Raw genomic sequence first — 56855 nt, 5'->3', positions numbered from 1 at the left:
ATCCTGTTCGTCCCGCTTGCGGTGCTGTTCTTCTTCTTTCTGACGACGCCTTACGCCGCCTACTTCCGCGAAATATCGGCCGGAATCGGGCGCCTCGCTTCCGGCGATTTCAGCGGACGCGTCGACATCGCTTCGCGAGACGAGTTCGAGAGCATCGCCCGCGATATCAATGCGGCCAGCGCCAACCTGCAGCGCGCCGTCGAGCGGGGCGACTTCGCGGAGAACAGCAAGGACCAGCTCGTGCTGAATCTGGCCCATGATTTGCGCACCCCGCTCACTTCCGTGCTCGGCTACCTGGACTTGATCCTACGCGACGGGGGCCTGTCCCCGGAGCAGAAAAGCCATTACACGTCCATTGCCTTCAACAAATCCAAGCGTCTCGAGAAGCTCATCGACGGCCTGTTCGAGGTCACCCGGATGAACTACAGCACGCTTCCGCTCGAGACCGCGCCTCTGGATCTGAGCGAGCTGCTCGCCCAATTGAACGAGGAGCTCTATCCCGTGTTCCAGAAAAGCCGGCTGAGCATCCGGCCGGACATCGCTCCTGGTCTCATCGTGAACGGCGACGGCGAGCTGCTCGCGCGGGTGTTCGAGAATCTGCTGGCCAACGCGGCCCGGTACGGCAGGGACGGAGAGTTCGTGGATGTCCAGTGCAGCCTGGAGGGCGGAGAGGCCGTTGTCCGCATCGCCAATTACGGCGATATGATTCCGGAGGACGAGCTGCCCCGCCTGTTCGAAATGTTCTACACCGGCGATCGGGCCCGGACCCACCAGGAAGGAAGCACGGGACTCGGCCTGTTCATCGCCAAAAACATCATCGACCGGCACAAGGGGAAGATTGCGGCCGAGAGCAGCGCTATCCGGACCGTATTTGAGGTCCGCCTGCCGTTGCAAGGGCAAGCTGGATGAGGGCGGCGGCTGCAAGCGGGATATTTCTGTAAGCCTTCCCATGAAGCGGGAATGATTTTGCCATGCCTTCACGGCCGCCGGCCGGAGAAGGCTGTTTGTCTTTTCCGATTCCGGTTTGATTCGCCGATTGCCCTGTCCGACTGCCCCTGCCCGATCGCTGACGAATGCAAAGCCGATTTAAGGAAAAATTTATCAGGTCTCAAATCCTTTTTAACTAGTTGCCCTTATGCTGGAGCAAGAACAGAGCGAAAGGAAAAGCGACTCATGAAGAGATGGATTTCAATGCTGCTGCTCCTCGCGGCAGCCGGCTGCGCATCGGCGCATCCCGAGCCTTCGTTCACTGCGGCGCCAAAGCCTTCGCAGCCGGCTGAATCGGCTGCCCCGGACAGCAGCGCAGAGAAGGAGCAGTCGATATTGCTCGGCAAATCCCGGATTCATCAGGGGAATCTGGTGCTCGTCAACAAGGAGCATGCCGTTCCTTCCAAGGACGGCAAGTCCGATGTGGTCAATCTGTACGAGCACAAGGAGCTGTTGGAGGGCTACGGGCTTCTCGACAACAAGATCCGGCTCTCCGAGAGCGTGGCGAAGCGGTTCATTGCGATGGTGAAGGACGCGGATAAGGATGGAGTCGATCATTTCCTGATCAGCAGCGGCTATCGGAGCAACGAGGAGCAGGCCAAGCTCTATCGCGAGCTTGGCGGCAATTCGGCGCTTCCGCCAGGACATAGCGAGCATAATCTGGGCCTGTCCCTGGATATCGGCTCCAGCCGCGCCGAGATGAGCAAAGCTCCGGAAGGCAAGTGGCTGAAAAAGAACGCATGGAAGTACGGATTCATCCTGAGGTATCCGGAGGACAAGACGGATGTGACCGGCATCCGCTACGAGCCCTGGCATTTCCGCTACGTAGGCTTGCCGCACAGCGCGGTCATTCAGCGGGAAGGACTTGTGCTGGAGGAATATCTCGACCTGCTGAAGGATCAGGGGACGATCGAAACGGAAGTCGAAGGGGCGGAATACCGGATTTCCTACCATCCCGTCCGGGGAAAGACGACAGTGAAGATTCCGGCGGGAAAATCGTACGAGCTGTCCGGCAACAATTCGGACGGGGTCATTGTAACGGTCCGGATGGACTGAGCGGGCAACTACGCATAGGGGACCAGCGCGAACGACAGCCGATGACAGAAGCATTCCAAGAGCATCGGAATAATCATGGAGTCAGATCCATGAATATGCGATGGGAGCAACATGCTATACCAGCCGCATGGAAGCGGAGCCTACCGGACAGGAGGCTCCGTTTTTTCTATGCCCAAGGGTTGCCGCCTGATTCAGATGCTTAAGCACGGATGAGGGGAAGTTAACGTTGACGTTAAGGTTACGAAGTGATATCTTTGAGGTAATTGTTTTAGTAATGAATAATATAGATAGAAGGGATAACGATCTACAAAATCGAAGATGTCGCCAACCTGTGCGGCCTGACGAAGCGCACGGTGCGCTATTACGAAGAGATCGGGCTTCTGGCTCCGGAACGGAGCGAGGGAGGCTTCCGCCTCTACACCGAATCCGATGTGGAGAAGCTGAAGAAGATCATCAATGCCCGCGATGCGCTCGGCTTCTCGCTGCAGGAGCTTCAGGAGTACGTGTCGATCGGCGAAGATCTGAGCGTGCTGCGGGACGGCATCCGCATCGTGGAGGATATCGAACGCAAGCGCTCCATGATCGGCGATATGGAGAAGACGGTGGAGAAGCAGCTGGAGATGATGGATCAGAAGATCGCCAAGATCGTGAAGATCCGATCGGAATTCATCGAGCTGAAGGACAAGATCCAGGAAGCGAAAATCAGATACGAAATCGAATAGGAGTGAGCCTTCGTGGCCAATACAACCCAACCTGCAGCAAAGCATGAATTGCCCGCCGCGCGCAGCGGCATTCTCAATCAGCCGCGCGCCGTATGGGCCGTTTTTTTTGCCGGCATTATCGCCTTCATGGGAATCGGGCTGGTCGATCCCATCCTGCCTGCCATATCCGAAAAGCTGAACGCGACGCCGAGCCAGGTCAGCCTGCTGTTCACCAGCTATAACGCCGTCATGGCTGTCGCCATGCTGATCACCGGCACGATCACCTCCCGGCTCGGCATGAAGCGGACGCTGCTGCTCGGCGTCGTCATCATCGCCATCTTCTCCGCCCTCGGCGGCTTCTCGAACGGGATATGGGAGCTGGTCGGCTACCGCGGCGGCTGGGGCCTCGGCAATGCGCTGTTCGTAGCCACCGCGCTGACGGCGATCGTGTCGCTCTCCCGCAGCGGCGTCGCCAAAGCGATCATCCTCTATGAAGCGGCCATCGGCCTCGGCATCTCGGTCGGCCCGCTCCTCGGCGGCGAGCTCGGCTCGATTTCCTGGAGAGGACCGTTCCTCGGCGTCGCAGCCTTGATGGTGCTCGCCTTCATCGCGCTGACGTTCATGATGCCGAAGTCGGCCGCGCCGAAGACGCCGGCTTATGCCCAGAAGAAGCTGTCGGCTTCCCTTCTGGATCCGTTCAAGGCGATGAAGCATCGGTCGCTTGTCGTTTTCGGGCTCACGGCGTGCTTGTACAACTTCGGCTTCTTCACCCTGATGGCTTACGCTCCCTTCGTCATGGGACTGGACATCCACGGCATCGGCTACGTCTTCCTCGGTTGGGGGATTCTGCTCGCTTCCACCTCCGTATTCATGGCTCCCAAGCTCCAGCGGGCGTTCGGCACCGTCAAATCGATGGCGGTCATGCTGGCGCTGTTCGGCCTCACGCTTCTGGCGATGGGCACCTGGACCGACATCCATTGGGTTGTCATCGCCTGTGTCATCTTTGCAGGGGCTCTGCTCGGCAACAACAACACGCTGATCACAACAGGCGTCATGAACGCGGCTCCCGTCGAGCGTTCGACCGCTTCCGCCGCCTACAGCTTCCTGCGGTTTCTCGGCGGCGCGATCGCGCCTTATTTTGCCGGCAAGCTGGCCGAGTGGTTCAATCCCCATGTGCCGTTCATCGTAGGAGCCGCCTTCGTGCTCGTCTCGGTGGCCTACATTCTCGCCAATCGCAAGCATGTGAAGCATGTCGATGAGGTCGAGGCTGCCCATTGATGAATGTCCCGATCATGCCCAAAAGCATGCAGGCTGCGGCTGGCGGCCTGCTTTTTTGGACGGTGCCGGAGCCTGAATGGAAGCGGCTTCTGCCAATGATCCTGTATTCCGGCTCTCCGATGGGTTATGATGGAGGGGAACGGTTCGTGAGCACACGCGAAAATAGACGTTTAACATAGGAGACCATATGAAATTCGAAGAACTGAACATCGCGCCGGCCATTCTCAAGGCGCTGAGCAAAGAAAACTACACGCAGCCTACGCCGATCCAGGAGAAGGCGATTCCGGCTGCGCTTGAAGGACGGGACGTGCTTGGCTGCGCCCAGACCGGCACAGGCAAGACGGCCGCGTTCTCCATCCCGATCATCCAGAAGCTGAGCGCTGGACGTCCGGGCGGCGGCAAGCCTTCAGGCAAGCGGGTCATCCGCTCGCTCATCCTGACGCCGACGCGTGAGCTTGCCATCCAGATCGAAGAAAACATCAAAGCCTACAGCCGGTTCACCGAGCTGCGCAGCGTCGTCATCGTCGGCGGCGTCTCCCAGCACGGCCAGGAGCTGCAGCTGCAGCGCGGCACGGATATCCTGATCGCGACGCCGGGCCGGCTGATCGACCTCATCAACCAGAAGCATGCCGATCTGCAGCATGTCGAAGTGCTCGTGCTGGACGAAGCCGACCGCATGCTCGACATGGGCTTCATCAACGACGTGAAGAAGATCATGACCAGGCTGCCCGCCAAGCGGCAGACGCTGTTCTTCTCCGCTACGATGCCTCCGGAGATCGCCCGTCTCGTGGAGTCGCTGCTCGTGAATCCGGTCAAGATCGAAATCACCCCGGTGTCCTCGACGGTCGATCGGATCGAGCAGTCGGTGTACCTCGTCGACAAGGAAAACAAGCTGTCCCTGCTTACCCATCTGCTGCAGGACGAGACGATCTCCTCGGTGCTTGTATTCACCCGCACGAAGCATGGAGCGGACCGCGTCGCGAAGGGCCTGGCGAAGAAAAGCATATCCGCCCAGGCGATTCACGGCGACAAGTCCCAGAACGCGCGCCAGGCTGCTCTGAGCAACTTCAAGAAGGGCGCAACGCGGGTGCTCGTAGCGACCGATATCGCCGCCCGCGGCATCGATATCGACGAGCTGTCCCATGTCATCCAGTTCAATCTGCCCAACATGCCGGAGACGTACGTGCACCGGATCGGCCGTACCGGCCGGGCCGGACATAGCGGAATCGCCGTTTCGTTCTGCGAGGTGGAGGAGCTCCCTTACCTCAAGGATATCGAGAAGGTGACGAAGAAGAAAATTCCGGTTGTATCCGACCATCCGTACCCGATGCTGGGGGCTCCGGCGCCATCGGAGAAGCCGGCCGTGCAGGCGAAGCAAGGCTCCTCCAAGGGCGGAGGCGGCCAAGCGAGGCAGGGCGGCCGCGGCGGGAGCCAAGGTTCCCAAGCGAAGCAAGCCTCCCCGGGCAGCGGCGGCGGTCAAGCCAAGCAGGGAGCCGGCCAAGGCGGCCAGTCGGGGCAAGGAGCCAAGCAGAGCTGGCAGCGCCGAGGCGGACAGCGTCCGGCAGGAGAGCGCACGGCAGCTCCGGCGAACAAGGGCCGCTAAGCAGCGGGCAGGTACTGCATCAGCAAGCTAGAGCGGCGTCAGCCGCCCGGCCAGAGGGCCGGGCGGTTTTTTTGCGTATAAGAATCTAGGTGGGATCCAAGCAAGATGGTGCCTCGGAGCGGGAGGCGTGCGGAGATGCGGCAGATGGGAATGGAGGCTGTCGAGAAGCTTGTTCAAGCCTGCAAGGGTGCGGGTTGAAAAATTTTCCCAAACAGTGATAATCATTATCACTGTTGGTTATGCTAAAGGGGAGCCGGAAATGAAAACGGACAGCCGGCGGTCGGCTGTCCGAGTCGAATCAGATTTTCGGTTCGAACGTTCGGCAGTCCGTTTCTTCGGAATTGCTGGCTTTTTTGCTGTGGCTGACGACATAAATGGATGCAGCCGCGCATTTATTGCCGGCAGCCCAGTACCGGCAGGAGTTCACTTCGCAAAGAACATCTTTGGCCATTGCATTCACCTCCCTGCTTATTAGCATGGCCGAACGGCAGGGGGGCTTATACCTTGGCTGCTTCCACGCCCGATTCCTCGAGTATCTCGATTCCAACAAACTGAAAGCCTGCCAATCACTTTTTGCCATTCCTCAATTTTTTTCTCCACTCCGTCGATAACATACGTATCTTTTGATACGGAGGGATCCAGAGACCCCATGAAAATTAATTTCAACATTAGAATGAAGCTGATCGGCAGCTTTGTTTTGGTTTCCTTGCTGTTTGGACTGTCATCCGTCTTTACGATCCGCACCGTGGATGATACGAAGAAATCCTATGACTACATCGTCAATACGGCAGGTGAATTGAGGTCTCTCGCCCAATCCATCCAGACCGATTCCGCGGTGCAGATCAGCGCATTCCGCGCTTATATGCTGTATGGAGATGCCAAGTACAAAACCCAGATCTATGACGCCAACAACCGGATCGACGCCGCAGTCAAAAAAGGGCTTGAGCTTGCAACTCTGGAGGAAACCGAAAAACGGCTGCAAGCTATCGACGATGCCAATCAGCAATTCAAGCAAGTAACCGTGAAGGTGATGAACAGTTATTTGAGCAACAAGAAAAAGGCGGCGGAAGAAGGCGTCACGATCATTCTTCCCGTCAGCGAATCCATTACGAGCCAGGCTGATTCCATGACGGAGTGGATAGGCGACACCGTTATCCGCAACAATGTCAGGAAGGCGGGAGACCAGGCTAATGCAGGCTTGATCGCCGTCATCGTCATCAGCACGGCGGCCGCTCTGGTCGCGCTGGCGCTGGGCATCCTCGTGTCGTGGTTCCTTACCCGTCCGCTCATCCGGCTGTCTGCATCGGTGAAGCAGGTAGCGGAAGGGAATCTGACGGGGGACAAGCTCGTTATCCGCGGCCGGGACGAAATATACCAGCTGAACGAAGCCTTCCATGAGATGACGGTCGGACTGAAAGAAATGATCGGGGGCATTGCCGGAAGCGCTGGACAGCTGGCCGCATCCGCCGAGCAGCTCAAGGTAGGGGCGCAGCAGTCGGGCAAGGCTGCCGAGACGGTCGCCTCCGCCATCCAGGAAATCGCGGGCGGCGCCGAGATCACGACGATGCGGCTGGATCAGAACCAGAATGCCCTCCAGGAAGTGCTGGGTGGCGCAAGGCTCATCTCGGCGAGCTCCGAGAGCGTGCTGCAGTTCTCCCGCCAGACGTTCGACGAGGCGGAGGATGGAAGCCGGTATGTGGAGGACAACCTGAACCAGATGAGATTCATTCATGAATCGGTCCAAAGATCCAATGAGGTGATCGCCTCGCTGTCCGGACGCTCCCGCGAAATCGGCGGCATCCTGAAAGTCATCGCGGATCTGGCCCGTCAGACCAACCTGCTCGCCCTGAACGCCGCGATCGAAGCCGCCCGCGCCGGCGAGCACGGCAGAGGCTTCGGAGTCGTGGCCGGCGAAGTAAGGGCGCTTGCGGAGCAATCGCAGCAGTCGGCCAAAAACATCGGCGCCTTGATCGCCGGCATCCAGCAGGACACGGAAGCATCCGTCGCCATCATGAGCGAGGTCGTGGCTGGTGCGCAGCAGGGACTGAGCATATCGGAGCTCACCTCGGAGAAGTTCTCCCGAATTCTGTCCGGCACAGAACATATGATTCCGCATATCGAGGAAATGGCGGCCGTCGTGAAGCAGATTACGGGCAGCATTCAGGAGGTCACCGACGCGGCCTCGCAGATCGCCGGCATCGCCCAGTCCCATGCGGCCGGCTCGGAGGAAGCCGCGGCCTCGACCGAGGAGCAGCTCGCGTCGATGGAAGAGATCCATGCTTCGGCCAGCAGCCTCTCCGCTATGGCGGAAGAGATGAAGCAGCTGGTCGACCGGTTCAAGATCGAATAGCTTGCTGAAGCGCGGGCCTGTGCCCGTGCTTTTTTGTCTTTTTTTTTGAATGCAGGCAATGGGCTTGCTGGCAGTGAGGAGCAGATCGGCCGTTCTGGGCATACAGTGAACTAGACTGCAACCCAGAGTGGAGGAATAAGAACGTGACCGATTCTGTCCTGCAATCCCCTAGTCTGACCTTATGCGCAGACTCCAATGAGGTGCTGAATTTCAAGCGAGATCCGCATAACTACATTACGCAGCTGTTCGGCGAGCAGCTCCCAGCCATCCGAACGGGTCTTTTCAACGTACACTTGACTAAAGGCATCATCATTCAACCCCATTGGCATACCAATGCGACGGAGCTGGTCTTCGTCATCAGCGGCGAAGTCATGACTTCCGTATTCGACCCGTTCACTCAGAAGCTGATGAGCTGCAAGCTGAAGCCGGGTCAGGTCGCCGTCTTGCCCAAGGGCTGGTTCCACTGGATCTTGACGCTGTCCGAGAAGGCGCATATCCTGACTATATTCGATCAGCCGACTCCGGATATCGTCTATGGCTCGGACTTCCTCCGTTTTACGCCCAAGGAAATCATGAATCTCGCGTACTGCGTCGATGAAGAAGAATATGCCAAGGCGGTGGCGCCGATCCAGCAGTCCCTCATTCTTGGGCCGCCTCCGGGCTGCGGCAAGGTACAGGCGCTGCAGGAGGCTTCCGGCGGTTACGGCTACGGCGCAGGCCACGCTCAGCCGCTCATGCAGGGAATGCCCGGCATGTACGGCCATGGATATGGCGGCGGGCAGATGATGCCGGAAATGCAGGGAATGCCCGGCATGTACGGCCATGGATATGGCGGCGGACAGATGATGCCGGAAATGCAGGGAATGCCCGGCATGTACGGCCATGGATATGGCGGCGGGCAGATGATGCCGGAAATGCAGGGAATGGTCGGCATGTACGGCCATGGATATGGCGGCGGACAGATGATGCCGGAAATGCAGGGAATGCCCGGCATGTACGGCCATGGGCATGGCGGCGGGCAGATGATGCCGGAAATGCAGGGAATGGCCGGCATGTACGGCCATGGATATGGCGGAGGGCAGATGATGCCGGAAATGCAGGGAATGCCGGGCCCGTACGGCCATGCCTATTCGTACAAATCCCCGGCTGCTCAGCATGAGGGGCGTGAGGGCCGCATGGGCGCTGACCAGCCGGAGGAAGCTGGAATGTACGTGTATGGCGGGAGCGGGCGTTTCGCTCCGGCAGCCGGCCGGACGAACGGATAAGTCGTCTGCAGAGGGGCGATGCCCTCAGTCATCCAATGGACTGAGGGACCGCTTCTTTTTGCGTTCTCCCGAAATAATGGAATGATCAGGCAGCCGAATGCGAATGCTAGGGCATGACAGGCAGGCGCCGCACCCGTTATTTCATCTTGATAAAGGAGTCTTACCCGATCATGAACAAAAGCATAGCCGCAGCGGCGCTTCTGGCGCTGACGCTGGCTTGGCCGGGCACTTCCGCCGGCGCGCAGGGAACAGCCGCATGGGCCGCATCTAAAGGCGGGGCCAATCCGGTCCAGAAGCCGGCTCCCGGCAAGAAGGGAAGCGGGGCGGATGTGTACAACGCCTTGCAGCAAGGCGTCGCCCGCGAGGCGACGGCTACTTGCTCCCGATTGCCCCATGACAGCCGAGTTGCTTGTCTTGCCCGCGCGCTCGAGGATACCCTCGCACCGCAGCAGCGCAAAGCGATCCGGTATCCGTTTACAGCGAAGCATGCGGTGGATTGGAGCTATTTCCCGCTCGAGGAGGCGCCCCGGAACGGCATTTCTCTGGGCTCGATGAGTCCCGCCAGCCTGGAAGCCTTCAAAGCGCTCGCTGCGGAAGCCCTTGGACCGCATGGCTACCATACGATGAAGGCGATCCTATTGGCCGATCAGGCGGAGCAGGAGGCTTCCGGCAATCCAAAATGGGATTCCCGCTTTTATCAGGTGGCGTTTCTGGGCGATCCGAGCGAATCGAGCCCATGGATGCTGCAGATCAGCGGCCACCATCTGGCTATCAACCGAACGTATCATACGCGCGAGCAAGGCTTGACCCCCATGTTCGTCGGCATCGAGCCGAGAATCTCTGCGGCGGGCGGCCGAACCTATGGGCCGATGGAAGGCCGGCTCAAAGCCTCCTACGAGCTGTTCCGCTCTCTGCAGCCAGATCAGCTGGCAGCGGCTCAGCTCGAGGAGAAGTTCGAGGATGTGCTTCTCGGACCGGGCAGGGATGCGAGGTTCCCCGAGCACGAGGGCCTTCCGTACGCCCATCTGGACGACAAGCAGAAGCGCAAGGTGAGAGAGGCTGTCACCGGCTGGGCGATCGATGCCCATCCTTCCGACATGCCGCAGCTGCTGGCGGACTACTTCACGGAGGAAGCTCTGGATAGGACCTACATCGGCTGGTCGGGCTCGTTGGACGACACGGGGCCGGGCTCCTACCTTCGGATCGAGGGCCCTCGCTTATGGATCGAATCCGTCGTGAAGAGGGAAGCTGCGATGCCCGGAGGCGGCCATGTCCATTCCGTCTGGCGCGACCGCAAAGCCGATTACGGCGGATGCTTTTTCTGACAGCCGGCACCGGGCTGGCCTCAAGAAAGCTCTTCCAGCGTCAAACCGCCTCCCGCGGGTATATCAAAGGTAAACCTTTCAACGGGAATACGACCTTTGGAGACAGACGAGGAGGAGTCGCCATGCGATGGCAAGGCAGACAAGGAAGCGGCAATGTGGAGGACCGCAGGGGAATGGGCGGCGGAGGCAAGCTGGTCGGCGGCGGAATCGGCGGGATCATCCTGATACTGATCGTCACGCTTCTCGGCGGAAACCCCGGCGACCTGCTCGGAGGCATGACCGGCGGGCAGAGCTCCTCGGAGCCCTATGAGCAGACGCAGCAGGAGCAGGAGCTGTCCCAGTTCGTGTCGGTCGTGCTGGCGGACACCGAGACGGTATGGAGCGACGTGTTCCAGAAGCAGGGAATGACCTACGAGAAGCCGACGCTCGTCCTTTACAACGATTCGGTCCAATCCGCCTGCGGCAGCGCGACCTCGGCGGTGGGACCGTTCTATTGTCCGGGCGACCGCAAGCTGTACATCGACCTCAGCTTCTATGACGAGCTGAAGCAGAGGTTCAAGGCGCCGGGCGACTTCGCGATGGCTTACGTCATTGCCCACGAGGTCGGCCATCACGTGCAGACGCTGCTCGGCACGATGGACAAGATCGCTCCGCTGCGCGATAAGCTCAGCGAGACGGAGTACAACAAGTACCAGGTCCGGCTGGAGCTGCAAGCGGACTATTATGCCGGCGTCTGGGCCCACTACGAGCAAGGAAACAATCTGCTCGAGGAAGGCGACGTCGACGAGGCTATGACGGCGGCCAGCGCGGTCGGCGACGACAGCATCCAGCAGCAGTCGCAAGGTTATGTCGTGCCGGAGAGCTTCACGCACGGCACGTCGGAGCAGCGCAAGCGCTGGTTCTACAAGGGCTTCGAATCGGGGACGATCAAGGGCGGAGACACGTTCAGCGTCCAGAATCCTTGATCTCATCCATCCAGGCAGGCGGGCTCTTCCGGGAGTCCGCTTGTCTGTTTTTTCCAGAACCCATTTGCTAGAATAGAATCGTAGAGGCATGCGGCCTGCTGAAGGCCCTCCTCAAGCGACGATATCGAGAGGAAGTGGGAAGGTGCATCAAGTGCAGCAGCTGGCCGCCAGAGTGAAGGAGAACATCAACCGGGTAATGGTAGGGAAGGATCGAGAGATCGACCTGCTGCTGACAGCTCTGCTGGCATCGGGGCATGTCCTGCTCGAGGATGTGCCGGGAACGGGCAAGACGATGCTGGCCAAGAGCCTGGCCGCATCGCTCAGCCTCGACTTCCAGCGGATCCAGTTCACCCCGGACCTGCTCCCCTCCGACTTGACGGGGATCCACTACTACCATCAGAAGGACGGCGAATTCTATTTCCGCAAAGGTCCTTTGTTCACGCAGATCGTGCTCGCCGACGAGATCAACCGCGCCACGCCCCGCACGCAGTCGAGCCTTCTGGAATGCATGGAAGAGCGGCAGATCAGCATCGAAGGCAAGACGATGGAGCTGCAGAAGCCGTTCATGGTGGTGGCGACCCAGAATCCCGTCGACAACCAAGGCACGTTCCCGCTGCCGGAAGCGCAGATGGACCGATTCATGATCCGGATGAATCTGGGGTATCCTTCCCGTGAGGAAGGCAGGGAAATCCTGCTGCGCACCGTAGGCGCCGTCTCCCCTTGGACAGAAGCGCTGCGGCCGGCCGCCTCGGCGGCGGAGGTGCTGGAGGCGCAGCGGCTGTGCGCCGGCGTATCGGTGCATGCCGACTTGCTCGATTACATGGTCGCCCTTGCGGAGGCGAGCCGCTCCAATCCGGGAGTCGCGCTCGGCATCAGCCCTCGCGGCACCCAGGCATGGATGCGGGCTTCCCAAGCCTATGCGGCCATGCACGGCCGCAGCTATGTGCTGCCGGATGACATCAAGCGGCTGGCTGTGCCGGCATGCGCCCATCGAATCGTGCTGAAGAGGCGTCATTCGACGGAGGTCCGGCCGACGGAAGCGCTCGTTCAGGAGCTGCTTGACGCGATGCCCGTGCCGAGCGAAGAAGGCCTTGGGGCCGAGGCCCGCTGATGGAGCTGCTGCTCCTGCTTGCCGTCTGCGGAGCTCTCGTTTACGCTCAGGGACTGGTGCTCGGCAAAGGATCGCTGCGCGGGGTGAAGGTGTCCCGCCGCTTCAGCGAGGAAGCCTGCTACGCAGGCGAACGGCTGGAAATTGTCGAGACGATCGAGAATGCCAAGGGGCTTCCCGTACCGTGGCTGCGCCTGGAGACGATGCTTCCAGCCTCTATCGTCTTCCGCGGCCGCGGAGATACGTCCGTCAGCCGGGGCCGAATCTATCAGAACCATACGAGCCTGTTCACGCTGCAGCCACGTGTCAAGATCGTCCGCACCCATCAGACGACCTGCGTCAGCAGAGGCGTATTCGTCATGGAGACGGCGTCGCTGACAGGCGGCGACCTGTTCTCCATCCACACGCCGTCGATCACCTTGTCGCTTCCGCATACGCTCACTGTATACCCGGCTCCGATGGAAGAGAGCGCCATGCCCGACTCCTGGCGAAGCTGGCAGGGAGAGCTCGAGGTGAGGCGCTGGATCGTCGAGGACCCGTTCGTCGCCAGCGGCACGCGGGCGTACTTGCCCGGAGACGCGTTCAACCGCATCGATTGGAAGGCATCGGCCCGCTCGCTGGAGCTGCAGGTGCGCCGGCATGGGCATACGGCCGATCCCCGCGCCATGATCCTGCTGAACATCGAAGAATCCGAAATGATGTGGGACCGGGTGACGAGGCCGGACGACATGGAGGCAACGATCAGCTGCGCGGCTGCTCTGGCTGCAGGAATGCTGGGCCGAGGCCTGGCGGCCGGATTCGCCCATAATGGAACGGTCAGCCGGCACTCGGACGATACCGGGAGAGTGGAGTTCGGCAGCGGCAGCGGGAAGCTCGAGGAGACGCTCGCTTCCATGGCTGCGGTAGAGCCGAGGATTCGGATGCCGTTTCATGAGCTGCTTCGGCGAGAAGCCGAGCTGGAGCTGTCCGCCGGGATGGATTATCTGCTCGTGACGGCGTTCCGGTCGGACCGGATTATGGAGGCTGCAGCCCTGCTGGAGCAGTCCGGCCACCGCGTTGCTTTTGTGGAACCGCCTCTCCGTACGAACGGAGGGAGACGGCCATGAGAAGAGATCGTTCCGCCGCCGGTCCCGAAACCCGTTCCGTGCCGGACGCAGCTTCTTCCCCGAAGGGAGATGCCGAACGCCCCGATCATGCGGCTGGAAGCGGAAGGGAGCACGCAGCCATGCAAGCTCCGCATTCCGGCTTGGAGCCGCAGTCTGGCCAAACGGCAAGGCTGGTCGTCCGTCAGCCTCAAGCGGCTCCGTTCATGCTGGTCTTTTCGCTCCTTGAATGTCTTGCGCTGTATCCGGTCCTGCTGCTCGGAGCTGTCTTCCCCATGTTCCGAGCTGCGGAGCTGCCGCTATTCCTGCCGCCGCTGCTGCTCGGCCTCATCGTGCTGGCGCTCCATGCGGCGGCTGCGATTGCCGGGAGCCGCGTATCCCATGGGCCTGCCGGGCGGCTGGCCAAGGCATTCCTCGCTCTGGCTGGCGCCGGCGCGGGAGCCTGGATCGGCCTGCGGCTGTTCCCCGGCGCATCCGAGACCGGAGCCGCCATCCGCGCTTGCGTATGGGGATTTGCCGCCGGAGCCGCAGCTGTCAGAGGGCTTATCGCAGGGCGGCGATCGCTGTGGAACCAGGCTGCGCCGATGCTCGTCCAATTGGGGATGCTGGCCTCGTTCGTCATCTATATCGTCGTCCTGACGAATGCCTACTTGAAGCCGTACGCCTTCTCCGTCCAGGCCTCCTTCACGCTTGCCCTGTGCCTGTATCTGCTTCGCCTGAACCGCCTTCAGGTCCAGCATGCCGCCGGCAAGGACGGGTTCGGCTGGCGGGGAACTCCCGCGATGCGGTATTGGAACCGGCTGCTGACGGGGTCCCTCGTCGCGCTCATGCTTGTGATCGGCGCCTGGCAAGGGCTTGCCGATTCCTTGCGCCATCTCCGCGACGCGCTGCTGGCGGCGCTGAGGCGTCCCCCCGCAGAGCAGGGGCTGCCCCCGCTCGAGCCGCAACAACCGCCTGCAGGCCAAGCGGGGCCCATGCAGCTGCCGGAGGCCAAGGAGCCGAACGAATGGATCGTGCTGATCGGCAATATCCTGATCGTCATCGTTCTTTTGATCGCCGCCGTCCTGCTGGCTTACTTCCTGTACCTCCTCCTGCGGCGCTTCCTTCCGGAGCGGATCCGCCAGCTGGCGGAAGCGCTGTTCCGCAGGCTCAAGCTGCTGAGGTCGCTCAAGGAGCCGGCCGGCGCGGGCTACTCGGACGAGGTCATCAAGCTGGAGCGGGTGCCCCGCAAGCGCAAGAAACGCTCCGCTGGCCGCAAGGCGCAGGAGGAGCCGAAGGGCGACGGCCGCGATCCGCGGATGCGGTATCGCTCCTTCATCCGCAGCGCGATAGCCGAAGGCTACGAATACAGGCCCAGCCTGACTCCCGAAGAGCATGCCGCCAATCTGTCCGCGGCGGAAGAGGCCTTCACCTCCCTGACGCCGGAGGAGGCTGGCAAGCTCGCGCAGACATACGGAGAAGCCAGGTACGGGAAGGCGGAGGACCGGACTCGAGGCCGCGGCGGCTCTTAGCGCTGCAGGCGAGCCTGTTTCAAATAGCAGCCAAGGGCGGTACACAAGGAAGAGAACCCTGTTAGGAGAGAACCCATCCATGAAACGACGAGCTTCGATCCCATCGCATCCTGTCTCTCCAAGCCGGGTCCAAGGCCGGTCCGGCCGGCATTCGAGGCCTTTTTACCGCAAGCCCTGGCTGCTTGCCGTCCTTGCCTTGCTGATCCTGTATGCTGGCGTCGTCGTTTATCAGACCCATAAGCCGCTTCCTCCCGGAGTATCCTTCGAGGGAACCGTCCATAACGTTCCGGACGGCAGCCTGGAGCTGCTTAACGATCTCACGCATCGGGACGCCAGCGGCGGGCAGCAGGTGGAGCAGCAGATTTTCGAGCGCATGTTCCAGGCGATCGGCAACGCGAGGCAGTTCATCGTTCTCGATATGTTCCTGTATAACGGCTATGCCAACAAGGGACAGTCCTACCCGCCGCTCAGCCGCAAGATGACGGATAAGCTGATCGAGCAGAAGAAGCGGTACCCCGAGCTTGCGGCAATCGTCATTACCGACGATGTCAACACCTCCTACGGCTCCCATGACGATCCGGAGCTGGAGCTTCTGAAGCGTGCGGGCATCCAGGTGTCGATTACGAACGTCAACCCGCTGCGGGACTCCAATCCGCTCTACACCGCCGCCTGGAGGATGACGGCCGGCTGGTTCGGGCAGCACGGCAAGGGCTGGCTTCCGAACAAGATGGCGAGCGAGGCGCCGGACATGACGCTGCGCGCTTACTTGAAGCTCGTCAACGCCAAGGCCAACCACCGCAAGGTGCTCATTACGGAGAAGGAGCTCGTCCTTGCAAGCGCCAATGCCCATGATTCCAGCTTCTATAATTCCAACAGCGGTTATGCCGTAAGCGGAAGCAGCGGGCTGATCGGAGAAGCGCTGCGGACCGAGCAGGCGGCTCTCGATCTGTCCAAGGCAGGCATCAGGCTGCCTGATGCTCCTCCGCCTGCGGCAGCCGAATCGGCCGGGCAAGGAACGATCGGCGTCCAGCTGCTGACCGAGGGCAAGATCCGCAAGCATGTGCTTGCCGATCTGAAGGCTGCCGGCGCCGGCGACACCGTGTGGATGGGCATGTTCTATCTGGCCGACCGCAGCGTCGTGCGGGCGCTGCTGGATGCATCCGGGCGGGGCGCCGCAATCCGGCTTATCCTGGACCCGAACGAAGTCGCCTTCGGCAACGGCAAGATCGGCATCCCGAACCGTCCCGTGGCGCAGGAGCTTGCGGACAAGTCGGACGGGAACATCCAGATCCGCTGGTACAACACGGACAAGGAGCAGTATCATGTCAAGGCGATGCTCATCGCAGGTCCGGAAGGCGCGGTCATCCATAACGGCTCCGCCAACTTCACGGCCCGCAATCTCGACGATCTGAACCTGGAGTCGAATCTGAGAATAACGGCCCCTTCCGGGAGCCGTGCGGCGATGGAGGCGGAAGCTTATTTCCAGCGGCTCTGGTCCAATGAGGATGCGCCGTATACAGTCGAATACGGCCAGTACGAGAATGACACGGTCTGGATCAAGCGTGTGCTTTACCGAGTCCAGGATCTGCTTGGCTTTACGACCTTTTGACGGATCAAACCGCACACGGCCCTATGGGGCCGGGGCGGTTTTTTTGCCGCTTGCGGGGCAGGACCGGAAGCAATCGACGGAATTCATCCTGAATAATCCCGGCATTGCTGCCTAATAGCCAGAGACAAGCGCGGAAAGCGGCCTTGCCGGCATTCCGCATGTCTATGCAAGAGCTACGCCCATCCTTTATATTGGGAAAAAGAGCGCTCCGCAAACGGATGGAAAGCGCGACAAGGGAGAGGACAAGCCATATGCCGCAGATCGTCGCAGCAGGCCGCATATTCGAAGCGGAAGCCATTTTGTTCGACAAGGATGGAACGCTCCTGGATTTCGTTCATACCTGGGGGGCATGGACGCGCCATATGAGGCAGCATTTCAGCGCCCGGCTGGAGGAACGGGGTCTTGAGCCGCTGTCTCTGGAAGAGCTGGGCAACGAGTGGGGAATCTCGTTCGCGCCGGAGGGCAATGCCGAGAGCTATGACCGCAGCGGCCCTCTGTCGATGGGTACGCTGCATGAGCTGCTGGCGCTGCTGAGCGCATGCGGCTACCGGCGCGGCCTGTCCTGGGCGGATGCCCGGGTGGCGGCCCATGAGAGCTGGCAGCATGCCGACCGTGAGCTCGACCGGGAGCGGGCCGCTCTCGCCCTGCCCGGCGTGACGGAGCTGCTGGCAGCCTGCCGCGCGGCCGGCATCCCGATGGCCGTCGTGACGGCCGACGAAACGAACGCGGCGGTCAAGCATCTTTCCTGGCTCGGCCTCGAAGGCCACTTCGGCGAAATCATCGGCACCGACCTTGTCGAACGAGGCAAGCCCTATCCCGATCTGGCGGAGCTCGCCTGCCGCCGGATGGGGCTGGACATATCCAAGGTCGTCATCATCGGCGACTCCAACGGGGATATGCTCATGGCCAAGGCGGCCGGAGCGGCGGCTGCGATCGGACTGGCTGCGGGCGATGCGGCGCTTCAGCTGCCGGATGCCGACGTCGTCGCGGCTTCCTGCGCAGATATACGGCTGCTGCCATAGTGCCGAAGCTGTCACATTTTCCTTATTGTGGAACATTGAATCCGTGATAGATTGAAGAAAACGGTTTCTTGGCCGTAAGGAGGATGGACATCCTTGAAGTCCTGGAAGCATGCAGCCCTTCTCGTCGGCGGATTGGGGTTTTCTCATCTCGGCAACTGGATCTATTTCGTCGCCATCAACATCGCCCTGCTGGAGCTGACGGACGGCTCCGCTGCCGCTATGGCAGGACTGTTCGTCATCCGGCCGATCGCGCTCCTGCTGACGAACTTCTGGTCAGGCAGCATCGTCGACCGCACCGATGTGCGCAAGCTCATGATGCTGACCGACGTCGTGCGCGGCACGCTCATGCTTTTTATTCCTTTCGCCTCCTCTGTATGGGTCATCTTCGGACTCATTTTCCTCATCAGCCTGGCCGGATCGTTCTTCGGTCCGAGCCAGTCGGTCTACATTACGAAGCTCATCCCGGCGGAAGACCGCCAGCGGTTCAACTCCATTCTCGGCATGAGCAGCTCGGGCGCCTTCCTGCTCGGGCCGGCCATATCCGGGCTGCTCATCTATCGTTTCGGCACGGACTTCAGCATCTATTTCAACGCCGTCACCTTCTTCGTCTGCGCCTTGATGATCTCGCTGCTGCCGGCGGTTCCTCGGCTCGAGGGGCCGGCCCGGGAACCCGTCACGCTGCGCATGCTTCGGAGCGATTGGGGCGTCGTGCGGAGCTTCGTCCTGACCGCGCCGTCCTTCCTGGCCATCTATCTGCTGTTCCAAAGCTCCGTCATCATCGGCTACTCGATCGACTCTCAAGAACTGACGTATATCAAGCAGCATCTCAAGCTGTCCACGGAGCAATACGGGTTCATCGTCAGCGTGACAGGGATCGGAGCGCTGGCCGGCTCCTTCACGGCAGCCCTGCTCGCGAAGCGGATCTCCTGGCGCTGGTATCTAGGTCCGGCGACGCTTCTGACGAGCGTCTTCTACTTCCTTTTCTATCTGTCGCATACGTTTTTCCTGGCTGCGGCGGCATTCGTCCTGCTCGGATTTTTCATGTCCTATGTCGGCGCCGGCTACGCCACCTGGTTTCAGAAGCAGGTGCCGTCCGACAGAATGGGCCGAGTGGCCAGCCTTGCCGACGCGGCGCAGGGAGCGCTGCAGATCGGCCTTACGCTTGCGGTCGGCGGACTTGCGGATGTGCTTGGGCTGCAAGCGGTGTGCCTGGCCTTCTCGGCGGCTGCCATCGCGCTCAGCCTGGGCCTGAGCATGAAGGTATGGGGTCGAAATCAGTCGAAAACGAATCCGGAATGCTAAGTATTACTTCGAAATACTTGATGGCAATTCAGACGGATCTGGCGGCTGCGGTGCCGGCAGCCATGCGGTTTTGCAGGATAAACGCATAGCAGACGCTATCATTTTGCACGAGAGGGGCTTAGGAGCCGCCAGCTGTTCTGCAAGACTTGGCGGACCGACCGCAGCTGACCGACCGCCCCTGAACGGTTGGAGCATATGGCCGGCTTCGCTCGAAAACAGAAAAGGAGAGTGCATTCCATGAAGGAACAGCTGGAGGCTGGCTTGAATAGGAGAGAGCTCGGCGGCTGCATGGCCGCGGACGGCAGGCAGGTGAAAGAGGACGTTCTGTTCCGTTCGGGCGAGCTGCATCGCCTGACGGCTGAGGAAGCTCTTTATGTGGAGTCGCTCGGCTTGACGGCCGTCTGCGATCTGCGCACCGAGTCTCATCTGGAGCGGGTCCGTTCGGTGCTGGCCTTCCGAGAGGAATACATTCAGGCCGCGTTTGACGAGATCCGGCGCGTCCACGGTACGCCCGAAGCCTTTTTGAGGGGTGGAATCGGCTTGACGGAGCCGCAGCTGGAGCAGCTGGGAGAGTGGTATCTGGAGCCGGCCGCATGCTGATCCCGACCGCGCAGCCCTGTTCCAAGGAAGAGATCGGCATTCTGATCGATGAATATTTGAGGAGCTTTGCGGTTCCTTTCGACTCCTTCCTGGAGGAGCATATTCTGGAGTCCGCCTTCTATTCGTTCCATTCAGGCACCGGCTTGGCCGGTTATTACGCCATACATGGCGAAGCGCTGCTGACGCAGTTCTACATCCGCATTCCTTGGCTGAAGCACTCGCAGGCGCTGTTCGGACAAGTGATGGAGCATCATTCGATCCAGTCGCTGCTGCTCCCGACCTGCGACGAGCTGTTTCTCAGCCTGGCGCTCGATAGGGGCTTCCCCATCCGGAAGCAGGCCTATTTGTTCCAGGAAGGCATCCCGCTGCACGCCGTTGCGGCGCCGGATCGCCAGGAAGAAATCTTCCGTCCGGCCGAGATCGGGGATGAGGAGACAATCGGCAACGTGTGCGGCGAGTTTTTGGATCAGTACGAGCAGCGGATCGCCAGCGGCGAGCTGTTCGTCCTTTTCAGGGGAAACCTGCTGCTCGGCATCGGAGTGCTGGAGAAGTCGAGGCTGTTCGAAGGGACAGCGAGCATAGGGATGTTCGTGAACGAGTCCTGCCGCAACCAGGGCGTAGGGAAGAGCTTGATCCTTCGGCTGAGGCAGCGATGCTCGGAGAACGGGCTGACGGCGGTCAGCGGATGCGGGTACGGCAATGAGGCCTCCAAGCGGACGCTGGAGAGTGCGGGAATGGCGACGAGGACGAGGCTGCTGAGAATTTCGGCGGACGGTCATTCTGTTCGATGACGCAGAGGACTGTCGAGGCGCGGAGCAATAGGCATAGGAAAAAAGAGTCCGAGCATCTGGAAATCCAGCTGCTCGGACTCTTTCGGCTTCTCGCAGACGCGTCTTTATTTTCCTTCGAGGATGCCCTCGATCTTGTCGACGATTTCCTGGGTCAGCTTGACGCCGGAAGCCTTGGCATTCTCGACGACCTGCTCCGGACGGCTCGCGCCGACGAGGGCGCTGGCTACGTTCGGCTGGCGCAAAATCCAGGCGAGCGCCAGCTGGCCGACGGTCAGGTCCAGATCGGAAGCGATGGCGCCGAGCTCGCGGACCTTGGCGATCTTCTCTTCCGTGATGCCGTTCTTCATCCACTCCAGCTTCGCGGCGCGGCTGTCGGCCGGGATGTTGTCCACGGATGTGTACTTGCCCGTCAGCAGGCCCTGGGCGAGCGGCGAGAAGACGACTTGTCCCACTCCGCTGCGCTCGCTGTACGGAATGATCTCCGGCTCGATGTAGCGGTTGAACATGTTGTACTGCGGCTGGTTGACGACGATGCGGTCCAGCAGGTAGCGGTCGGCGATGGCATGCGCTTCTGCGATCTGGGATGCGGTCCACTCGCTGACGCCGACGTACAGCACCTTGCCTGCGCGGACGAGATCGTCCAGCGTGCGCAGCGTTTCGTAGAGAGGCGTCTCGGGATCGTGGCGGTGGCAGTACATGATGTCCACGTAATCGACGTCGAGACGCTTCAGGCTCGCATGGAACTGATCCGTCAGATGCTTGCGCGAGAGGCCCCGGTCGTTGGGCAGATCGCCCATCGGCCAGAATGCCTTCGTAGCGAGCAGGTAGGAGTGGCGGGGGAACGCTTTGATCGTTTCGCCGACGAGCGTCTCGGCCGCTCCTCTTTCGTACACGTTGGCCGTATCAAAAAAGTTGATTCCCAAATCGTAAGCGGCATGAATGGCTTTCACCGCGTTCTCGCGCTCGACGTAGCCGCCGTAGGTCAGCCAGCTGCCGAGGCTGATCTCGCTCACCTTGGCGCCGGTGCTTCCAAGCCTGCGATAATCCATAGAGAATCCCTCCTATAATTGAATGCGCTTGCCTTATCACGGCTAATTGTACGCATGTTTCTATCTCAGGGGAAGTAGTGAAAATATCCTCACTTTATTATATAGAGGATATCTACTATACTGAGGGTTACTAGCTTTCGCAAAGGAGATTTGTCCATGGCAAGCAGCAACTACATTCCCAAAAACCCCGACACGATCGATTGCAATATCGAAAAAACGCTGGATGTCATCGGCGGCAAATGGGCCTTCCTCGTCCTGCGGGAGCTGTTCTGCGGCACCCGCCGCTTCGGGGAGCTGCAGCGCCTGATCCCGGCCGTAAGCCCCCGGGCGCTTACGAGCACCCTTCGCCACATGGAGGAGAAGGGAGTGCTGGAACGCAAAGTCTATCCGACCGTACCCGTCACGGTCGAATATACGCTCACCCCCAAGGGGCAGGATCTGCATCAGATCATTAAGGAAATGAAGCTGTGGGCGGCTAGATGGACATGAAAAAAAGCACCCTTAATAGGGCGCTTAAATAAGGTATTATTTAGAAATGCTGAGTAATGCTTGAGCGGCATGCAAGTCTGCCTGTTCAAGCTTGGCTGCCCGTCAGTTCCCGCCGGCTTTTCAAGAATTCCCGGCCGTATTCGCCATGCGGATTGATGCCGGCATGCTCGAGTTGAATCGTCGAATGGGAGATGCCGTACTTCTGCTTCAAGGTCTCGTTGATATTGAGGATGATGCAGAACGGCTGGATATTCTCATCGGCGAACACATGAGCCGTAAGCGAATAATGGTCGGTCGATACGGCCCATAGATGCATCTCGTGCACGTCCTCGACGCCTTTGACCTGCCGGATCGAGGCGCGGATCGCCTCCAGATCGAATTCGCGGGGCACGGACTCCATCAGGACGAGATAGGCTTCGCGCGTGATGCGGGCGCCGCCGATGAAGATGATGCCGCCGATGACGAGACTGATGAGCGGATCGAACCAGACTCTGCCGGTCAGCAGGATGAGCAGCGCCGAGACGATGACGCCGACCGAGCTCAGCAGATCGCCGAAGAAATGCCAGAGGGCGCTCTTCACGTTCAGATTGTCCTCTTCCTTCATGCTGCGGCTGAGGACGATCGTCAGCACGAGATTGACGACGAGGCCGATGGAGGCGATGGCGAGCATCAAGCCGTACTGGATCGGCTCCGGATGGAGGAAGCGGCGGATGCCCTCGACGAAGATGCCGACCGAGATGACCGCGAGCGCAAGCCCGTTCAGGAAGGAAGCGATGATTTCGAAGCGCAGGTAGCCGAACGTGAACCTTGCATCCGGCTGCCGGGAGGCCATGTAGATAGCGGTCATGCTGAGTCCGAGGGCGATGACGTCGGAGATCATATGGGCGGAGTCGGACAGCAGGGCCAGCGAGTTCGACAGCAGTCCGCCGACGATCTCGACGATCGTGAAGAACAAGGTCAGAAGCAGCGTGATCCATAACGTCTTCTTGGACCGGGATTGCTCCTTGACGTGCTGGAGATGATGAAAATCAACCACTCGGATCTCGACCTTTCCATTTAAATTATAGTTATTATTATATTACTCCTGTTATTAGATGGTTACAATTCTTTTAAATGAGACTCGTTTTCAGCGCAATGACGATGATAATCAGCTTCAGAGCTGGCTATACCGGCAAAAGAACGCAGGTCGTCGGGCCCTGCGTGCCGGCGTGCCTTCCCAGGCTTGTCCCGGCTTGAAATATCGGGCGGCTTATGGGACGATAAAGCGAGCCTGGATGCTGAAAAGAAGAAAGAGGTTTGAATATAGATGAACACCCTGTACGGACTTACTCAGGAGCAGCTGGAAGCTTGGCTCGGGGAACGCGGACACCGCAAGTTTCATGCGATGCAGGTATGGGAAAGCCTCTACCGCAGACGCGTCCGGACATTCGGCGAAATGGCCGATGCCGGAGTGAAAAAGGAATGCGTGCAGCTGCTGGAGGAGAACTGGCGGCTCGGCACGCTTGAGGAGCATACGCGCCAGGAATCGATGGACGGCACGGTCAAGTTCCTGTTCCGTCTGCAGGACGGCAATCTGATCGAGACGGTGCTCATGAAGCACAAGTTCGGCTTGTCGGTATGCGTCACGACCCAGGTCGGCTGCAACATCGGCTGCAGCTTCTGCGCCAGCGGCCTGCTCGCGAAGAGCCGCGACCTCACCGCAGGCGAGATCGCGGAGCAGATCATGCGGGTGCAGCTGTATCTGGACGAAGCCGGCCTGGACCAGCGGGTCAGCCATATCGTCGTGATGGGCATCGGCGAGCCGTTCGACAACTACACCCATCTCATGAATTTCCTGGCGATCGTGCAGCATCCGAAGGGGCTGGCGATCGGCCCGCGCCATATCACCGTATCGACGAGCGGCCTTTCCGCCAAGATCCGCGACTTCGCCGACAGCGGTTTGCAGGCCAATCTGGCCGTGTCGCTGCATGCGCCGAACAACGAGCTGCGCACGCGGATCATGAAGATCAACAAGGCGATTCCGATCGAGAAGCTGCTGGAGAGCATCGATTATTACCTCGACCGGACGCGCCGCCGCATCACGATCGAGTACATTCTGCTCAAGGATGTCAACGATCTGCGGGAGCATGCGCAGGAGCTGTCTGATCTGATGCGTTCGCGGCCCCAGCTGATGAAGCTGGCCAACGTGAATCTGATTCCGTACAATCCGGTCGACGAGCACAGCCAGTACCAGCGCAGCACGCCGGAGGCGATCGACGGCTTCTACGACACGCTCAAGAAAAACGGCGTCAGCTGCAGCGTGCGGCTGGAGCATGGCGCGGATATCGATGCGGCCTGCGGCCAGCTGCGCAGCAAGCAGCTGCGTGCGGATGGCGGCAAGAGCGAAGCGGCGGTCTGACCCGCCTGTTTTCCCATAAAGCTTTCCGCCTCGGCGGAAAGCTTTTTTTGCAGTCGAGATGAAGGCAGCACGTTCAGGATGAGAGCAGCGCGATCAGATGAAGATCTATATCAAATGTAGACGAAGGCGCCGAGCTCTGGACACCTCGCTTTCCCGCATATACGATAAAGGCCGACGGCCGCCGCAAGGCTGCAGGAAAGACAGGAAAAAGCAGAGGAAAAGGCTGGGTGAAGGGTATTGGGCAAAGCGTGGGTATTGTTCCTGCTGGCGGGACTCGCCGAAATCGGCGGAGGGTATATGGTGTGGCTGTGGCTGCGCGAGTCGAAGCCGCTCTGGTTCGGAATCGCAGGTGGCATCCTTCTCGTCTCGTACGGTATCATCCCTGCCCTGCAGGGCTTTCCTTCCTTTGGCCGGGTCTATGCCGCATACGGCGGCGTCTTCATCGTCATGGCCGTTCTGTGGGGATGGCTCGTCGACCGCAAGACGCCGGATCTGTACGACTGGCTGGGAGCTGCGGTATGTATGGCAGGGGTATCGATCATGCTGTGGGCTCCGCGCGGTTAAAGGCGGATATAGCGGATTTTTACCTTTACCTGGAAATGAATCATCTCCATAATGAGCTTCATAAGCATGCGGGGAACCGCGTTATGGAGGGATTCGAGCATGGAATTCAAAATACGTCCGCTGGTATTGCCGGATGACTACGAAGGCATTGCCGCCGTTTGGAATGAAGAGCTGTCCGAGCCGACGACGGCGGAGAGCCTGGCGGAAGCCGACAGCAAGCTGTATGAGCAAGGACATCTGCATATGAATGCCGACGGACTGCTGGAAGGATATGACCGGTTCCGGAGAGTGGCGGTCAACGATGACGGCCGGATTGCCGGGTATTTATGGACCTGGCGCGCTCCGTGGACAGAGGCTGGCGGCCTGTACCATACCTTGGTCGTATCCAAGGCATTCAGAGGTCTCGGAGTCGGCCGGGCCTTGCTCGGGGAGGCGGCCGCCTGGGCGTCAGCCATCGGGGCAGACCGAATCTACACGGAAGTATGGGATGACGATCTGCGCTCGCTGCGTTTCGCGGAGCAGTCCGGATTCGAGATCGAGCGCCGGTCCTGGCAGTCGGTGCTGGATCTCAATCATGTAGAAGAGGCCGCGGCCCTTGCGGACGGCGCCGTCATCGAGCGGCTCGAGAGCGAAGGGATCCGCTTCGTTTCCTTGGCGGATATGCCGGAGGAGGACAGGGAGCAGCTGCTCTACGAGCTGGAGTCGCCTACCTTCAACGACATTCCGGGGTTTCTTGGAACGCCTCCGGGCTTCGGAGATTGGCAGAAATGGAATTTGCGCGGGGACGGCTATGCGCCAGAGCGGGTGATCCTTGCGCTGGATGGCGATCGGTACGTGGGCGATTGCAATCTGCGTTACTTCGAGGAGACCCGCGGCATGTACCACGAATATACATGCGTGCATCGCGATTATCGGGGGCGCGGCATCGCCCGGGCTCTGAAAATCCTTTCCATCCGCCTCGCCGTGCGGACAGGCGCTCTCTATCTGCGCACAGACAACGACTCCTTGAACGAGCCGATGCTGGCCGTGAACCGGAATCTCGGCTACCGCTCGCTGCGAGGCAAATACCGGATCAAAGGCGACGTCGGCAGCATTGCTGCGGCGAACAGGAAGCTCGATCCCTCGGATCGAGATGCGGAAATATCGAGACTGCAATGAATGAGCTTTCCGGATACGAATCCCTGCAAAAAAATGCGGAATAGCCGGACGGACTCCTTCCGCGATTTCAGTTGAATTCACTTGAACCAAGTCCATGCCCGGTCTAAGGCTCGGGATTTTGGACTTGTTTGTCTTGTTCCGGAACAGGCTCCGATAGTGGGAGATAATGGCCGTCCGGGCCCGCGAAGCATCCGCGAGGCTTTTTTGTGCTACACTAGAGGGAGCAGGAACTGAAGGAGAGATCAGGAATGGACAATCATGAAATCATCTTGACAGCGGAAGGTCTGGCCAAGCTGGAAGCAGAGCTGGAAGACCTTAAGGGACCGCGGCGCAGGGAACTGGCCCAGCGCATAAAGACGGCGATCAGCTACGGCGATCTGAAAGAGAACAGCGAATACCATTCGGCCAAGGACGACCAGGCTTTCATGGAGACGAGAATTCTGCAGCTCCAGGCGATGCTGAAGAAAGCTCGTGTAGCGACCACGACGGATACTTCCTCGATCAATGTCGGTTCGGTTGTGGTCCTTCATGACCGGGAGTTCGATGAGAACGTAGAGTACCGGATCGTATCTCCTGCCGAAGCCGATGTGCTGGAGAACCGGATTTCCTATGAAAGTCCGCTGGGCAAGAACCTGATCCGCAAGCGGGTAGGCGACGTGGTGGAAGTGGATGCGCCCATGGGCAAGATCAGCTACAAGGTGCTTGAAATCAAAACGGTTTAATATCGGATTGTCGACCTTGTCGCAGGCATCAGACAGCAGGCGGCAAGCGCAGGAACAAAATGCATCATGGCAAGCAGAAGCAGTCCGCGCCTCGACAGCAGGCGGCGGGCTTTTTTTATTGCCCGGGCAATGGCGGTAGCGATGGAAGCTTACGTAAGGTCGGCGGACAATTCCAGATAGGAGCTCCGCAGCCAAGGATGCACGACCCGCAGCTTGTCCCGCTGTTCCCACATGTACGAGAGATAAGCGAAGGCGGCATGAGTAACCGATTGCTCCAGCGCCGGCAGCAGAAGATTCAGATAGGGCGGCTCGCCCGTCTGATCCCACTTGATTTTATCGGCGACAAACACGGCCCGGTCGACAAGCGTGGAGCAAGGACGAAGCGTCGTATGACAGCCTGCGGCTTCCAACACGGCGGCATCTCGGATGCCGAACAGATCATGCCCCATCTGCCGGGACAGCTTCTGATGCACAATCATGGGGAAGGCTTCTTCTTCGGGCAGCACGTCAAGGTTCAGCAGGCGCGCGGCTTCAATGCGGGCGTCGTTGGGATAGACGGCGCTGATGTCATGCAGCCAGCCGGCTTGCTCCGCCTGGGACGGATCGCAGCCCGCTGCTTCGGCCAACCGGCGGGCTTCCGTTCCTACGGCCATGCAGTGCACGGCGGTATCTTCCCGGCCGTTGGAGACGAGAAAGGCATAGATATCCTTCCGCAGATCGCCGCTAAGCGGAACCGGCTTCAGAAGTGAATAAGCTTCATTCAAGAGGAATCCTCCTTGGACCGCCCATCAGCGGAAGTAGTCTTCGAAGTCTGTTGTAGCCATACAAAGGGGGGAGGGAGAGCTTCTGTCGCATGAGCGGCATCAAGCACCAACCGCCTACACGTATCGATGTGTCATGTGCTATGCATCTAGCGCGGGACTTGACTATGCGGTCTGAACGGAAGCGGCCGCAAGATGCGGGCGGCAAAAAGACCGGCGCCAGCAGGCTCCGGTCTTCGGGATTCAGAAAAACTCTGCCAGCTTCTCCGCGATCGCCGCGTTCGTGGCGGGAGACAGCTGCTGATGCTGCGGCAGATCGAACAGCTTGGCAATCTGGGGCGGGAACGGCTGCTCGATGCCGACGAGGCGGATCGACTCGTCGAACTTGGCCGGGTGGGCCGTGGACAGCGCCACCATCGCCTCGCCGGAAACGGCGAGCCGGTCTGCGGCAGCTACGCCGCATGCCGTATGAGGATCGAGCAGGTAGTCCGTATCGCGATAATACCGGGCGATCGTGTCCAGGCATTCCTGGTTGCCTACCGCATAAGCGGCAAAGTCAGCCTGTACCGCAGCGAGCTTTTCTGCCGGAATGCTCAAGCTGCCCTCTTCCTTGAACTGAGCCATCAGACGGGAGATCGAGGCGGCATCCTCGCCGTAGAGATAGAACAAGTAGCGCTCGAAGTTGCTGGCGACCTGGATATCCATCGAAGGGCTGTAGGTGCCGCGGAACTCTCCGGGCTGATAGACGCCTTCAGCGACGAAGCGGGCGAGAATGTTGTTCTCGTTCGTCGCGAGAATCAGCTTGTCGACGGGAAGGCCCATCCTCTTGGCGAGGTAGCCGGCGAAGATGTCGCCGAAGTTGCCTGTCGGCACGCTGAAGCTTGCTGGAGCGGTCTCTCCGCGGCGGGCAAGCTGCAGGTAGGCGTAGAAGTAGTAGACCGTTTGCGCCAGGATGCGGGCGATATTGATGGAGTTGATGGCGCGCAGATGGTAGCGGTGCTTGAACTCGACGTCGGCGAACAGTTCCTTGATGATGCGCTGGCCGTCGTCGAAGGTGCCGTCGATCGCGAGATTGAGCACGTTGGCGTCGTCGACGGTCGTCATTTGCAGCTCTTGGACTTTGCTGACCTTGCCGTGAGGGTGGAGGATGCAGATGCGGATGCCCTCCTTGCCGCGCACGCCCTCGATGGCGGAGGCGCCGGTATCGCCGGAGGTCGCGCCGAGAATGTGGATCGTGGAACCCGTACGGCGGGCCACGTAGCTGTAGAGGTTGCCGAGAAACTGGAGAGCGACGTCCTTGAAGGCAAAGGTCGGGCCATGGAACAGCTCCAGCACGTCGAGGCCGTCGCGGATGCGGCGGACCGGCGTGACGGCCTCGTCACGGAACGTCGAGTAGCTGTCCTCGACAAGCGCGCGCAGGTCATTTCTTGGAATCTCGTCTCCGATGTATAAGGTGAACAGCTCCAGCGCCAGCTCCTGGTAGGTGAGCTCCTGCCATTGCTTCAGCGTGTCTGCCGATACCTGCGGAATCTGCGCCGGCAGCAGCAGGCCGCCGTCATCCGCCAGTCCCATCAGAATGGCGTCGATGAAGCCGACTCCGGCAACCTTGCCTCTCGTACTGATGTATTCCATGCCAAGTCCCCTCGTCCGGTTTGAATTTTCCGTTATTGTATCAGAAATTCGCCCGCACACCTACCCCGAAATTGCAATTTCACGTCAGGTTGGGGCCGCTTGAGCCTGTCATTGGATTGATGGCGGCGAGGGCGGATCGGAATATGGCAGCAAAGGAAACAGAGGTACGAAGCCTTCATGAACGGGTGCGGTCAACGGCTGGAGCCGACGGGGGACTCGGTAGTCGAAAGCCGAGCTGGGTGGGCGTAATGAATGGATGTAGAGCTGACGGGATAGCCCATAGTCGAGAAGCCGAGATGATTGGCAGAAGATTGGCTGGCCGGCAGCCGGGCGGACGGCGATGGATGATATAATCAAGCGATAGAGAAGGAGGTGCTGACCATGATCGGAAAACCGGTAAGCAGGGAGTTTTTCAGCCAGCCGACGCTGGAGCTTGCGCAGGCATTGATTGGAATGCTGCTGGTCAAGGAAACGCCGGAGGGCACGGCGGCAGGCTGGATCGTGGAGACGGAGGCATACCGCGGTCCGGGCGACCGCGCGGCGCACAGCTACGGCGGACGCAGGACCAAGCGGACGGAGGTCATGTTCGGCGAATCCGGACATGCCTATGCGCATGTGATGCATACGCACTGCCTGCTCAACATCGTCAGCGCGGAGCTTGGCAGCCCGGAGGGCGTGCTGATCCGGGCCTTGGAGCCGTGCGCGGGGCTGGAGCTCATGCAGGAGCGGCGCGGCGCGGGCAAGAAGCTGCGCGACTTGACGAGCGGGCCCGGCAAGCTGACCAGGGCGCTAGGCATTACGATGACGGATTACGGCCATCCGATGTTCGAGCCGCCCTTGTACATCGCGGAGGGAAGGGAGAGGGGCATTATCGCGGCCGGTCCCCGGATCGGCATCGACAACAGCGGAGAAGCCCGCGACTATCCGTGGCGGTTCTGGGAGAGCGGCAGTCCGTTCATCAGCCGGTGAAGCAACTATAGTTGTATGGTCTCTCCCACCTGCACACTTACGATGTAAGCTGGAAAGCTTTGCATGAAAGGGATGGGAGCCGGCCCCGGCCCCCGGCCTGCTCTCGCCGCAAGCCCGACCGACCGGGCACAGAGTGCGTTCATGCTGTTGAGGATGATGGTGCTGCTTCCGTTCATCGAGAGACTGCAGACAGAGCGCAGACAATATTTAAGAGAATTACAGCGTTGCATGTCTCATGAATAAGAAACTTGCAGCCCTCATCTCCAAAGGCGATCACAGCCCACAGAGTTTGTCAGTCCATATTCTGTCCGAGCTTCTCGATGCGTTCCATCCAAGCGGCCAGGCGATCCGGCGAGGAGTCCTTCATGCCGCCAATGCGAGTGGTGCGCACGGGGGATATGCCGCAGAATTCCAGGGTTCCTTTTTTCATGGCATGAATACCGGCATCCCTTAGTATTGTCTGGTAATACCAAGCGGGGGAGTCCATCGTCACAATCATGCGGCTCGAGCGGCCTTTGAGCAGCTTCTCCCAACTGGAGGAGCCCTCCTTGAATTGATAGGCATATCCTGGCAGCAGGGTTCGATCCAAAAAGCCTTTGAGCACAGCCGGAATCGTAGCCCACCAGACGGGGAAGACCCAGACCAGATGATCCGCGCTCTTCATCAGCTCCCTCGCTTGCAGAAGATCCGGTTCCAGCTCCATCCGCTTGCGGTAGCCATGCCGCAGATTGGGATCGAATGCCATCGATGCGAGGTCCAGCACTTGAACCTCGGCTCCGGCCGCCTCCGCTCCCCGGATGTAAGCGCCAGCCAGTGCGTGGCAAAAGCTTTCCGCATCAGGATGGCCGATGACAACCGTTATTTTTTTCTTCATAAGAAACCTCTCCTTTTGCATTTTCATGGGCAGTCAGCCGAATGTTTCCGCAGCCCGTGTTACAGCAGCGGCTTCTATGCCGCTCCTCCATGCATTCATGGTAAACTATCCACAAAAGGTTTCCAGTGACGCGAAGCGCATCGTTGATGATCATTCGCGCAAAGGGAGGGGAGGCGCACGATGGAGGGAATGACGGTTACGCTGCTGGCGGCTTCCATGCGGGGCATGGCCGGTCGCGGGTACGATACAGCGAGGTTCTGCCGCGAAGCAGGACTGGATTCCCGCGTTCTCCTTCAGGGAGATGCCCGTATCCCGCACGGGGAAATGGTTCGGCTGATGGAGGCGGCTAGCCGGTTCACAAGCGATGAGCTGTTCGGGCTTCATCTGGGAAGCGGGATGGAATTCGCGGATCTGGGCATCGCCGGATACGTCATGCAGCATTGCGGCACGATTCGGGAGGCGCTGGCCGCCCTCGGCCGTTACCACGCGATGATTTGCAGCGGGTATGAGCTGGATGAGAAGACAAGAGGGAATATGGCCGTAATCGGATTCCATATTTGGGATCCGTCGATCCCGGAATCCCGCCACTGCAAGGAGGATATGCTCTCTTCCATCTGCCGCGCCTTGTCCAGATTGGCCGGGCAGCCGCTTCTGCCGGCCACCGTCTCCATGAGGCATCAGCCGGCAGCGCCGGTGGAGGCTTATGGGGAGGTCTTCGGCGTGATCCCCCGTTTCGGAGCGGAAAGGGATGAGATCGAATATCCGCTGGAGGTGCTCGATTTGCCGGTGCTGGTGGCGGACGAGAAGCTTCGTCTGGCATTCCAGTCTGTGGCGGAACGGGTTCTGGATGATATGCAGGACGGACGCAAGGTCGCCGCACGCGTCTCGCGGCATCTGCTGAACCGTACCGGCGCCGCGCTGCCTTCTCTTTCGGATACCGCCAGAGAACTGGGCATGAGCACGCGCAGCCTCCAGGCCAAGCTGAAGGAAGAGGGAACCAGCTACAACCGGATCGCCGGGGAGCTGCGCAAGGAGCTGGCGGTCCGTTATTTGGCCCGGGAAGAGCACAGCATCGCCGAAGTGGCTTATCTGCTCCATTTTTCCGAGCCGAGCGCCTTCCACAGCGCATTCAAGAAATGGACGGGAATGACTCCAGGCCAATACCGGCATTCCAGGCAGGGCAACTCCGTAGCGAATTGACGTTCTCAAGCAGCAGGCTGCTTGGTGGTCGGAAGGCTGTCGAAGGACATGATGCGTCAAGGCCTTGAACTCCGCAGGAACTGCTTCCCAAAGTCCAGCTTCCTTGCGCATCTCTCCCGGCACGTCTCGTAAAGTCCACTTTCATGCGCGCCTACCGGCACCGTCGCCCATAGTCCAACTTCCACGATTGCAAGTGGATATACGGGATACAAGGGGCAGTCCAGGAGGAGCTGGTGAAGTCGGCTGGAATTAGATTAAGGCAGCATTGTCGCGTCTGTGCATCGAATGTGCAAATTGCATGAGGTTGGAGCAGATCTAATGACGAAATGATTTGGATTAGTCTGGCGGGCTGCTTATCGGACATAGGATCCGTTATTTGCGGAGTTGAAGGCGAATCATGCGATTATCGGACATAGGATCCCTTATTTGCTTTCAAGCTATCGATATGAGGGGATTTGTTCACAAATAGCGGATCGTATGTCCGATAGATATCCGAAAATGGGATTTTGGCTAAAATAACGGATCGTATGTCCGATAGGTGTTGAAGACCGGCCTCTCGATCTCCGGAGCGGGCTTCCATCCATCGGGATCGGCACTTGGCGCATCTTCGCCCGGCAAGCCGCCACTCCCCAGCGAGACAACAGCTCTCTGCCTCGCCTGCAGAGCTACCGCGCCACCCGGAAGGAGTCGCAAGCATGACCGCGAGAACCCGAAAGGAGGCCGCAAGATGACCGCCAGAACCCGAAAGGAGTCTGCAAGCATGACCGCCAGAACCCGCTTGTTCGCAGCCGCCGCGGTCATCCTGTACGCCGGGGCGTTGACTCTTTCCCTGACGCTGCGCTCGGCCATGCCCCGAGGCGAGGAAGCGACCGACGTCGGCCGCATCGTGAGCGCCAAGGTCGACAAGACCGTCGCGGTCCGGACGACGGAGGACGTCGCAGCCGCTATCCGCGAAGCGCGCCGTGAAGGGCGGAAGGTGAGTGTCGCCGGGACGCGCCACAGCATGGGCGGCCAGACCTTTTATGAAGGAGCGGTCGTGCTGGACATGAGACGGTATGATCGCATTCTCGACCTCGATACGGCGGCGAAGAAGATTACCGTCCAGAGCGGAGCAACATGGGAGAAGATCCAGGAAGCAATCAATCCCCATCATCTATCCATCCGCGTGATGCAGTCCCAGAACATCTTCACCGTCGGCGGGTCGCTGGGCACGAATATCCATGGAAGAGATCCCTCCGAAGGCTCGCTGATCGAAACGGTGGACTCTTTCCGGCTGATGACGGAGGAAGGCAAGATCCTGACCGCCAGCCGCATCGAGAACGCCGATCTGTTCCGGGCGGCCATAGGCGGTTACGGCCTGCTCGGCGTCATCCTCGATGCCACGCTGAGGCTGACAGACGATGAAGTCTATACGCAGCATACGTCGCTGCTGGACTACAAGGATTTTCCGGATGCTCTGCGGGCATCGGTCGAGTCCGGCCGTTCAGGCCTTGTCATCGCCCGGATTTCCACCGCTCCATCCGGCTTCCTCCGCGATATGTACATGACCGAATACATGGACAGCACCATTCCGCTGGCGGAAGCCGATACAGGGCTGAAGGGAGAGCGGGCTGTGGAGCTGACCCGCTTTGTGTTCGGCCTGCAGCGCAAATACGGCTGGGGCAAGAATATGAGCTGGAGCCTGCAGGAGCGGCTGTTCCGCTCCACTGAAGGCAAGCCGATTACCCGCAACAATGCCATGCGTCCCGAGAGCGAGTTTCTGGAATACCGGGATGCGCAGAAGAGCGATTTGCTGCAAGAGTATTTCGTCCCGCTGGATCGTTATCCGGCATTCGTCGACGGGCTGCGGACGCTTCTGCGCGAGGAGCCGGTCAACCTCGTCAATATTACGGTCCGCTACATGCCCCGCAGCAACGAATCGCTGCTGGCCTATTCCCGTCAGGACAGCGCGGCGCTGGTGCTGCTCATCAACGAGAAGCGTTCCCCGGCAAGGCTGGAGCGGTTGAAAAGCGTGACGCAGAAAATGATCGGGCTTGCCGAGCAAGTCGGCGGCACCTATTACTTGACCTATCAGCTCTTCGCCTCGAAGAAGCAGTTCCGCGCGGCATATCCGGCAGCGGACGAATTCAAGGCAGCGAAACTCGCTTACGACAAGGAGTCCTTGTTCATGAACGAATGGTACGCGGAGTATGTGCGATGAGAACCGTCGCGATGCGGTATGTGATGCTTTCCCAGAACGTCATGACGCTCGGCTCGGGCATCGTGTTTCCTTTCTATCTGATCAGCATCAAGGAAATAGGCGGCGATTTCACCCAGTACGGCATTGCCTACGGCTTGTTCACGATCTGCTCCGCCTATCTGAACGGCTATTTCGGCCGGTCATCCGACCGGTTCGGCCGCAAGCCTTTCCTCCTGCTAGGCTCCTGGGGAATGGCGGCTCTCTTCCTTCTCTTCCCCCTGGTCACGAGCATTTGGCAGGTCTATGCGCTGCAGGTGGCGATGGGGGTGTTCGGAGCGATGCAGCGGACATGCGAGAAAGCCTTGCTCGCGGATCTCACGGAGGAAGGACGGCGCGGGGAACAGATCGGTCGCTACCATATGGGCCTGTCGCTGTTTTCGGGCCTGGCGGTCATCGCCGGTGGATTTCTCGTCGATTATTTTACGTTGGATCTCATCTTCTACTTCGGCTCCGTCTTATTGTTCGCCAGCGGGCTGGTGCTCCTGCGGGTGCAGGAGAAGTCGGGCCCGGCCGGAATGGAGACATGACGGATCTTGTCAGATTTTACTCTTGCCAGCATTCGCGTAACCGTGTAGGATAACAAAATAACAACGAACGCAATTTCATAACTCGTATAATCATGGGGATACGGCCCATAAGTTTCTACCGGATGACCAATGCAATCGTCCGACTATGAGTGAGAACGCCTTTTTTTGGTTCTGTCTGCGCGCAGCTTGGCGCCGGACGAGCCAGGCGTATCCAATGACTTGTCTTATCAGGCAGATCTCACTTGAGGGTACCAGCTCAGTGGGGTCTGTTTTTTGTTTTTTTCCAAGAGGCCGGATAACAGGAAAAGGGGCGCTGGACGACGATGAAACAGCTGGAAGAACGCATCCGCCGGGAAGGTCAGATCCTCTCGGACAAGGTGCTTAAGGTGGACTCGTTCCTGAACCATCAGGTCGATACGGAGCTGGCGCTGGAGATCGGGCGCGAGTTCGCGCAAATTTTCGCAGACCGGGGAATCACGAAGGTGCTGACGATCGAGGCGAGCGGCATCCAGTTCGCGATGGCAGCGGGCATCGCGCTTGGAGTGCCTTTCGTTTACGCCAAGAAGAAAAAAGCGGTGACGCTCACCGAGAACCTGTACACGGCTCAGGTCCATTCCTTTACCCGCCAGGAAACGTATCAGGTCAGCATCTCCCAGAACTATCTGGCACCAGAGGAGCGCGTCCTGATCGTGGACGATTTCCTCGCGACCGGAGCCGCCCTCGTCGGCCTTGTCGACATCGTCAAGCAGTCCGGCGCTCAGCTGTGCGGAGTCGGCTGCGTCATCGAGAAGAGCTTCCAGGAAGGCCGCGGCCTGCTGGAGGAGCTCGGAGTCGAGGTGCATTCCCTCGCCCGGATCGCATCGATGGCACCTGGACGAGTCACGTATGTCAGCGAGCTTGAAGCCGAGCCTGCTGCGGCCGGCGCCGCCGGAATGGATGGGGCCGGATGCTGAGCCGCCGCAAAACCGTCACTCTCGGCCTTCAGCATGTGCTCGCCATGTATGCCGGCGCTGTCGTCGTTCCTCTGATCGTCGGAGGGGAGCTCGGGCTCACGCCGACCCAGATCGCGTATCTGATTGCCGCCGACCTGTTCACCTGCGGCCTTGCCACTCTTCTGCAGGTCATGAAAACGCGGTTCTTCGGCAGCGGCCTCCCGGTCGTGCTCGGCTGCACGTTCACGGCGGTCGGGCCGATGATCGTCATCGGCAAGGAATACGGCCTTGCGACCGTATATGGAGCCATTATCCTGTCCGGCTTGTTCGTTCTGCTCGCCGCGCCGCTGTACGGCAAGCTGCTGCGTTTCTTCCCGACGGTCGTCACCGGATCGGTCGTCACGATCATCGGACTGTCGCTCATCCCTGTCGCGATGAACAACGCCGCAGGCGGTCAGGGCGCGCCCGACTTCGGCGCCCCGCGCAACCTGCTGCTGGCGCTGCTCACCCTCGTCGTCATTCTGGTCGTCAGCCGCTTCGCCAAAGGCTTCATGCGCGCCATCGCGGTGCTTGTGGGCCTTGCCGCCGGCACAGCAGCCGCGTATGCGATGGGCATGGTGAGCTTCTCCGGCGTCTGGGACGCTTCCTGGTTCAGCATCGCGCAGCCGTTCTACTTCGGCGCTCCGCATGTGAGCCTCGTTGCCGTCGTGACGATGATTCTCGTCAATATCGTCAGCATGGTGGAATCGACAGGCGTATACCTGGCCGTCGGCAAGACGACCGACCAGCAGGTCGACGAGAAGCAGATCGTGAACGGCCTGCGCTCGGAGGGCGCTGCGATCATGCTGGGAGGCATCTTCAATGCCTTCCCTTATACGGCCTTCTCCCAAAATGTCGGCCTCATTGCGCTGACGAAGGTCAAGAAGCGCAGCGTCATCGTCGCTGCCGGCGCCATCATGGTGCTGCTCGGCCTGCTGCCGAAGCTCGCGGCGCTGACGACCGTCGTGCCCAGCGCCGTGCTGGGCGGCGCCATGATCGTCATGTTCGGCTCCGTCGCGGCTTCCGGCATGGGCATTCTGTCCGAAGTCGATCTGCGCAAGGAAGGCAACCTGATGATTGTCGCGTGCAGCCTGGCTGTAGGTCTCGGCTCCGCTACCGTGCCGGCGATGTTCGGCCAGCTGCCGTCGGAGGCTTCGATGCTTCTGCAGAGCGGCATCGTGACAGGATCGCTGACCGCGATCATCCTGAACATCATGATGACGCGGCGCCAGCGCGACGCGGCGCCGGCCGCTTACCAGGAAGCTTCTTAAAAGCTTTTAGAATTAGAAAGAGGCTGTTCCAAGTCCGCCAAGGACCGGAACAGCCTCTTTTGATTTCATGACGTCTCTTCTATAGATAAGGAGATCAGAAGCGGTTCTTCACATTGTCGCCAAGATTCTCCGCCCGCTCGCGCAGGGTGACATCGCCGTTCCCGTCGCGGTCGCGGTTCAGCGGCACATGGCCGTCCCGGCGTTCTTCATCGCTGTAGTAACGGGAATCATGCGTGCGGTCCGGCTCCGCATAGCCGTCCGCGGCTCTGTAGCTGCCGTCGACAGGATCGCGGTCGCTTCCCATGATGCGTCCATCCCGGTCGCGGTCCGAGAGACCGGTGCCTGCGACCGGCGATGGGTCGAGGCCGGATCTGCGGACCGGCTCGCCGTCCGGGTACACGTCGGCTGCAGGCACGGCGCCGTCCGCACTGACATGCTCGGCCGCCGCGGCCGTTTGGTTGTAGGGCTGAATGTCTCGTTCGTAAGAAGGCGCGTTGATGGAGCCGGTCGAACGGAGCGAATCGTAGATGTCATGGTCCCGTTCGGTGTTGGATTCAACCAGCACCAGAATATTGCCGTCCTGTACATATTCATTGTACATGTTGGCTTCATTCTCCGGAATGCCAAGGCCGATCAAGCCGCCGACGAGTCCGCCTGCTCCGGCACCTACGGCTGCGCCTGTGAGCGCCGCCGCGATCGGTCCGGCCGCAACGATCGGCCCTATGCCCGGAATGGCTAAAGCGCCGATGCCTACAAGCAGGCCGGTAAGGCCGCCGAGTACTCCGCCGCCTGCGGCTCCGGCTGCGACCCCTTCGGGAGCCATCGTTCCGGTTTCCTCCTGGATGGCTGCAACATCGCCCTTGTCTCTTGCCAGAATGGATATATCTTCGCTGTTGACTCCCCGCGCCTTGAGATCCTCGATAGCGCTGATTGCCGCTTCTTCCGTGTCGTATACGCCTACGATTTTTTTGCTCATTTCTTTCGCCTCCTTCAGATTTTAATGCCTTGGAAGTTATATAACCGCTGTCCTTCATGCGTAAACGAGCCGAAATAGTTTCATTCTGGCTCAAAAGGAGTAGATCTTCTACTCCCAAGGGATACCTTCATCCTCTAGCTGCAGGCACAAAGAGGCCATAGGGAGAAAAGTAGTCTACTCCTTTCATTCTTCTCGGTTGGAACTTATTGGGACATCCAGAATTATCCTTAATGGTGACGATTAAGCCGTTCTCAAGCCCTATACTGAGTACAGACACCAGGAATAAAGTCCCGGAGACTGAAAGCGGAGGTGAGGATATGAAACGCACGGTTCTGACGGCAGGCATTGCCGCTCTGACGCTTGCGGCGGCGATTGGTTCGGGAACAGCCAGCGGCGCCTCGGATGCTGGAGCGCAGCTCAAAGCCTGGTACAAGGATGCCTTCTCGCAAAAGGCAGGCTCCCTTCGCTGGGGGCGGGAGGAGCCAGCCGGCGAATCGATCCGAGCCTCTGCTGCCGGTCTTGTCCAGGAACAGATGCAAAAATCCGCCGAGCAATTGGAGGACTTTGCCGATCTCGCAAGACAGGAAGCTTCCGGTGCCCTTAGGGCGAGAAGCCAATCCTACATCAGGCAGATCGATGAAGCCTCTGCCGAGCTGCGGGGAAGCCAAGGCGTCGAGGGAGCCATCCAGCAGAAGTTCCGGGATGCTGCCCAGGCGAGGACGGCTGAAGCCGAGACCGGTCTGGAGCAGGCATTGGAACAGACCCTGGATCAATGGCTGGATCAGCAGACATCCGGGGAAGAAAGTCCTTGATCGGCTTGCCAGCCGGATCGGGAGAATTACATAGCTTGCAGACACGACAAAACCAAAATTAGAGGAGCGAATCAATCATGGCAATGAAATCCCTTAAAAGCAAAGTAGCAGTAGGCGTTCTGGCAACTGGTCTTATCGCAGGCATGGGTTCCGTCTTCGCAGCAACGGACATCTCCGGACAATTCCAAAGCTGGTACAAAACGAACTTCACGAACACGGTGACGGTTCCAGTCACGGCCAATGCGGCTGCCGAGCTGAAAAACCAGCTGAGCGGATATGCAACCGAATTCACGGCGCTTACGGCCAGCTCCAAGCAAGCGATTGTGACGGATCAGAAGGCGCAATCCAACACTTCGATGACGACGATCAACTCGAAGAAAAACGACTACGTCAACCAAGTCACGAATGCTAAAAACGACATCAAGAACAACCAAATCGGCCGGGATACGCAAAACCTGATCGCGGGCCTCAACTTCGTGGACAACGTTGCGGTTAAAGGCGCCGAAGTAGCAGGCCAGTTCAGCCTGAACAGCGATCTCGACGCTCAAGGCAAAGAGAGCGTGAAGCAGGTCAAAAAAGACGTGGCCGCTTACCAAGCATCCTCCACAGGCGATCTTGCTTCCAAAATCCAAGCGGCAAAAGACGAGCTGAAAGCTCTGATCGATCAAAGCGCCACGACGGCAGACGCTGAGGTTCGCAAAAACCTCGAGCAAAAAATCGCCGAGCTTCGCAAAACGCTGAGCGACTACGCCGCTCAACAAGTCGCGGAAAACAAAGCTCTGGTCAAAGCGGCTGCGGACACGGATACGGCTGCAGCGCTGAAAGCGCTGGAAGACGTCGCCAACTCCATCAACAAGTAATATTGCATTCGCGGGTCGACACGGGGATTGGAGCCAATCCCCGTGATTTGATCTGAAAAAAAACACATCGAAGGGAGAGAACGGAATGAGAAAACAAAGGGGTTCAACCGCCGCATCGTCGAAAAAATGGAAATCCCGGGTTTTGCTTGGAGTTGTGGCTGCAAGCGTGACGGCCGTCGCTTCGCTTGGCGTGTCGTTCGCGGACGTGGATCTCAAGGAAAAGTTCCGGTTCGCGATGCAATCAAGCGCCGACCAGGTCATCGCCAAGATGAGTGATGAGATCCGTACGGAGACCGAGGCCGAGAAAATCGTCTTGCAGAAAGAACTCCAAGCGAAACTTCAAGAGCATCAAGCGGCATTGCAGGCTTATGCGGCCGAACAGAAGCAGGCCGCTATCCAGGCGATCAAGGATCGATCGAGGGAGCTGGTCGCCAGCCGCGAATTCAGCGGCGAGGAGCAGAAGAGGGCCTACGCAGAGAGCATCCAGTCCGTGGAAAGCCGCGCTATCGCGGAGTTGAGCGCCATTACGATTTCCGAGCCGACTCCTACTGCGCCTTCCGTAACCGGGGATGTATATGCCCCGGAGCAGCCATAGCCGTTGAATGGATATGAGGAAAGAAGGTTGCAGCTATGAGCGAGCAGGCGGTTGAACTTGAGAAGTCGACAGCAGGCGGCTCGGCCTCCTCTGGAAGCCAAGCGGCTGAAGAGAAGGCGGCTTCGGCCAAGCCATCCCGAAAATCCGAGCTGATCGGCTGGATCCGCTATATCATCCTGCTGACGCTGGGCTTGTTCCTGCTCACGCATACGATCGGACTCGACCGCGTGAACGGGCATTCCATGGCGCCGACGCTCGGAGACGGCAATATTCTGCTGATCAACAAGGTCTCGACGTACTTCGCGAAGCCGGATGCCGGCGATGTGGTCATCGTCAACAGCGCGGCGCTCGGCTACAGCATTGTGAAGAGGGTCATCGCGACCGAAGGGGACAAAGTGGCGATCCATGAAGGCATCGTCTATGTCAACGGCAAGGCCCTCCCTGAAATGTACACGACCGGCAAAGCGATGGACATGGAAGAAACTGCGGTCCAGCCAGGCTGCGTATTCGTGCTTGGCGACAACCGGGAGCCGGGCGAAAGCCTCGACAGCCGCAGTCCGGAGCTTGGACAAGTGCCGGTCAAGGAGATTGAGGGCTATGCGGTCGTGAGCCTGCTGCCCTGGAGAGGAATCGCCAAACCGCTGGAAGGGATTTAACGGGTCTCGCCAGACGAGCTGCAGCCGGCGCAAATGCAAACGCTGAAAACCCGCCCGGAGCCCGGACGGGTTTTTGGCAGCATCTTCAGACGATGTTCTGGAACATGGAGTTCTGATGGTAGAACAGAGCGGCTTTGGTCCGGTCGGTCAGCTCCAGCTTCGACAGCACCTGGCTGACATGCTTCTTGACGGTATATTCGGTTACGACCAGACGAGAAGCGATCTCCTTGTTGGATAGCCCTTCGCTGAGCATCTGCAGGACTTCAAGCTCCTTGGGCGTCAAGTTATGCGAATTCTCTGCCGGCTTGTCGGTCAGACGGGATTCCAGAAGCTCGACGTCGTAGTACTTGCGTCCGCGGTGGATCATCCGCACCGAATGGATCAATTCTTCGGGCAGCGCCTCCTTGAGCACGAGACCTTCGATGCCGAGGTCAAGCGCCTGTTGAAGCTCGGCCGGACGCATAGAGGACGTCAGGTACATGAAGCGGCAGGAAGCTCCCGCTTGCTTGAGCTTGCCGATGACATCCAGGCCGCTCTGCTGGTTGATCCGGTTGTTCATGATGCATAGATCCGGCTGCAGACTCTGGATATGAGCAAGCGCTTCCTTGCGGTCGGAGGCTTCGCCGATGACTTCGATGGATTCTTCGCCGGACAGGATGGAAGTGAGTCCTCTGCGGACCAGCTGATAGGGATCGACAACCAATACACGTATGGACATCGTACCTGCAGGGCCCCTCTCTTTGATCAATATATATGGGGTGAAATGAAATCGATCCGAAATGTAACTTTAGTAGTAAAAACAAATGGAGTGGCATTCAATAGTATACAGTTTCTTACAAACGCTATCAATAAAAAAAGACCGGTATATTCAGCTGAACAGCGCTGGATATACCGGTCTTTGCCGTTCAGCTATTCCATTCGTTCACGGCTTCGGCTGCGATCCGGTATGATTTCAGCCTGGCCTCTTGATCGTAGATTTGGCCGGCAATGATGAATTCATCCGCTCCGGTCTCTTGTTGAATTTCCGGAAGACGGGTTTTGATCGTCTCCGCCGTTCCGACGATCGAGTAGCGGAGAGTACTGGCGAGAACCGCCTTCTCCTGTTCCGACCACAATCCGTCCATGCTGTCCACTGGCGGCTTCAGCATGCCCGTGCGTCCGCGTACGATGTTCAGGAACTGCTGCTGCTGGGAGGTGGCCAGATAAGCCGCCTGGGCTTCGGAATCCGCGGCCACGATATTGACGGCCACCATGGCATACGGCTTGTCCAGGTGACGAGATGGCTTGAAGCTGCTGCGATATAGATGGAGCGCCGGGATCAGATAATCCGGAGCGAAGTGGCTGGCGAACGAGAACGGCAGGCCGAGCTCTCCGGCCAGCTGGGCGCTGAAGCCGCTGGATCCGAGCAGCCAGATCGGAATGTCGAGCCCTTCGCCGGGAACGGCACGCACGCCGGGAGCGGCCGTGCCTAGAGACGGATCGAAGTAGCCGCGAAGCTCGCTGAGCAGCTCAGGGAAGTCCTGGCCGCCGGCCGTCAGGCCTCGGCGCAGCGCGCGGGATGCCGGCTGATCGGAGCCGGGCGCGCGGCCGAGGCCGAGATCGATCCGGCCAGGGTAGAGCGATTCCAGCGTGCCGAATTGCTCGGCGATCTGGAGCGGGGCATGGTTCGGGAGCATGATGCCTCCGGAGCCGACGCGGATGCGGCTCGTGCCTCCCGCGACATGCCCGATCACCAGCGAGGTGGCCGAGCTGGACACGCCGGGCATGTTGTGATGCTCCGCCAGCCAGTAGCGGGTATAGCCGAGCTCTTCGGCGTGGCGCGCCAGCTCGAGCGTGCGGCGGAACGACTCGGCGGGAGTGGAGCCCTCCACGACCGGGGCAAGATCCAGCACCGAGATCGGAATGTGTTTATGGTCAGATGCAGTCATCGTACATCCTCCTTTGGGGAGCGTTGATCAGGGACGGAAGTCCCTGTTTACTTATTATTCGTGATCAGGTTTCAAAAAGCAAGTGAAGCGGTCGGATATGGAGATAGAAAAAACAACCCTGCATGGATGGGTTTCAGGCGTCTATTTTTTTGAATGGGAGACTCATTTTCGTCGGTTGAATCGCTTCTTTTTTTTGTTGAAAACTGTCATAAATTTGCGAAATTTGTCGATCAAGTTTAATATACCAGTGAGTGTAAATAAAAAATAGTGTTACTAACTTTATCGGGGGGTTAAAGAGGATGAAAATCCGGACCAATCTTTTGCTAGGCTTCTCCGTTGTGCTTGCGCTTACTCTTTTGGTCGGAGCCTTGAGCTGGAATCAGCTCAACTCGCTCCACCGAACGTATCAATCCCTCATTCAGGACCGGGTCGGAACAATACTGCTGATCAAAGATCTGAAATATTTGGCGGCAAGCGAGGCGAAAAACGTCCGCGGCTATCTGATTACGGAACAAAAAGCGTCCTTCGACGCTTACGAGGCCGATCGGCAGTCTTTCGCCACAGGGATGGAGGCGCTCAAGGGCAGCTTGAAGCAGGAGAAATCCAAGGAGCTTGCAAGCAAGCTGGAGCGGCTGGAGAACGAGTATGCCGGCATCGTTGCGACGATAGCCGGCTATAAGCAAAGAGGCGATACGGCAGGATATATCCAGCTGGTCGAGGAGCAATGCATCCCTATGGCGCTCAAGCTGTCGGCTGCGGCGGAGGAGCTGGAGCTCTTCCAGCAAAGCCAGCTTGCGCAATCTCAAGCAGAGGCGGGGGCGCAAGTGGCCGACGTGCAGAAGGTGCTGGCCGCGGCGATCGTGCTCGCGCTGCTCCTCGGAGCTGCGGCGGCTATTGTTATTTCAAGACGGATCTCTCGTCCGGTGGACGAGGCCGCAGGGGCCGCGCAGCGAATCGCAGAGGGGGACTTGACCGGAGATGACCTGCCTCCTGCCTCGATCCAGGAGCTTGACGTTTTGACCGGCGCCGTGAACGGCATGAAGAAGCAGCTGAGCCAGCTCCTCCGAACCATCGATCAAAATGCCGGAGAGCTTGCGGTTTCATCCCGCCAGCTGGCAGGTGCATCGGCATTAGCGGCCTCCAAATCAGAGCGCATCTCTCTATCGGTCCACGCTATCGCGGAATCCGCCTCCGCTCAACGGGAGCGGATGAATGAAAGCCGGACCGCCATGGAGGAAAGCGCCTTGAGCCTGCAGCGTGTAGCCGAAGCGGCATCCATTACGTCGGAATCCTCCGAACAGGCTCTGCAGCAGGCCGACATGGGGAGCCGCCTGATGTCGGAAACAATGGGAAGAATGAAGGAGATCCGAACCGTCATGGAAGGAGCCGCTGAAACCGTCGGAAATCTGGTCGAACAGTCCGCCCGGATCAAGGAGATGGCCGCCTTTATTCACGATGTGGCTTCCCAGACGAATCTCCTCTCCTTGAATGCTTCCATAGAGGCCGCACGGGCGGGGGAGAGCGGAAGAGGATTTGCCGTCGTCGCCCAAGAGGTCAAGAAGCTGTCGGAAGAAACGAGGGAAGCTTCGGCCCGCATCTCCGAATTCGTGTTCGGCATCTCGCAGCATGCGGACCGGGCGGTCCAAGCGGTGAATAGAGGAATGGAGGAAGTCATGCTGGGGTCGGAGAGCATCGGAAATACCGAATTATCATTCCGTTCTGTGGCTCATTCCATCACGACCGTAGCTCAGCAAGCCCAGGAGGTATCCGCCTCCACGGAGGAATTGTCGGCTTCCATGGCGCAGATGCTGGCCTCCAGCGACGAGCTGCTGTCGCTTGCTTCCACGATTGCCGATCATTCCGGATCATCGGCCCATGAATGCAGCGCACAGATGGCATCGATGCAAGACATATCCGGTTCTGCGGAATCTTTGCAGGCGATAGCGGCGCTGCTTCAGGAGAAGCTGGATGCCTTCCATGTCGAAGAAGAGGCCATGCGTTCGACCGTCGATGCGCCGCAGCCTGTGGTCCCTGCCATCTCCGCCCTTTGATCCGTTTGCTTCTCGGTTCCATCCCGCTCCTGCAAGCGTGATTGGCCGGGAATAGCGGAGGGTAAGAAAAAGTGCTAATGTTCAGCTGATCTTTCAGCGTGCGAAGCACCTTCCAACCCCTTAAGGAGGAGATACGAAGAATGAGCCAAGACCCGAAGCAGACCGCAGCCGGAACGAGCAAGGACGAGCAGCTTGCGCAGCATACCGTCGACAACGACGGGCAGAAGCTCACGACGAATCAAGGCCTGCATGTGGCGGAGGACGAGCATTCCCTGAAGGCCGGCGTGCGCGGCCCGACCTTGATGGAGGATTTCCATTTCCGGGAAAAAATGACGCATTTCGACCATGAGCGCATTCCGGAGCGCATCGTTCATGCCAGAGGCTTCGGCGCCCATGGCTACTTCCAGGTGTACAAGCCGATGGCGGAGCTGACGGAAGCCGGCTTCCTGCAGGATCCGTCGGCCAAGACGCCGGTATTCGTCCGCTTCTCTACGGTAGCGGGTTCGCGCGGCTCGGCGGATACGGTCCGCGACGTGCGCGGCTTCGCCGTGAAATTCTACACCGAGGAAGGCAACTTCGATCTCGTCGGCAACAATATGCCGGTCTTCTTCATCCAGGATGCGATGAAGTTTCCTGATTTCATCCATGCGGTGAAGCCGGAGCCTCACAATGAGATTCCGCAAGCCCAGTCGGCGCATGATACGTTCTGGGATTTCGTCATCAACAACACCGAGACCGCCCATATGATCATGTGGGCGATGTCCGACCGGTCGCTGCCGCGCAGCTTCGGCATGATGGAGGGCTTCGGCGTCCATACGTTCCGCCTCGTCAACGCCGAGGGCAAGGCGCGCTTCGTCAAGTTCCACTGGAAGCCGGTGCTCGGCACCCATTCCCTCGTCTGGGACGAGGTTCAGAAGCTCGCCGGCAAGGACCCGGACTTCAACCGCCGCGATCTGTACGACGCGATCGAGGCCGGCAGGTATCCGGAATTCGAGTTCGGCATCCAGGTGCTTGAGGAAGAGGACGAGTTCAAGTTCGACTTCGACATTCTCGATCCGACCAAGCTGTGGCCTGAGGAGCTCGTGCCCGTGCAGCGCATCGGCAAATTGACCCTTAACCGCAATACGGACAATTTCTTTGCGGAAACGGAGCAAATCGCCTTCCATCCGGGACATCTAGTCAAGGGCATCGATTTCTCCAACGATCCGCTGCTGCAAGGCCGGCTGTTCTCGTACACGGATACGCAGCTGTCCCGTCTCGGCGGTCCGAACTTCCACGAACTTCCGATCAACCGTCCGATGTGTCCGGTCCACAACAACCAGCGCGACGGCATGCACCGGATGACGATCAACCGCGGTCCGGTCGCTTATCACAAGAACGGCATCGCCGGAGGCTCGCCGCATCCGACCGAGGACGGCTACAAGCATTACCAGGAGAAGGTCGACGGCCGCGTCACGCGCGAGCGCAGCGACAGCTTCAAGGATCATTACAGCCAGGCCACCCTGTTCTGGAACAGCATGTCCGAGGTGGAGAAGCAGCATATCATCTCCGCCTTCAGCTTCGAGCTCGGACATGTGAAGGACAAGAGCATCCGCCAGGGCGTCGTGGACATGTTCGCGCAAGTAAGCGGCAAGCTCGCTGCGTCCGTCGCGGCCAACATCGGAGCGCAGCCTCCGGCCGACCTGAACGGAGGCTCGGAAGTGAAAGCATCCTCGCCGGCCCTCAGCATCATGAATACGGTCAAGTCGGCGAAAAACCGCAAGGTGGCGATTGTTGTCGCGGACGGCTTCCGCGGCGCGGAGACGGCGGAGCTGGCCGCTGCCTTGACGGCTGCCGGAGCGCTGCCGGAATACCTCAGCCCGACTCTCGGCATGGTAAGCGGAGACGACGGCAGCGAGGTTGAAGCGGCGCACAGCTTCCTGACGAGCGACTCGGTGCTCTTCGACGCCGTATTCGTCGCCGGCGGCGCAGCGAGCCTTGCGATGCTGAAGTCGAATCCGAAGCTGCCGGACTTCCTGAAGGAAGCGTTCCAGCACTTCAAGGCGATCGGCTTCGGCAGCCCGGAAGATGCCGCGGAGCTGCTGCAGCTGGCCGGATTGAAGGCGCAAGCAGGCGATCCGGGCATCGTGAGCGCAGAAGGTTCGGCAGAGGCCTTCGTCGAAGCGGTCGCGGCGCACCGTCACTGGGCGCGCAAAATGTAGGTTGTCTTTTCCATTTCCAAAAAGGGTATGACCAAGCACTACTTGGTCATACCCTTTTTTCAAACCGTTTTCAATAAGGAACTAAGGCGGCATGCTGCCGCCGTGGAGAGGTGGATGAAGGCGGCCGGCCAGGAACACGCCAGCTGTGAGCCGAGCTCGTTCGCCCAGCCGCCGCCATGCCAAGCCGGAGCGCCGCTTGAGCGGCGGCATCAGCAGGCGGCCGGCCAGTCCGCCGGCTCCGGCGGCGGAGAGCACGAGGCCCAGCATGCCGGAGCTCAGGCAGAGACGGTCCTTGGCCGTGAAGATCACCGTCGCATCCACCATTCCCGATGCGGCGTTCATGAAGACGAAGAGCAGTGTAAGCTGCCACAGCGCGCGGTTGCGCAGCTCCCGCCAGGCTTCGGCCAGCTCCCGGCCCCAGCCCGGCCGACTTCTGGCGCGGCGAGCGGTCCTCTGCCGGGAGCAGCGAGAGCAGCAGCAAGGCGGGAACATAAACGGCCGCCGTCAGAAGCAAGCCGTCCTGCAGCTTCGAGAAGGAGAGGACAAGCCTGGTCAGCGCCGGACCCTTTTCTCGGTCCACAGGTACAGGCCGGCCAGCACGGCGGTCTGGAAGAAGACTGAGAGGATCGTCCAGCGTTTCTTGCGGGAGCGGTCGACCAGGACGCCTATGAACACGGCAAGCAGCAGACTTGGCAGAAATTCCATGCTGCGCATCGCCGACATCGCGACAGCGGAATGCGTGAGGTCGTAGAGGAACAGCCTCAGCGTCAGCTCATAGAGCTTGCCGCCGAGCGCCAGCACGAAGCGGAGGACAGCAGCAGCATGAACGGGGGGCTCCTCCACAAAGCCGGAGGACAGCAGCAGCATGAACGGGCGGCTCCTCCACAGAGCCGGACGGGGGCCATTCGGATGGCTGCGGCGGAGACAGGATGTGGAGCCGGTAGGGAAGTCGGTCGGTTATCGGGCGGCATAACGGCATTCATTCTCCTTGGTTTATGAGAACAGAAAGGATATCATACGAGTACGATCTTTTCTTCTCGAGTCGCAAGCTTGCAATGCGGCTGGGCTGTACGGCTTGAGCAGGCTTGCAGCATCAGTATAATCGGCCTATGCGAGGTCAAAAAGCGAAAGAGAATTGTACCGGAAGCCGAGAAGCGTCACCCTCGAACCTGCTGAGTCCGTCCCTGCGGGCCGAGCGCGAGAAGGCGATGGACGCCTGCATGTCCGAGAATTGCGGAGAGCGTCGGATCGCGCAGCTGAGATGCTGGGAGAAGAGACTGAGCTCAGAGCGGTTCCTGCTGTTCCTCTTCCACTCCAAGCACACCGCCAGCATGGATCGGCGGCTGGGCGTGGATGCCCTGAATGCCTGGGGAAAGGTCAGCTGTAAGGACGCAAGGGTAAAGCCCGCTCCGGACGGGAATTGGCCGCATGGTTGAAGATAGCTGAAATCAAGTCAATTCAGGTAATGCTTAGTATTTCCATGAGTATGCAGATTAGAAGGGGGAAGTCCATGACGCTACAGCAGCTCAAATATGTCATTGAAGTTGCAGTCCGCGGATCGATGAACGAGGCGGCCAAGCGGCTGTTCATCTCGCAGCCGAGCCTGTCCAAAGCGATCCAGGAGCTGGAGAATGAACTGCAGATCACCATTTTCCGGCGCACCAACAAGGGGATCATCTTGTCCGCTCAGGGAGCCGAGTTCCTCGCCTATGCCCGGCAGGTCGTCGAGCAGGCTGAGCTTCTGGAGAGCCGCTACCTCAGCGGCAAGCCGTCGCCGCAGCATTTTTCCGTCTCGACCCAGCACTATGCCTTTGCGGTGAATGCTTTCGTGCATCTGGTGCAGGAATACGGACAGGAGGAATACGAGCTCGCCCTTCGAGAGACGAAGACGCATGAAATCATCGAGGACGTGCGAACGCAGCGCAGCGAGATCGGCATTCTGTACCGCAATGAATTCAATGCCCAGGTCATCCAGAAGCTGCTCTCATCGGCCAATCTGGAATTCCGGACCCTGTTCACGGCACAGCCCCATGTGTTCATCAGCATCCGCAATCCGCTCGCCAAGCAGGCTAGCGTCACGATCGAGGATCTTCAGCACTATCCATACCTCTCATTCGACCAGGGGGAGTACAACTCGTTCCATTTCTCGGAGGAGATCCTCAGCACGCTCTCCCATCCCAAGAGCATCCGGGTCAACGACAGAGCCACGCTGTTCAATCTGCTGATCGGCCTGAACGGGTATACGATCTCGACGGGCGTGCTGAGCGCCGATCTCAATGGGAACGAAATCATTCCCGTGCCTCTCGAATGCGAGGAGACGATCGAGGTCGGCTGGATCAGCCACCGGCATATTGCTCTATCCAAGCTTGGAGCGGCTTATGTGGAGGCTCTGCATGAGGTCATACGCGGTTGATCCAGCCGTCATCATAGCCTGCCAAGCGGAGGCCGGATGGAAGGCTTCACCGACGGGGAGCTCCGCCGGTCCTGATGGAACCCTCGATTTCATGCGGCATCTGGATGAAAAAAGTCGGAGAACGCAAATAGGAGACTTGGTCCCAATAGGGAGCAGGTCTCTTTTTTTGGCAAGGAAGGATTCAAACGTCTTCCGAAGACGTTCCTCTTTTTCGTCAAAAAAGTTTCGATTCAAAGCTCAGCCACAAGCGTCGGCTGGCAGATAAGGAGCTTGGGCGGGAAGCTGGTACGGCTGGCCGCCTTCAGTACAGATAGCCCAGGAAATCATTCCTGCGGACGTTCCTTCAGGTTCCGCTGTCAGGGGTTCGTGCCCTGCCCTATCCATCGGCTGCAGGCTTCTGACATTTAGACGCACGGAAAGCTGTCATGTTGCTGTTTCGGCTGTCGGCCTCCGCCTCCAGACCGATGCCCCGCCCGTCTTCAGCAGGGACTCAATCCCGTTCCCGAGCCGTTTCCCGCTCTCTCTTCCGCCGGGTATGCTAGATACTGGCTTTCATACAAAGACAGAGAAAATCGGATGAGGAGAGGATTCAAGGGATGAGGTCGTTGATCGAAGGGGCTTTCCGCAACAAAGCCGCGGTTATCTTGTGTGTTATTTTGGTGTTGGGACTCGGCATATTCAGCTATTCCAAGCTGCCGATGGAGTTTTTGCCGGAGGCGGACAATCCGCAGGTGACCATTACGGCCATCGGGCCCGGTTATGATGCTGCTTCCATGGAGGCGCTGGTGACCAAGCCGATGGAGGAGGCGACGGCCGGCGTCAAAGGAAAAACGGCGTCGTTCGCTTCTTCCGGAGACGGATATTCGCAAATCAATCTATCGTTCGATTCGTCGGCCGACATGAAGCAGGCGAAGGTTGAAGTCGACCGGGCGATCGCCACCGTGCCGCTGCCGGAGCGCGTCGGCGCGCCATACGTTGTTCAGCTCAACACGTCGATGATTCCGATCAGCTGGGTTACGCTCACCTACGACGACAGCCTGGATGCGGCGCGCCAGGAGCAGGCCCAGAAGGAAATCATGGAATCGTTCCAATCGATCGACGGCATGGGCTCGGTAACCGTGTCGGGCAAGCCGCAGCCGCAGATCCGGATCGTGCCGGACGCGGCGAAGCTGCAGGAGAAGGGCGTTCCTCTGCAGTCGATTTACGCGGTCATGAACGGCCGCTCCGCCTCCGCATCGGTCGGATCGGGCATATTGGACGGAGCTGCGGTCAACCTGAACGTCAGCTCCACCCTGCATGACGAGGCGACGCTGAAGAAGCTGCCGGTGGCGGCCGGCGTGACTCTTGGCGATGTGGCATCCGTCGAGCGGGAGAGCGGCAGGGAGAACGTCAGCCGCATCGACGGCAAGGATGCGATGGTGCTCACCTTTACGAAGGCTGCCGGAGCCAATGCGGTCGATGTCGGCAAGCAGATCGAGCAAAAATCGGAAGAGCTCAGCAAGGAGATGCCGGGCGTGCAGCTCAAGGTGCTCATGAGCACCTCCGAGCAGGTCGTTCATTCCGTGAACAGCATGATGCGCGAGGTGCTGTTGGGAGCTTTGTTCGCGACGATCGTCATTCTCGTCTTCATGCGCAACATCCGGGCGACGCTGGTTACGATCGTATCCATTCCGCTGTCGCTCGGCCTGACACTGTACCTGCTCGACGCCTCCGGCGTCACGCTCAACATCCTTACGCTCGGCGGCGTCGCCGTCGCCGTCGGCCGGCTGGTGGACGACAGCATCGTCGTTATCGAAAATATATTCCGAAGGCTGCAGAAGGAAACGTTCTCGCCGAAGCTGGTCATCGATGCGACGCGGGAGGTCGGCACCGCCATTACGGCATCTACGCTGACGACCGTCGCCGTATTCCTGCCGATGGGCCTGCTGCGCGGATCGCTGCAATCGTTCCTGCTGCCGTTCGCCTTGACGGTGACGTATTCCCTGCTGTCCTCGCTGCTTGTGGCGCTGACCGTCATCCCGCTCATGAGCTCCCGCATGTTCCGCAACGTCCGGATCACCGAGCATGCGCCGTCGCGCCGCTTCCAGAACATACTGGAGTGGAACCTGCGCCGCAAATGGGTGCCGCTGACGGCTGCCGTCATTCTTCTTGCCGGTTCGATCGGTGCTTACGCGGCAATGCCGAAAGGGGCGATCGACTCCTCGGACGCTTCCAACGTCAACATTACGCTTGCGTTCAAGGCCGATGCCACCCAGGAGCATTTGCTGGAGGAAGGCAAAAAGATGGAGACGTTCCTGACAGGCCTGGACGGACAGGACTGGGTCTATATGTCGGCAGGCAACAGCTCCGATGGAGCCAGATTCGGAGATGTCTCCTCCCCGACGGAGGTAACCTTCCTGCTTGGCATGAAAAAAGGCGCTGATGCCGAAGCTGTCATTGAGTTGATCAAATCGAAGCAGTCCGAATACCCGGATGCGGAATTGACCGCTTCGGCGATGAGCATGATGTCCGGGGGCGGGGGATCGCAGGTGTTCGTTGACGTCGCCGGCTCCGATATCGCGGCCGTGTCGAAAACAGCAGACGAGGTCATGGCCCGGATCAAGCCCGTCAAGGACGTGCTGAAGGTCGAAAGCAATCAGCAGGAACGCAAGCAGGTCTATACGCTGGAGGTCGATCCGGCGCAGGCCAAGGCGGCGGAGATCGCCCAGCAGCTGCAGGGCATGCTGAACCCGGTTCCGATCGGCCAGCTCACGGAAGCGGGCGGGAGGCAGACACCGGTCATTCTGGAGCCGATGCTGAAGCCGGAGAAGGCTTCCGAGCTGCCTGGCCTGACGGTGATGACGGATGCGGGGCCGAAGCAAGTATCGGCCGTCGCCCAGTGGAAGAAGGAAGAGAAGGCGGCTATGTACTTTCTCAAGGACGGCAAGCCGTATGTGAGAATTACCGCATCGGCAGAGCCGAGCCGCCTGTCGGTCGTCGGCGCCGACATCAAGAAGGCAGCCGATGAAGTGAAGGCTCCGGCCGGAGTCCAAGTTCTCGTCGGAGGAGCCTCCAGCGACCAGTCGCAGGATTTCGCCGATCTCGGCATGATCGCGCTCGTCTCCATCGGAATCGTGTACCTCATCATGGTGCTGACATTCAAGACGCTGCGGGCTCCGCTCGCCATCATGTTCACGCTGCCGCTGGCCGCGATCGGCGCGGTGCTGGGTCTGATCGTCACGCAGGTGACGCCGGACTTCACGGCGATGTTCGGGGCGCTCATGCTGATCGGCATCGTCGTCACCAATGCGATCGTGCTCATCGACCGCGTCAAGCAGAACGAAGAGCGCATGACCATCCGGGAAGCGCTGCTTGAGGCGGCGGGCACCCGCATGAGGCCGATTCTGATGACGGCCGTCGCCACCGTCTGCGCCATGCTTCCGCTTGTGTTCGGATCCTCGGAAAGCGGGAGCATCGTATCGCAGAGCCTCGCCATCGTCGTCATCGGCGGCTTGATCGTGGCCACCGTGCTCACTCTGATCATCGTGCCGTGCATCTACGAGCTGTTGTTCTTCCGCAAGTCGGCGCGTCAGCGCCGGGATGCTGCCACGGCTGCGGGCAAGGCTTCCGCAACGGGCCAGCCGGCCCTGCAGGCCGAGCTCTAATTGAAGCGCCGGAGCATCCATCCTTAGGGTGCAGCCGGAGGAATATGCGGCATGGAACGGAATGCAACCCGTCCCCTTCAGGGGGACGGGTTTTTTCTCGGTTGGCTGTCTGGGAGGAAGCCCTCTGCTCTATTGCGGCATTAGACTTGTTATAATGGACAAAGATGGAAAATCGAGGGGGAGTCTGGCTCATGGAGGATCAATGGAAAATTTCGGAGCATGCTCCCGAGTGGAGGACGTACTTTCTGGATACGGCCGACAAGCTGCGCAGAGAGCTCGGTCCGAGCGCCTTGCGCATCGACCATATCGGCTCGACGTCGGTCGCCGGCCTCGATGCCAAGCCTATTGTGGATATCCAGATTTCGATATCTTCGTTTGGAGAATTCCGTGCATGCAAAGATAGAATGGAAGCGGCTGGCTTTCGGCACCGCGAAGAAAACCCAGATCTGACGAAGAGGTATTTCCGCGAGCTTCCAGGCGCTCGGAGAACTCATATCCACGTCCGCGAAGCGGGCAGCTTTGCGGAACAGGTCGCACTGCTGTTCCGGGATTATCTGAGAGCAAATCCGGACGCGTGCCGGCGTTATGCAGCCGAGAAGCATCGCCTGATGGGCCTGTTCAAGGAGGACCGTCCCGCATACGTGGAGGGAAAAGGGCCGATCATCTGGGAGCTTCTTCGTGAAGCCGGCAGCTGGTCCCAGATGGAGGGCTGGCGCCCTGGGCCATCGGATGGCTGAGCCCCTGGAACCCGGTTCTGAGCGGAATCATGACCGCAGAGGCAGGAAGATTTCGCACTCCTGGGGACGGACTGCCGACGAAAAGGATGTCCTATGCATCTCGAGGCAAAAACTTCTCTTTCTATGACAGAATTTGTCCATATAGTATAGTATGATGATTCCAGAACAGGCAAATTAAAGGAGGGAAATTGAATATGGATAATCAGATCGCCGAGGCTCGGCTGATCAAGCGGCCAGCCTTTCGGGCCGTTGGCATCCGGTGGGAGGGGACATTCGAAGAGGCCGGCGCGGGAGGCATCCGGATCTTGCAGGAACAATTCAAGAAGAGGCTGCGCGAGATTCAAGGGGCGGTGCAGACAGATGTGCTGCTCGGCTTGTCCTATCACGCTTTTCCCGCTGCAGAAGGTTTTGTCCATTATGCGGCCGTGAAGCTGGGAGAGCAGGCTTCCGAGACCCTTCCGGAAGGCATGACGGGCATCACAGTCCCGGAGCTGGATTATGCCTGCTGCTTCCATCGCAAAGGGCAGAGCATAGACCTCTCTTACAAGAATCTGTATGCCTGGATCGGCGAGCAGGGCATGAAGGAGGCCGCTCCTGAAGGCTTGACTCATTACGAGGAGTACCCGATGAGCCAGGATCCCTATGACCGGGATCCGGAGTTCTCCATTCTGATTCCCGTGGAGCGGGCTCTCTAGAGCAGGACGAATCCCCTGTCGGCCTTTTGGGCTGCAGGGGATTTTTTGGAGCCGTGATGCTCGTCATGAAAACAAGCGTTCAGGAGCATGGGCATTGAGAAAAGCCCGCCAAGTCTAGAGAAATGGAATTGGAATGTTTGGTATTACAAAGGAATACTTTTTTTCAGGAGACGGAAATCCCTTTCCAGGAGCGGCTGGTTTCCGCTTTGGCGCGAAGGATTTCCTCGTACTGATCCACGATGCCCCCCAGCACCTGGTCCCAGGATCGGCCCAGCGCCTCTCTTCTTCCAGCCTCTCCCATGGATGAGGCCTCCTCGGGACGGGCAAGCAGCCGCTCAAGAGCATCGATGAAGGAGGCCGAGTCGCCTGGAGGACACAGGAGGCCGGTGCGTCCTTGGCGGACGAGCTCCTTGACGCCGCCGGCTTCCGCTCCGATGACCGGAAGCCCGCTTGCCATGGCTTCCAGGACGACGTTGCCGAAAGTCTCCGTGCTGGAGGGGAAGAGGAACAGGTCGGCCGAAGCGTACAGACGCGCCAGCTCCGCGCCTTCCCGGTATCCGGCAAAGGTGACGTTGTCCGGCATCTGGCGGCGCAGCTCGGGCAGCAGCGGGCCGTCGCCGACGACCAGCAGATGGAGCTGCTCGCGGGTTTCGCCGGACAGCCCGTTCATGACGGCTGCGAGGGTGGCGAGATCCTTTTCCGGCGCGAGCCTCCCGACGTAGAGAGCCAGCTTTTTCCCTGGCAGGCCGAATTGCTCGCGGATCTCGTCCGGCGAACTGAGATTCGGGTGGTAGGCGCTGCAGTCCACTCCCCGCTGCCATAACCGGAGGCCGCCGAAGCGATGCCGGTAGAGGGAGAACAGCGTCTCCCGCGAAGGGACGAAGGTGGCGGCGCATGTCCGGTGGAACCAATGGGCATAGCGCCAATAGAGCCCAGAGGCATGCTGAAGGCCGTAGTAGGCCAGGTACCGGTCGAAGTGGGTGTGGTAAGAGGCGACATGGGGGATGGCATTTTTGCGGGCATAAAGAAGTCCGCTCAGGCCGATGTTGAACGGAGTCGCCAGGTGGATCAGGTCGGGACGGAAACGGTTCAGCTCGGCTTTGAGGGCGATGGGATTGGGCATGGCGATCCGGCATTCGGGATACAGGAAGAAGGGGATGCTGGGGTAGCTCCTTACGAAGCTCTGTTCCGTATCGGCGGAGCAGCGGGGCGTCAGTACAAGCGGCTCGATGCCCCTCTTTTCGAGGTAAGCGGCCAGACGTCCGAGCGTGCGCGCGGCTCCGTTTCTCTGAGGCACATAGGTGTCGGTGAACAAGGCGACTCGCATGGCTCATCCCTCCGTTCTCGGTTGGGAAGAGAGTACCATGAGATTGTCAGCGGATCGTCAAGGAATTGTTGAGAGCGTTTGAAGGCAGCAAGCCACGCCCAGGTCTCTGGATCAGTTGAAAGGCAGGATCATCGCCAGCGTCATGATAAATAAACGGATTCAGACAGGCTCGGCAGCAAAAGAAGGGAATCCGGTCCTTGGACCGGATTCCCTTCTGCCCGTTCCGAAGCGGCCGGCTGATGCGCCAGGCGGCTTGGAATGGATGCTATGCTGGCGCCCCTTGGCGCGGCCTAAGGCCGGCAAGCCCGCTAAGCCTGCTCCTGCGCCAGCGTGACGATCCGGATGATGACCTCTGCCGCCTTCTCCATGCTCTCGGCGGATACGAATTCGTACCGGCCGTGGAAGTTCTCGCCTCCGGCAAAGATATTCGGCGTCGGCAGGCCCATGTAGCTGAGCTGGGAGCCGTCGGTGCCGCCGCGGATCGGCTTGATGATCGGCTCCACGCCGGAATCCAGCAGCGCCTGGCGGGCCAGCTCCACGATTTCCATGACCGGCTCGAT

At 59.6% G+C, this 56855-nt stretch carries 51 protein-coding genes and 1 riboswitch (2 of these 52 only partly in view); of the genes, 38 read left to right on the top strand and 13 right to left on the bottom strand.

The genetic code is table 11. From position 1 onward, the window contains the following. The 5 genes from ACLBWT_RS11515 to ACLBWT_RS11495 all read left to right on the top strand — a co-directional run. On the top strand, window positions 1–909 hold the 3' portion of the coding sequence (locus tag ACLBWT_RS11515) for an ATP-binding protein (RefSeq protein ID WP_447663269.1). The gene continues 195 nt to the left of window position 1, outside the view; 909 of the gene's 1104 nt are visible here — the last part of the coding sequence; the start codon falls outside the window, past its left edge; the stop codon is at window positions 907–909. A gap of 264 nt (window positions 910–1173) precedes the next feature. Further along, complete coding sequence (locus tag ACLBWT_RS11510; protein WP_447663268.1) at window positions 1174–2043, top strand: M15 family metallopeptidase; 870 nt, start codon at window positions 1174–1176, stop codon at window positions 2041–2043. 353 nt (window positions 2044–2396) lie between these two features. Beyond that, on the top strand, window positions 2397–2765 hold the full coding sequence (locus ACLBWT_RS11505) for a MerR family transcriptional regulator (protein ID WP_447663267.1): 369 nt from the start codon (window positions 2397–2399) through the stop codon (window positions 2763–2765). A 12-nt stretch (window positions 2766–2777) separates the two neighbouring features. Further along, window positions 2778–4022: an MFS transporter gene (locus ACLBWT_RS11500; protein WP_447663266.1), complete on the top strand. Its 1245-nt coding sequence runs from the start codon at window positions 2778–2780 to the stop codon at window positions 4020–4022. A 187-nt stretch (window positions 4023–4209) separates the two neighbouring features. Further along, window positions 4210–5625 carry a DEAD/DEAH box helicase gene (locus ACLBWT_RS11495; protein WP_447663265.1) on the top strand — a complete coding sequence of 472 codons (1416 nt, stop codon included), beginning with the start codon at window positions 4210–4212 and terminating at the stop codon, window positions 5623–5625. Between the two features lie 298 nt (window positions 5626–5923). Here ACLBWT_RS11495 and ACLBWT_RS11490 read toward each other — a convergent pair whose 3' ends face one another. Further along, entirely contained in the window at window positions 5924–6076 is a 153-nt protein-coding gene (locus ACLBWT_RS11490; protein ID WP_447663264.1) for a DUF1540 domain-containing protein, read from the bottom strand. Window positions 6077–6274: 198 nt separating this feature from the next. Between ACLBWT_RS11490 and ACLBWT_RS11485 the strand changes: the two genes are divergently transcribed. The 12 genes from ACLBWT_RS11485 (at window position 6275) to ACLBWT_RS11430 (ending at window position 20576) form a co-directional block, all read left to right on the top strand. Next, on the top strand, window positions 6275–7975 hold the full coding sequence (locus ACLBWT_RS11485; protein ID WP_447663263.1) for a methyl-accepting chemotaxis protein: 1701 nt from the start codon (window positions 6275–6277) through the stop codon (window positions 7973–7975). Between the two features lie 143 nt (window positions 7976–8118). Continuing rightward, window positions 8119–9240 carry a cupin domain-containing protein gene (locus ACLBWT_RS11480; protein WP_447663262.1) on the top strand — a complete coding sequence of 374 codons (1122 nt, stop codon included), beginning with the start codon at window positions 8119–8121 and terminating at the stop codon, window positions 9238–9240. 170 nt (window positions 9241–9410) lie between these two features. Beyond that, complete coding sequence (locus tag ACLBWT_RS11475) at window positions 9411–10565, top strand: DUF3500 domain-containing protein (RefSeq protein WP_447663261.1); 1155 nt, start codon at window positions 9411–9413, stop codon at window positions 10563–10565. 122 nt (window positions 10566–10687) lie between these two features. Continuing rightward, a complete protein-coding gene (gene ypfJ, locus ACLBWT_RS11470; RefSeq protein ID WP_447663260.1) occupies window positions 10688–11530 on the top strand; it encodes a KPN_02809 family neutral zinc metallopeptidase in 843 nt (280 codons plus the stop codon). An 88-nt stretch (window positions 11531–11618) separates the two neighbouring features. Next, window positions 11619–12641, top strand: a complete 1023-nt coding sequence (locus tag ACLBWT_RS11465; RefSeq protein WP_447663259.1) for an AAA family ATPase — start codon at window positions 11619–11621, stop codon at window positions 12639–12641. Beyond that, the gene (locus ACLBWT_RS11460; protein ID WP_447663258.1) at window positions 12641–13744 is read left to right on the top strand and encodes a DUF58 domain-containing protein; all 1104 of its coding nucleotides are present in this window, start codon (window positions 12641–12643) and stop codon (window positions 13742–13744) included. Before ACLBWT_RS11465 ends, ACLBWT_RS11460 begins: the two co-directional genes overlap by 1 nt. Next, window positions 13741–15252 carry a hypothetical protein gene (locus ACLBWT_RS11455; RefSeq protein WP_447663257.1) on the top strand — a complete coding sequence of 504 codons (1512 nt, stop codon included), beginning with the start codon at window positions 13741–13743 and terminating at the stop codon, window positions 15250–15252. The genes ACLBWT_RS11460 and ACLBWT_RS11455 overlap by 4 nt, the downstream gene beginning before the upstream one ends. Before the next feature lie 79 nt (window positions 15253–15331). Then, entirely contained in the window at window positions 15332–16861 is a 1530-nt protein-coding gene (locus ACLBWT_RS11450; protein ID WP_447663256.1) for a phospholipase D family protein, read from the top strand. 251 nt (window positions 16862–17112) lie between these two features. Beyond that, window positions 17113–17883 carry an HAD family hydrolase gene (locus tag ACLBWT_RS11445; RefSeq protein WP_447663255.1) on the top strand — a complete coding sequence of 257 codons (771 nt, stop codon included), beginning with the start codon at window positions 17113–17115 and terminating at the stop codon, window positions 17881–17883. A gap of 93 nt (window positions 17884–17976) precedes the next feature. Beyond that, window positions 17977–19185, top strand: a complete 1209-nt coding sequence (locus ACLBWT_RS11440; RefSeq protein WP_447663254.1) for an MFS transporter — start codon at window positions 17977–17979, stop codon at window positions 19183–19185. Between the two features lie 237 nt (window positions 19186–19422). Continuing rightward, the gene (locus tag ACLBWT_RS11435) at window positions 19423–19785 is read left to right on the top strand and encodes a tyrosine-protein phosphatase (RefSeq protein ID WP_447663253.1); all 363 of its coding nucleotides are present in this window, start codon (window positions 19423–19425) and stop codon (window positions 19783–19785) included. Continuing rightward, a complete protein-coding gene (locus ACLBWT_RS11430) occupies window positions 19779–20576 on the top strand; it encodes a GNAT family N-acetyltransferase (RefSeq protein WP_447663252.1) in 798 nt (265 codons plus the stop codon). Before ACLBWT_RS11435 ends, ACLBWT_RS11430 begins: the two co-directional genes overlap by 7 nt. Before the next feature lie 104 nt (window positions 20577–20680). On the opposite strand, the gene ACLBWT_RS11425 is transcribed toward ACLBWT_RS11430, so the two are convergent. Further along, window positions 20681–21625: an aldo/keto reductase family protein gene (locus tag ACLBWT_RS11425; protein WP_447663251.1), complete on the bottom strand. Its 945-nt coding sequence runs from the start codon at window positions 21623–21625 to the stop codon at window positions 20681–20683. Window positions 21626–21781: 156 nt separating this feature from the next. Here ACLBWT_RS11425 and ACLBWT_RS11420 point away from each other — a divergent pair, with 156 nt between their 5' ends. After that, entirely contained in the window at window positions 21782–22114 is a 333-nt protein-coding gene (locus tag ACLBWT_RS11420) for a winged helix-turn-helix transcriptional regulator (protein WP_447663250.1), read from the top strand. A gap of 85 nt (window positions 22115–22199) precedes the next feature. Here ACLBWT_RS11420 and ACLBWT_RS11415 read toward each other — a convergent pair whose 3' ends face one another. Next, on the bottom strand, window positions 22200–23150 hold the full coding sequence (locus tag ACLBWT_RS11415; protein ID WP_447663249.1) for a cation diffusion facilitator family transporter: 951 nt from the start codon (window positions 23148–23150) through the stop codon (window positions 22200–22202). Between the two features lie 270 nt (window positions 23151–23420). Here ACLBWT_RS11415 and rlmN point away from each other — a divergent pair, with 270 nt between their 5' ends. The 4 genes from rlmN to greA all read left to right on the top strand — a co-directional run bounded on the left by rlmN (window position 23421) and on the right by greA (window position 26956). Continuing rightward, window positions 23421–24512: a 23S rRNA (adenine(2503)-C(2))-methyltransferase RlmN gene (rlmN, locus tag ACLBWT_RS11410; protein WP_447663248.1), complete on the top strand. Its 1092-nt coding sequence runs from the start codon at window positions 23421–23423 to the stop codon at window positions 24510–24512. A gap of 237 nt (window positions 24513–24749) precedes the next feature. Continuing rightward, window positions 24750–25076, top strand: coding sequence for a YnfA family protein (locus tag ACLBWT_RS11405; protein WP_447663247.1), 327 nt, complete (start codon window positions 24750–24752; stop codon window positions 25074–25076). A gap of 99 nt (window positions 25077–25175) precedes the next feature. Then, complete coding sequence (locus tag ACLBWT_RS11400) at window positions 25176–26234, top strand: GNAT family N-acetyltransferase (RefSeq protein ID WP_447663246.1); 1059 nt, start codon at window positions 25176–25178, stop codon at window positions 26232–26234. 248 nt (window positions 26235–26482) lie between these two features. Further along, window positions 26483–26956 (top strand): transcription elongation factor GreA, encoded by a 474-nt coding sequence (gene greA, locus ACLBWT_RS11395; protein WP_447663245.1) that lies wholly within the window; start codon window positions 26483–26485, stop codon window positions 26954–26956. 149 nt (window positions 26957–27105) lie between these two features. On the opposite strand, the gene ACLBWT_RS11390 is transcribed toward greA, so the two are convergent. Then, complete coding sequence (locus tag ACLBWT_RS11390; RefSeq protein WP_447663244.1) at window positions 27106–27720, bottom strand: HD domain-containing protein; 615 nt, start codon at window positions 27718–27720, stop codon at window positions 27106–27108. A gap of 240 nt (window positions 27721–27960) precedes the next feature. Next, entirely contained in the window at window positions 27961–29349 is a 1389-nt protein-coding gene (gene thrC / locus ACLBWT_RS11385; protein WP_447663243.1) for a threonine synthase, read from the bottom strand. Window positions 29350–29730: 381 nt separating this feature from the next. On the opposite strand from thrC, the gene ACLBWT_RS11380 reads away from it, so the two are divergent. Next, entirely contained in the window at window positions 29731–30318 is a 588-nt protein-coding gene (locus tag ACLBWT_RS11380; protein WP_447663242.1) for a DNA-3-methyladenine glycosylase, read from the top strand. Between the two features lie 292 nt (window positions 30319–30610). Here the strand turns inward: ACLBWT_RS11380 and ACLBWT_RS11375 are convergent, their stop codons facing one another. After that, entirely contained in the window at window positions 30611–31192 is a 582-nt protein-coding gene (locus ACLBWT_RS11375) for an NAD(P)H-dependent oxidoreductase (protein WP_447663241.1), read from the bottom strand. Window positions 31193–31372: 180 nt separating this feature from the next. Between ACLBWT_RS11375 and ACLBWT_RS11370 the strand changes: the two genes are divergently transcribed. The 5 genes from ACLBWT_RS11370 to ACLBWT_RS11350 all read left to right on the top strand — a co-directional run bounded on the left by ACLBWT_RS11370 (window position 31373) and on the right by ACLBWT_RS11350 (window position 37400). Continuing rightward, a complete protein-coding gene (locus ACLBWT_RS11370; protein ID WP_447663240.1) occupies window positions 31373–32392 on the top strand; it encodes an AraC family transcriptional regulator in 1020 nt (339 codons plus the stop codon). A 727-nt stretch (window positions 32393–33119) separates the two neighbouring features. Then, the gene (locus ACLBWT_RS11365; RefSeq protein ID WP_447663239.1) at window positions 33120–34592 is read left to right on the top strand and encodes an FAD-binding oxidoreductase; all 1473 of its coding nucleotides are present in this window, start codon (window positions 33120–33122) and stop codon (window positions 34590–34592) included. Further along, window positions 34589–35158: an MFS transporter gene (locus ACLBWT_RS11360; RefSeq protein ID WP_447663238.1), complete on the top strand. Its 570-nt coding sequence runs from the start codon at window positions 34589–34591 to the stop codon at window positions 35156–35158. Before ACLBWT_RS11365 ends, ACLBWT_RS11360 begins: the two co-directional genes overlap by 4 nt. A gap of 62 nt (window positions 35159–35220) precedes the next feature. After that, window positions 35221–35324: riboswitch (purine riboswitch) on the top strand. A gap of 157 nt (window positions 35325–35481) precedes the next feature. Next, window positions 35482–36111: a xanthine phosphoribosyltransferase gene (locus tag ACLBWT_RS11355; protein ID WP_447663237.1), complete on the top strand. Its 630-nt coding sequence runs from the start codon at window positions 35482–35484 to the stop codon at window positions 36109–36111. Next, window positions 36105–37400: a nucleobase:cation symporter-2 family protein gene (locus ACLBWT_RS11350; protein WP_447663236.1), complete on the top strand. Its 1296-nt coding sequence runs from the start codon at window positions 36105–36107 to the stop codon at window positions 37398–37400. Before ACLBWT_RS11355 ends, ACLBWT_RS11350 begins: the two co-directional genes overlap by 7 nt. Before the next feature lie 94 nt (window positions 37401–37494). On the opposite strand, the gene ACLBWT_RS11345 is transcribed toward ACLBWT_RS11350, so the two are convergent. Continuing rightward, window positions 37495–38376 carry a general stress protein gene (locus ACLBWT_RS11345; RefSeq protein ID WP_447663235.1) on the bottom strand — a complete coding sequence of 294 codons (882 nt, stop codon included), beginning with the start codon at window positions 38374–38376 and terminating at the stop codon, window positions 37495–37497. Window positions 38377–38693: 317 nt separating this feature from the next. Here ACLBWT_RS11345 and ACLBWT_RS11340 point away from each other — a divergent pair, with 317 nt between their 5' ends. The 4 genes from ACLBWT_RS11340 to lepB all read left to right on the top strand — a co-directional run bounded on the left by ACLBWT_RS11340 (window position 38694) and on the right by lepB (window position 41299). Next, window positions 38694–39188: a hypothetical protein gene (locus ACLBWT_RS11340; RefSeq protein WP_447663234.1), complete on the top strand. Its 495-nt coding sequence runs from the start codon at window positions 38694–38696 to the stop codon at window positions 39186–39188. A gap of 77 nt (window positions 39189–39265) precedes the next feature. Next, window positions 39266–40048, top strand: coding sequence for a hypothetical protein (locus ACLBWT_RS11335; protein WP_447663233.1), 783 nt, complete (start codon window positions 39266–39268; stop codon window positions 40046–40048). 85 nt (window positions 40049–40133) lie between these two features. After that, the gene (locus tag ACLBWT_RS11330) at window positions 40134–40643 is read left to right on the top strand and encodes a hypothetical protein (protein ID WP_447663232.1); all 510 of its coding nucleotides are present in this window, start codon (window positions 40134–40136) and stop codon (window positions 40641–40643) included. A 35-nt stretch (window positions 40644–40678) separates the two neighbouring features. Continuing rightward, window positions 40679–41299, top strand: coding sequence for a signal peptidase I (lepB, locus tag ACLBWT_RS11325; RefSeq protein ID WP_447663231.1), 621 nt, complete (start codon window positions 40679–40681; stop codon window positions 41297–41299). 85 nt (window positions 41300–41384) lie between these two features. On the opposite strand, the gene ACLBWT_RS11320 is transcribed toward lepB, so the two are convergent. Together ACLBWT_RS11320 and ACLBWT_RS11315 are read right to left on the bottom strand one after the other, a co-directional pair. After that, entirely contained in the window at window positions 41385–42017 is a 633-nt protein-coding gene (locus tag ACLBWT_RS11320; protein ID WP_447663230.1) for a response regulator, read from the bottom strand. A 187-nt stretch (window positions 42018–42204) separates the two neighbouring features. Beyond that, window positions 42205–43227, bottom strand: coding sequence for an LLM class flavin-dependent oxidoreductase (locus tag ACLBWT_RS11315; protein WP_447663229.1), 1023 nt, complete (start codon window positions 43225–43227; stop codon window positions 42205–42207). Window positions 43228–43526: 299 nt separating this feature from the next. On the opposite strand from ACLBWT_RS11315, the gene ACLBWT_RS11310 reads away from it, so the two are divergent. Both ACLBWT_RS11310 and ACLBWT_RS11305 read left to right on the top strand, forming a co-directional pair. After that, window positions 43527–45278 (top strand): methyl-accepting chemotaxis protein, encoded by a 1752-nt coding sequence (locus ACLBWT_RS11310; RefSeq protein WP_447663228.1) that lies wholly within the window; start codon window positions 43527–43529, stop codon window positions 45276–45278. 140 nt (window positions 45279–45418) lie between these two features. Beyond that, entirely contained in the window at window positions 45419–47479 is a 2061-nt protein-coding gene (locus ACLBWT_RS11305) for a catalase (protein WP_447663227.1), read from the top strand. 81 nt (window positions 47480–47560) lie between these two features. Here ACLBWT_RS11305 and ACLBWT_RS11300 read toward each other — a convergent pair whose 3' ends face one another. Both ACLBWT_RS11300 and ACLBWT_RS11295 read right to left on the bottom strand, forming a co-directional pair. Further along, complete coding sequence (locus tag ACLBWT_RS11300; protein ID WP_447663226.1) at window positions 47561–47971, bottom strand: hypothetical protein; 411 nt, start codon at window positions 47969–47971, stop codon at window positions 47561–47563. Between the two features lie 60 nt (window positions 47972–48031). Next, a complete protein-coding gene (locus ACLBWT_RS11295) occupies window positions 48032–48346 on the bottom strand; it encodes a hypothetical protein (RefSeq protein WP_447663225.1) in 315 nt (104 codons plus the stop codon). 643 nt (window positions 48347–48989) lie between these two features. Between ACLBWT_RS11295 and ACLBWT_RS11290 the strand changes: the two genes are divergently transcribed. The 4 genes from ACLBWT_RS11290 to ACLBWT_RS11275 all read left to right on the top strand — a co-directional run bounded on the left by ACLBWT_RS11290 (window position 48990) and on the right by ACLBWT_RS11275 (window position 54968). Further along, on the top strand, window positions 48990–49892 hold the full coding sequence (locus ACLBWT_RS11290; RefSeq protein WP_447663224.1) for a LysR family transcriptional regulator: 903 nt from the start codon (window positions 48990–48992) through the stop codon (window positions 49890–49892). Window positions 49893–50488: 596 nt separating this feature from the next. After that, the gene (locus ACLBWT_RS11285) at window positions 50489–53536 is read left to right on the top strand and encodes an efflux RND transporter permease subunit (protein WP_447663223.1); all 3048 of its coding nucleotides are present in this window, start codon (window positions 50489–50491) and stop codon (window positions 53534–53536) included. A gap of 191 nt (window positions 53537–53727) precedes the next feature. Then, window positions 53728–54273: a GrpB family protein gene (locus ACLBWT_RS11280; protein WP_447663222.1), complete on the top strand. Its 546-nt coding sequence runs from the start codon at window positions 53728–53730 to the stop codon at window positions 54271–54273. A 194-nt stretch (window positions 54274–54467) separates the two neighbouring features. Next, window positions 54468–54968, top strand: coding sequence for a GyrI-like domain-containing protein (locus ACLBWT_RS11275; protein WP_447663221.1), 501 nt, complete (start codon window positions 54468–54470; stop codon window positions 54966–54968). 163 nt (window positions 54969–55131) lie between these two features. On the opposite strand, the gene ACLBWT_RS11270 is transcribed toward ACLBWT_RS11275, so the two are convergent. Together ACLBWT_RS11270 and pepT are read right to left on the bottom strand one after the other, a co-directional pair. Continuing rightward, on the bottom strand, window positions 55132–56295 hold the full coding sequence (locus ACLBWT_RS11270; protein ID WP_447663220.1) for a glycosyltransferase family 4 protein: 1164 nt from the start codon (window positions 56293–56295) through the stop codon (window positions 55132–55134). Between the two features lie 308 nt (window positions 56296–56603). Beyond that, window positions 56604–56855, bottom strand: the 3' end of a protein-coding gene (gene pepT, locus ACLBWT_RS11265) for a peptidase T (RefSeq protein WP_447663419.1). The gene runs 981 nt beyond the window's last position; 252 of the gene's 1233 nt are visible here — the last part of the coding sequence; its start codon lies off the right edge, out of view — the gene reads right to left on this strand; the stop codon is at window positions 56604–56606.

The organism is Paenibacillus sp. D51F, from assembly GCF_053345695.1.
This window is presented reverse-complemented; position numbering and strand designations above follow the sequence as displayed.

Bases quoted from the DNA above. Each gene is read 5' to 3' on its own strand.
- ACLBWT_RS11455 (WP_447663257.1), top strand. From the start codon at position 13,741: ATGAGAAGAGATCGTTCCGCCGCCGGTCCCGAAACCCGTTCCGTGCCG.
- ACLBWT_RS11305 (WP_447663227.1), top strand. From the start codon at position 45,419: ATGAGCCAAGACCCGAAGCAGACCGCAGCCGGAACGAGCAAGGACGAG.
- ACLBWT_RS11420 (WP_447663250.1), top strand. From the start codon at position 21,782: ATGGCAAGCAGCAACTACATTCCCAAAAACCCCGACACGATCGATTGC.
- ACLBWT_RS11445 (WP_447663255.1), top strand. From the start codon at position 17,113: ATGCCGCAGATCGTCGCAGCAGGCCGCATATTCGAAGCGGAAGCCATT.
- ACLBWT_RS11400 (WP_447663246.1), top strand. From the start codon at position 25,176: ATGGAATTCAAAATACGTCCGCTGGTATTGCCGGATGACTACGAAGGC.
- thrC (WP_447663243.1), bottom strand. From the start codon at position 29,349: ATGGAATACATCAGTACGAGAGGCAAGGTTGCCGGAGTCGGCTTCATC.
- ACLBWT_RS11335 (WP_447663233.1), top strand. From the start codon at position 39,266: ATGGCAATGAAATCCCTTAAAAGCAAAGTAGCAGTAGGCGTTCTGGCA.
- ACLBWT_RS11375 (WP_447663241.1), bottom strand. From the start codon at position 31,192: ATGAAGAAAAAAATAACGGTTGTCATCGGCCATCCTGATGCGGAAAGC.
- ACLBWT_RS11495 (WP_447663265.1), top strand. From the start codon at position 4,210: ATGAAATTCGAAGAACTGAACATCGCGCCGGCCATTCTCAAGGCGCTG.
- ACLBWT_RS11310 (WP_447663228.1), top strand. From the start codon at position 43,527: ATGAAAATCCGGACCAATCTTTTGCTAGGCTTCTCCGTTGTGCTTGCG.
- ACLBWT_RS11365 (WP_447663239.1), top strand. From the start codon at position 33,120: ATGACCGCCAGAACCCGAAAGGAGTCTGCAAGCATGACCGCCAGAACC.
- ACLBWT_RS11510 (WP_447663268.1), top strand. From the start codon at position 1,174: ATGAAGAGATGGATTTCAATGCTGCTGCTCCTCGCGGCAGCCGGCTGC.
- ACLBWT_RS11465 (WP_447663259.1), top strand. From the start codon at position 11,619: ATGCGGCCTGCTGAAGGCCCTCCTCAAGCGACGATATCGAGAGGAAGT.
- rlmN (WP_447663248.1), top strand. From the start codon at position 23,421: ATGAACACCCTGTACGGACTTACTCAGGAGCAGCTGGAAGCTTGGCTC.
- ACLBWT_RS11290 (WP_447663224.1), top strand. From the start codon at position 48,990: ATGACGCTACAGCAGCTCAAATATGTCATTGAAGTTGCAGTCCGCGGA.
- ACLBWT_RS11475 (WP_447663261.1), top strand. From the start codon at position 9,411: ATGAACAAAAGCATAGCCGCAGCGGCGCTTCTGGCGCTGACGCTGGCT.
- ACLBWT_RS11340 (WP_447663234.1), top strand. From the start codon at position 38,694: ATGAAACGCACGGTTCTGACGGCAGGCATTGCCGCTCTGACGCTTGCG.
- ACLBWT_RS11300 (WP_447663226.1), bottom strand. From the start codon at position 47,971: ATGTTCCCGCCTTGCTGCTGCTCTCGCTGCTCCCGGCAGAGGACCGCT.
- ACLBWT_RS11370 (WP_447663240.1), top strand. From the start codon at position 31,373: ATGGAGGGAATGACGGTTACGCTGCTGGCGGCTTCCATGCGGGGCATG.
- greA (WP_447663245.1), top strand. From the start codon at position 26,483: ATGGACAATCATGAAATCATCTTGACAGCGGAAGGTCTGGCCAAGCTG.
- ACLBWT_RS11295 (WP_447663225.1), bottom strand. From the start codon at position 48,346: ATGCTGCTGCTGTCCTCCGGCTTTGTGGAGGAGCCCCCCGTTCATGCT.
- ACLBWT_RS11320 (WP_447663230.1), bottom strand. From the start codon at position 42,017: ATGTCCATACGTGTATTGGTTGTCGATCCCTATCAGCTGGTCCGCAGA.
- ACLBWT_RS11450 (WP_447663256.1), top strand. From the start codon at position 15,332: ATGAAACGACGAGCTTCGATCCCATCGCATCCTGTCTCTCCAAGCCGG.
- ypfJ (WP_447663260.1), top strand. From the start codon at position 10,688: ATGCGATGGCAAGGCAGACAAGGAAGCGGCAATGTGGAGGACCGCAGG.
- ACLBWT_RS11350 (WP_447663236.1), top strand. From the start codon at position 36,105: ATGCTGAGCCGCCGCAAAACCGTCACTCTCGGCCTTCAGCATGTGCTC.
- ACLBWT_RS11435 (WP_447663253.1), top strand. From the start codon at position 19,423: ATGAAGGAACAGCTGGAGGCTGGCTTGAATAGGAGAGAGCTCGGCGGC.
- ACLBWT_RS11485 (WP_447663263.1), top strand. From the start codon at position 6,275: ATGAAAATTAATTTCAACATTAGAATGAAGCTGATCGGCAGCTTTGTT.
- ACLBWT_RS11330 (WP_447663232.1), top strand. From the start codon at position 40,134: ATGAGAAAACAAAGGGGTTCAACCGCCGCATCGTCGAAAAAATGGAAA.
- ACLBWT_RS11490 (WP_447663264.1), bottom strand. From the start codon at position 6,076: ATGGCCAAAGATGTTCTTTGCGAAGTGAACTCCTGCCGGTACTGGGCT.
- lepB (WP_447663231.1), top strand. From the start codon at position 40,679: ATGAGCGAGCAGGCGGTTGAACTTGAGAAGTCGACAGCAGGCGGCTCG.
- ACLBWT_RS11345 (WP_447663235.1), bottom strand. From the start codon at position 38,376: ATGAGCAAAAAAATCGTAGGCGTATACGACACGGAAGAAGCGGCAATC.
- ACLBWT_RS11360 (WP_447663238.1), top strand. From the start codon at position 34,589: ATGAGAACCGTCGCGATGCGGTATGTGATGCTTTCCCAGAACGTCATG.
- ACLBWT_RS11460 (WP_447663258.1), top strand. From the start codon at position 12,641: ATGGAGCTGCTGCTCCTGCTTGCCGTCTGCGGAGCTCTCGTTTACGCT.
- ACLBWT_RS11270 (WP_447663220.1), bottom strand. From the start codon at position 56,295: ATGCGAGTCGCCTTGTTCACCGACACCTATGTGCCTCAGAGAAACGGA.
- ACLBWT_RS11425 (WP_447663251.1), bottom strand. From the start codon at position 21,625: ATGGATTATCGCAGGCTTGGAAGCACCGGCGCCAAGGTGAGCGAGATC.
- ACLBWT_RS11275 (WP_447663221.1), top strand. From the start codon at position 54,468: ATGGATAATCAGATCGCCGAGGCTCGGCTGATCAAGCGGCCAGCCTTT.
- ACLBWT_RS11280 (WP_447663222.1), top strand. From the start codon at position 53,728: ATGGAGGATCAATGGAAAATTTCGGAGCATGCTCCCGAGTGGAGGACG.
- ACLBWT_RS11380 (WP_447663242.1), top strand. From the start codon at position 29,731: ATGATCGGAAAACCGGTAAGCAGGGAGTTTTTCAGCCAGCCGACGCTG.
- ACLBWT_RS11315 (WP_447663229.1), bottom strand. From the start codon at position 43,227: ATGACTGCATCTGACCATAAACACATTCCGATCTCGGTGCTGGATCTT.
- ACLBWT_RS11430 (WP_447663252.1), top strand. From the start codon at position 19,779: ATGCTGATCCCGACCGCGCAGCCCTGTTCCAAGGAAGAGATCGGCATT.
- ACLBWT_RS11285 (WP_447663223.1), top strand. From the start codon at position 50,489: ATGAGGTCGTTGATCGAAGGGGCTTTCCGCAACAAAGCCGCGGTTATC.
- ACLBWT_RS11355 (WP_447663237.1), top strand. From the start codon at position 35,482: ATGAAACAGCTGGAAGAACGCATCCGCCGGGAAGGTCAGATCCTCTCG.